General features: G+C 73.7%; 43 protein-coding genes and 3 pseudogenes (2 of these 46 only partly in view). 28 read left to right on the forward strand and 18 right to left on the reverse strand.

The genetic code is table 11. The features are described 5' to 3' along the window. Window positions 1-8,611 carry the 3' portion of an amino acid adenylation domain-containing protein gene (locus ACZ3ZE_RS06995; protein ID WP_467257794.1) on the forward strand. The gene continues 758 nt to the left of window position 1, outside the view, so only the last 8,611 of its 9,369 coding nucleotides appear in the window; the start codon falls outside the window, past its left edge; the stop codon is at window positions 8,609-8,611. 115 nt (window positions 8,612-8,726) lie between these two features. After that, window positions 8,727-9,710: a class I SAM-dependent methyltransferase gene (locus ACZ3ZE_RS07000; protein ID WP_361170651.1), complete on the forward strand. Its 984-nt coding sequence runs from the start codon at window positions 8,727-8,729 to the stop codon at window positions 9,708-9,710. 158 nt (window positions 9,711-9,868) lie between these two features. Here the strand turns inward: ACZ3ZE_RS07000 and ACZ3ZE_RS07005 are convergent, their stop codons facing one another. Further along, window positions 9,869-10,549: a helix-turn-helix domain-containing protein gene (locus tag ACZ3ZE_RS07005; protein WP_361624236.1), complete on the reverse strand. Its 681-nt coding sequence runs from the start codon at window positions 10,547-10,549 to the stop codon at window positions 9,869-9,871. Between the two features lie 56 nt (window positions 10,550-10,605). Between ACZ3ZE_RS07005 and ACZ3ZE_RS07010 the strand changes: the two genes are divergently transcribed. From ACZ3ZE_RS07010 to ACZ3ZE_RS07020, 3 genes are read left to right on the forward strand one after another with little or no spacing between them, the layout of a single operon-like run. Continuing rightward, window positions 10,606-11,904: an MFS transporter gene (locus ACZ3ZE_RS07010; protein WP_467257796.1), complete on the forward strand. Its 1,299-nt coding sequence runs from the start codon at window positions 10,606-10,608 to the stop codon at window positions 11,902-11,904. Between the two features lie 32 nt (window positions 11,905-11,936). Further along, window positions 11,937-12,998: a sulfotransferase family protein gene (locus tag ACZ3ZE_RS07015; protein ID WP_467257799.1), complete on the forward strand. Its 1,062-nt coding sequence runs from the start codon at window positions 11,937-11,939 to the stop codon at window positions 12,996-12,998. A 49-nt stretch (window positions 12,999-13,047) separates the two neighbouring features. Continuing rightward, a complete protein-coding gene (locus ACZ3ZE_RS07020; protein WP_361170639.1) occupies window positions 13,048-14,019 on the forward strand; it encodes a quinone oxidoreductase family protein in 972 nt (323 codons plus the stop codon). 94 nt (window positions 14,020-14,113) lie between these two features. Here the strand turns inward: ACZ3ZE_RS07020 and ACZ3ZE_RS07025 are convergent, their stop codons facing one another. After that, a complete protein-coding gene (locus ACZ3ZE_RS07025) occupies window positions 14,114-14,983 on the reverse strand; it encodes a D-alanyl-D-alanine carboxypeptidase family protein (RefSeq protein WP_361170636.1) in 870 nt (289 codons plus the stop codon). A gap of 188 nt (window positions 14,984-15,171) precedes the next feature. Beyond that, the gene (locus ACZ3ZE_RS07030; RefSeq protein ID WP_361170633.1) at window positions 15,172-15,675 is read right to left on the reverse strand and encodes a carboxymuconolactone decarboxylase family protein; all 504 of its coding nucleotides are present in this window, start codon (window positions 15,673-15,675) and stop codon (window positions 15,172-15,174) included. Window positions 15,676-15,772: 97 nt separating this feature from the next. On the opposite strand from ACZ3ZE_RS07030, the gene ACZ3ZE_RS07035 reads away from it, so the two are divergent. From ACZ3ZE_RS07035 to ACZ3ZE_RS07050, 4 genes and pseudogenes are all read left to right on the forward strand, one after another. Beyond that, on the forward strand, window positions 15,773-16,705 hold the full coding sequence (locus tag ACZ3ZE_RS07035) for a pirin family protein (RefSeq protein WP_361624242.1): 933 nt from the start codon (window positions 15,773-15,775) through the stop codon (window positions 16,703-16,705). Between the two features lie 70 nt (window positions 16,706-16,775). Then, window positions 16,776-17,120: a GNAT family N-acetyltransferase gene (locus ACZ3ZE_RS07040; RefSeq protein WP_361170627.1), complete on the forward strand. Its 345-nt coding sequence runs from the start codon at window positions 16,776-16,778 to the stop codon at window positions 17,118-17,120. A gap of 131 nt (window positions 17,121-17,251) precedes the next feature. Continuing rightward, window positions 17,252-17,359: pseudogene (locus ACZ3ZE_RS07045) on the forward strand (MerR family transcriptional regulator); the annotation flags it as partial. 85 nt (window positions 17,360-17,444) lie between these two features. Further along, on the forward strand, window positions 17,445-19,412 hold the full coding sequence (locus ACZ3ZE_RS07050; protein ID WP_467257802.1) for an ABC transporter permease: 1,968 nt from the start codon (window positions 17,445-17,447) through the stop codon (window positions 19,410-19,412). 99 nt (window positions 19,413-19,511) lie between these two features. On the opposite strand, the gene ACZ3ZE_RS07055 is transcribed toward ACZ3ZE_RS07050, so the two are convergent. Beyond that, a complete protein-coding gene (locus tag ACZ3ZE_RS07055; protein ID WP_442304345.1) occupies window positions 19,512-20,387 on the reverse strand; it encodes a glycosyltransferase family 2 protein in 876 nt (291 codons plus the stop codon). Between the two features lie 175 nt (window positions 20,388-20,562). Here ACZ3ZE_RS07055 and ACZ3ZE_RS07060 point away from each other — a divergent pair, with 175 nt between their 5' ends. After that, window positions 20,563-20,832, forward strand: a complete 270-nt coding sequence (locus ACZ3ZE_RS07060) for a three-helix bundle dimerization domain-containing protein (protein ID WP_361624251.1) — start codon at window positions 20,563-20,565, stop codon at window positions 20,830-20,832. A gap of 69 nt (window positions 20,833-20,901) precedes the next feature. Then, window positions 20,902-22,830: an alpha/beta-hydrolase family protein gene (locus ACZ3ZE_RS07065; protein WP_467257804.1), complete on the forward strand. Its 1,929-nt coding sequence runs from the start codon at window positions 20,902-20,904 to the stop codon at window positions 22,828-22,830. Between the two features lie 59 nt (window positions 22,831-22,889). Here the strand turns inward: ACZ3ZE_RS07065 and ACZ3ZE_RS07070 are convergent, their stop codons facing one another. Continuing rightward, window positions 22,890-23,672 carry a CPBP family intramembrane glutamic endopeptidase gene (locus ACZ3ZE_RS07070; protein ID WP_361170611.1) on the reverse strand — a complete coding sequence of 261 codons (783 nt, stop codon included), beginning with the start codon at window positions 23,670-23,672 and terminating at the stop codon, window positions 22,890-22,892. A gap of 92 nt (window positions 23,673-23,764) precedes the next feature. Then, complete coding sequence (locus tag ACZ3ZE_RS07075; RefSeq protein ID WP_467257807.1) at window positions 23,765-25,012, reverse strand: alpha/beta hydrolase family protein; 1,248 nt, start codon at window positions 25,010-25,012, stop codon at window positions 23,765-23,767. Window positions 25,013-25,266: 254 nt separating this feature from the next. Between ACZ3ZE_RS07075 and ACZ3ZE_RS07080 the strand changes: the two genes are divergently transcribed. Beyond that, window positions 25,267-26,451 (forward strand): sensor histidine kinase, encoded by a 1,185-nt coding sequence (locus ACZ3ZE_RS07080; RefSeq protein WP_467257809.1) that lies wholly within the window; start codon window positions 25,267-25,269, stop codon window positions 26,449-26,451. After that, complete coding sequence (locus ACZ3ZE_RS07085; protein WP_467257812.1) at window positions 26,448-27,107, forward strand: response regulator transcription factor; 660 nt, start codon at window positions 26,448-26,450, stop codon at window positions 27,105-27,107. The genes ACZ3ZE_RS07080 and ACZ3ZE_RS07085 overlap by 4 nt, the downstream gene beginning before the upstream one ends. Before the next feature lie 18 nt (window positions 27,108-27,125). On the opposite strand, the gene ACZ3ZE_RS07090 is transcribed toward ACZ3ZE_RS07085, so the two are convergent. From ACZ3ZE_RS07090 to ACZ3ZE_RS07100, 3 genes are all read right to left on the reverse strand, one after another. Beyond that, complete coding sequence (locus ACZ3ZE_RS07090) at window positions 27,126-28,727, reverse strand: M4 family metallopeptidase (RefSeq protein ID WP_467257815.1); 1,602 nt, start codon at window positions 28,725-28,727, stop codon at window positions 27,126-27,128. A gap of 310 nt (window positions 28,728-29,037) precedes the next feature. Then, window positions 29,038-30,018: a LysR family transcriptional regulator gene (locus ACZ3ZE_RS07095; RefSeq protein ID WP_361170596.1), complete on the reverse strand. Its 981-nt coding sequence runs from the start codon at window positions 30,016-30,018 to the stop codon at window positions 29,038-29,040. 170 nt (window positions 30,019-30,188) lie between these two features. Further along, entirely contained in the window at window positions 30,189-31,034 is an 846-nt protein-coding gene (locus ACZ3ZE_RS07100; protein WP_363291036.1) for a YhjD/YihY/BrkB family envelope integrity protein, read from the reverse strand. Window positions 31,035-31,171: 137 nt separating this feature from the next. Between ACZ3ZE_RS07100 and ACZ3ZE_RS07105 the strand changes: the two genes are divergently transcribed. Further along, complete coding sequence (locus ACZ3ZE_RS07105) at window positions 31,172-31,429, forward strand: LapA family protein (protein WP_361170590.1); 258 nt, start codon at window positions 31,172-31,174, stop codon at window positions 31,427-31,429. Window positions 31,430-31,565: 136 nt separating this feature from the next. Here the strand turns inward: ACZ3ZE_RS07105 and ACZ3ZE_RS07110 are convergent, their stop codons facing one another. Then, window positions 31,566-32,900 carry a geranylgeranyl reductase family protein gene (locus ACZ3ZE_RS07110; RefSeq protein ID WP_442304352.1) on the reverse strand — a complete coding sequence of 445 codons (1,335 nt, stop codon included), beginning with the start codon at window positions 32,898-32,900 and terminating at the stop codon, window positions 31,566-31,568. A 181-nt stretch (window positions 32,901-33,081) separates the two neighbouring features. Between ACZ3ZE_RS07110 and htpX the strand changes: the two genes are divergently transcribed. Continuing rightward, complete coding sequence (htpX, locus tag ACZ3ZE_RS07115; RefSeq protein ID WP_361170587.1) at window positions 33,082-33,993, forward strand: zinc metalloprotease HtpX; 912 nt, start codon at window positions 33,082-33,084, stop codon at window positions 33,991-33,993. 10 nt (window positions 33,994-34,003) lie between these two features. Next, window positions 34,004-34,666 (forward strand): PspA-associated protein PspAB, encoded by a 663-nt coding sequence (gene pspAB, locus ACZ3ZE_RS07120; RefSeq protein WP_467257817.1) that lies wholly within the window; start codon window positions 34,004-34,006, stop codon window positions 34,664-34,666. 20 nt (window positions 34,667-34,686) lie between these two features. On the opposite strand, the gene ACZ3ZE_RS07125 is transcribed toward pspAB, so the two are convergent. After that, window positions 34,687-35,319, reverse strand: coding sequence for a glyoxalase (locus tag ACZ3ZE_RS07125; protein WP_442304354.1), 633 nt, complete (start codon window positions 35,317-35,319; stop codon window positions 34,687-34,689). A gap of 137 nt (window positions 35,320-35,456) precedes the next feature. Between ACZ3ZE_RS07125 and ACZ3ZE_RS07130 the strand changes: the two genes are divergently transcribed. Further along, window positions 35,457-36,605: an ABC transporter substrate-binding protein gene (locus ACZ3ZE_RS07130; RefSeq protein WP_363291037.1), complete on the forward strand. Its 1,149-nt coding sequence runs from the start codon at window positions 35,457-35,459 to the stop codon at window positions 36,603-36,605. A gap of 22 nt (window positions 36,606-36,627) precedes the next feature. On the opposite strand, the gene ACZ3ZE_RS07135 is transcribed toward ACZ3ZE_RS07130, so the two are convergent. From ACZ3ZE_RS07135 to ACZ3ZE_RS07145, 3 genes and pseudogenes are all read right to left on the reverse strand, one after another. Continuing rightward, window positions 36,628-37,887: a globin domain-containing protein gene (locus ACZ3ZE_RS07135; protein ID WP_361170575.1), complete on the reverse strand. Its 1,260-nt coding sequence runs from the start codon at window positions 37,885-37,887 to the stop codon at window positions 36,628-36,630. A 39-nt stretch (window positions 37,888-37,926) separates the two neighbouring features. Beyond that, window positions 37,927-38,364 (reverse strand): hypothetical protein, encoded by a 438-nt coding sequence (locus ACZ3ZE_RS07140; RefSeq protein ID WP_467257820.1) that lies wholly within the window; start codon window positions 38,362-38,364, stop codon window positions 37,927-37,929. Continuing rightward, window positions 38,361-39,699 (reverse strand): annotated as a pseudogene (locus tag ACZ3ZE_RS07145) (cytochrome c oxidase subunit I). Before ACZ3ZE_RS07145 ends, ACZ3ZE_RS07140 begins: the two are co-directional and overlap by 4 nt. Window positions 39,700-39,953: 254 nt before the next feature. On the opposite strand from ACZ3ZE_RS07145, the gene ACZ3ZE_RS07150 reads away from it, so the two are divergent. Beyond that, window positions 39,954-41,636 (forward strand): sensor histidine kinase, encoded by a 1,683-nt coding sequence (locus ACZ3ZE_RS07150; RefSeq protein ID WP_467257823.1) that lies wholly within the window; start codon window positions 39,954-39,956, stop codon window positions 41,634-41,636. A gap of 30 nt (window positions 41,637-41,666) precedes the next feature. Here the strand turns inward: ACZ3ZE_RS07150 and ACZ3ZE_RS07155 are convergent, their stop codons facing one another. Continuing rightward, window positions 41,667-42,350 carry a response regulator transcription factor gene (locus ACZ3ZE_RS07155; protein ID WP_361170566.1) on the reverse strand — a complete coding sequence of 228 codons (684 nt, stop codon included), beginning with the start codon at window positions 42,348-42,350 and terminating at the stop codon, window positions 41,667-41,669. Window positions 42,351-42,661: 311 nt separating this feature from the next. On the opposite strand from ACZ3ZE_RS07155, the gene ACZ3ZE_RS07160 reads away from it, so the two are divergent. Both ACZ3ZE_RS07160 and ACZ3ZE_RS07165 read left to right on the forward strand, forming a co-directional pair. After that, window positions 42,662-43,147: a pyridoxamine 5'-phosphate oxidase family protein gene (locus tag ACZ3ZE_RS07160; RefSeq protein WP_442305201.1), complete on the forward strand. Its 486-nt coding sequence runs from the start codon at window positions 42,662-42,664 to the stop codon at window positions 43,145-43,147. A 171-nt stretch (window positions 43,148-43,318) separates the two neighbouring features. Then, window positions 43,319-44,108, forward strand: a pseudogene (locus ACZ3ZE_RS07165) (class I SAM-dependent methyltransferase). Window positions 44,109-44,137: 29 nt separating this feature from the next. Here ACZ3ZE_RS07165 and ACZ3ZE_RS07170 read toward each other — a convergent pair. Further along, the gene (locus ACZ3ZE_RS07170) at window positions 44,138-45,328 is read right to left on the reverse strand and encodes an MFS transporter (protein WP_361624281.1); all 1,191 of its coding nucleotides are present in this window, start codon (window positions 45,326-45,328) and stop codon (window positions 44,138-44,140) included. A gap of 194 nt (window positions 45,329-45,522) precedes the next feature. Between ACZ3ZE_RS07170 and ACZ3ZE_RS07175 the strand changes: the two genes are divergently transcribed. Beyond that, complete coding sequence (locus ACZ3ZE_RS07175; RefSeq protein WP_361624284.1) at window positions 45,523-46,596, forward strand: BTAD domain-containing putative transcriptional regulator; 1,074 nt, start codon at window positions 45,523-45,525, stop codon at window positions 46,594-46,596. A gap of 83 nt (window positions 46,597-46,679) precedes the next feature. Here the strand turns inward: ACZ3ZE_RS07175 and ACZ3ZE_RS07180 are convergent, their stop codons facing one another. Together ACZ3ZE_RS07180 and ACZ3ZE_RS07185 are read right to left on the reverse strand one after the other, a co-directional pair. Further along, entirely contained in the window at window positions 46,680-47,717 is a 1,038-nt protein-coding gene (locus ACZ3ZE_RS07180) for an alpha/beta hydrolase (protein ID WP_361171212.1), read from the reverse strand. 104 nt (window positions 47,718-47,821) lie between these two features. Continuing rightward, the gene (locus ACZ3ZE_RS07185; RefSeq protein ID WP_467257826.1) at window positions 47,822-50,296 is read right to left on the reverse strand and encodes a penicillin acylase family protein; all 2,475 of its coding nucleotides are present in this window, start codon (window positions 50,294-50,296) and stop codon (window positions 47,822-47,824) included. 267 nt (window positions 50,297-50,563) lie between these two features. On the opposite strand from ACZ3ZE_RS07185, the gene ACZ3ZE_RS07190 reads away from it, so the two are divergent. The 7 genes from ACZ3ZE_RS07190 to ACZ3ZE_RS07220 form a co-directional block, all read left to right on the forward strand. Next, window positions 50,564-51,742 carry an agmatine deiminase family protein gene (locus tag ACZ3ZE_RS07190; protein WP_467257829.1) on the forward strand — a complete coding sequence of 393 codons (1,179 nt, stop codon included), beginning with the start codon at window positions 50,564-50,566 and terminating at the stop codon, window positions 51,740-51,742. 203 nt (window positions 51,743-51,945) lie between these two features. Further along, complete coding sequence (locus tag ACZ3ZE_RS07195; protein ID WP_361170547.1) at window positions 51,946-52,494, forward strand: hypothetical protein; 549 nt, start codon at window positions 51,946-51,948, stop codon at window positions 52,492-52,494. Window positions 52,495-52,572: 78 nt separating this feature from the next. Continuing rightward, the gene (locus ACZ3ZE_RS07200; protein WP_361624290.1) at window positions 52,573-53,409 is read left to right on the forward strand and encodes a DUF4097 family beta strand repeat-containing protein; all 837 of its coding nucleotides are present in this window, start codon (window positions 52,573-52,575) and stop codon (window positions 53,407-53,409) included. 26 nt (window positions 53,410-53,435) lie between these two features. After that, window positions 53,436-54,425: an ATP-binding cassette domain-containing protein gene (locus ACZ3ZE_RS07205; protein WP_361170541.1), complete on the forward strand. Its 990-nt coding sequence runs from the start codon at window positions 53,436-53,438 to the stop codon at window positions 54,423-54,425. Further along, window positions 54,422-55,210, forward strand: a complete 789-nt coding sequence (locus ACZ3ZE_RS07210) for an ABC transporter permease (RefSeq protein WP_361170538.1) — start codon at window positions 54,422-54,424, stop codon at window positions 55,208-55,210. Before ACZ3ZE_RS07205 ends, ACZ3ZE_RS07210 begins: the two co-directional genes overlap by 4 nt. 176 nt (window positions 55,211-55,386) lie before the next feature. Next, a complete protein-coding gene (locus ACZ3ZE_RS07215) occupies window positions 55,387-56,676 on the forward strand; it encodes a glycosyl hydrolase family 8 (RefSeq protein ID WP_467257832.1) in 1,290 nt (429 codons plus the stop codon). A gap of 127 nt (window positions 56,677-56,803) precedes the next feature. Next, window positions 56,804-57,231 carry the 5' portion of a VOC family protein gene (locus ACZ3ZE_RS07220; protein WP_361624296.1) on the forward strand. 406 nt of this gene lie beyond the right edge of the window, so only the first 428 of its 834 coding nucleotides appear in the window; the start codon lies at window positions 56,804-56,806; its stop codon lies beyond the right edge, outside the window.

Below are 57,231 nucleotides of genomic sequence, written 5' to 3' on the forward strand. Positions count from 1 at the left end.
GGCCCTGATGGTCGGCGGCGAGGCCTGCGGCGCCCGCCTGGTGGAGACCTGGGGCCGCGGCCGCCGGATGGTCAACGGCTACGGGCCCACCGAGACGACCATGGCGATCACCCTCTCGGCCCCGCTCGTCCCCGGCCCGGACGCGCCGCCGATCGGCTCCCGGTCCGGCGCCACCCGCCTGTACGTCCTCGACGCCGCGCTGCGCCCGACGCCCCCCGGCGAGATCGGCGAGCTGTACAGCGGCGGCGGGGGCGTGACCCGCGGGTACGTGAACCGCGCCGGGCTCACCGCGGAGCGCTATGTCGCCGACCCGTTCGGGGAGCCGGGCAGCCGGATGTACCGCACCGGCGACCTGGTCCGGCAGCTGCCGGACGGTCAGCTCGCCTACTGCGGCCGGGCCGACGACCAGGTCAAGATCCGCGGCCTGCGGATCGAGCCGGGCGAGATCGAGGCGGTCCTCGCCGGACACCCGGCGGTCGAGCAGGCCCGCGTCCTGGTGCACGAGGACCAGCTCGGCGAGAAGCGGCTCGCCGCCTACCTGGTCGCCGCGCGCGCCCCGGAGTCCGACGACGGCAACGCGGAACGGCACGTCGACGAGTGGCAGCAGATCTACGAGACGTTCTACGACGAGTCCGACCGCGCGGCCTTCGGCGCCGACTTCTCCGGCTGGAACTCCACGTACACCGGTACGGGCATCCCCGTCGAGGAGATGGCCCGCTGGCGGGAGGCGGTCGTCGCCCGCGTCCGCGGCTTCGCGCCCCGCCGCGTCCTGGAGGTCGGCGTCGGATCCGGACTCATCCTGACGCCGCTCGTCGGCCAGGTCGACGAGTACTGGGGCACCGACTACTCGGCGTCCGCGATCGAGGGACTGCGCGACCGGCTCGCCGGCGAGCCCGGCACCGCCGCGAAGGTCACCCTGCGCGTCCAGGCCGCCGACGTCACCACCGGCCTGCCCCGCGCCCACTTCGACACCATCGTCATCAACTCGGTCGTGCAGTACTTCCCCCACGAGCGGTACCTGCGGGACGTCCTGGCCAAGCTGCTCGACCTGCTGCGGCCCGGCGGCCGGCTGCTCGTCGGCGACGTACGGTGCCTGCCGCTCGTCGACAGCATGTGGACCGGCGTCCGGCTCGGGCAGCTCGACCACGACCCGCACCCCGAGGTGCTGCGCCGCGAGATCGAGCAGGCGGTGGTCCTGGAGAAGGAACTCCTGATCCACCCGGGGCTCTTCGGCACCGTCGGTGCCGGCGCGGTCGACGTACGGCTCAAGCGCGGCGCCGACCTCAACGAGCTGACCCGGCACCGCTACGACGTGGTGCTGCACAAGGACGGCGACGCCGCGCAGGACCTGTCGGCGGTCCCGGCGCTCCGCTGGGGCCTCGACGTGCGGGCCCCCGAGGAGCTGGCCGCGCGTCTCGCCGACGGCACCGCCCTGCGGCTCACCGGCGTGCGCAACGCCCGGGTCGCCGGCGAGGTCGCCGCCCTGCGGGCGGTCCGCGCGGGAGCGCCGGTGGAGACCATACGCGCCGCGCTCGACGGACCGGACGACGGGATCGACCCGGAGTTCTGGCACGGACTCGCCGAGGCGCACGGCCGCACCGCCGTCGTCACCTGGTCCGCGGACGGACCGGACCTGGTCGACGTCCTCTTCCCGGCCGCGGGCCGCGCCGAGGGCTCTGACGGGTCCGAGGAGGCTGAGGGGGCCGAAGGGGTCGAAGGGGCCGAGGGCTCCGGCGGCTCCGAGGGGGCCGAGGGCTCCGGCGGCTCCGAGGTCCTGGACGGCGTGTACCTGCACCGCTCCCCCACCGACCGCAACAACTCCACCACCTCCACCAGCTCCACCAGCTCCACCAGCTCCACTGATCCCACCCGTCCCACCGCCTTCACCAACGACCCCATCGCCACCCGCCGTCGCGGCCTCCTCGTCGCGGCCCTGCGCGACTGGGGCAAGGAGCGGCTGCCGTCCTACCTGGTGCCGTCCGCGTTCACGGTGCTCGACGCGCTGCCGCTGACCGCGAGCGGCAAGCTGGACCGGCGGGCGCTGCCCGAACCCGACTTCCGGGGCGGGGTGTCGGGCCGGGCCCCCCGTGACGCGCGGGAGAAGCTGCTCTGCGAGCTCGCCGCCGAACTGCTCGACCGGGCCTGGATCAGCATCGACGACGACTTCTTCGAGCTCGGCGGCCACTCGCTGCTCGCCGCCCGCCTGCTCAACCGGGTCCGGGCCGCGTTCGGCGTCCGGCTCGGGCTGGACGCGCTGTTCGCCACGCCCACCGTCGCGGGGCTCGCGGCCACCATCGCCGGGACCGCCGGCCTGGAGGCGCCGGCCCTGGTCGCGGCCCCGCGCCCGGACCGCGTGCCGCTGTCCTGGGCCCAGCAGCGCCTGTGGTTCGTCAACCGGATGGATCCGCTGGGCTGGACGTACAACCTCCCCGTGGTCCTGCGCCTGAAGGGCCCGGTGGACCAGGCCGCGCTGGTCGCCGCGGTCGAGGACCTGACGGCGCGGCACGAGTCGCTGCGCACCGTCTTCGACGAGCAGGACGGACAGCCGTACCAGCGGATCCTTCCCCGGGTGCCGGCGGACGGCCTGGTCCGGGTGCTCGACGTGGCCGAGCCCGACCTGGACGAGGCCGTGCGGAACGCGTGCCGGGAGCCCTTCGACATCACCGCGGACGTCCCGGTGCGGGTACGGCTGCTGCGCATCGCGCCGGACCGGCACGTGCTGGTCCTGGTGCTGCACCACATCGCCGGCGACGGGTGGTCGATGCGGCCCCTGGCGCGGGACCTGGCCACCGCGTACGCGGCCCGGTCGGCCGGGGCGGCACCGGACTGGCGGCCGCTGCCGGTGCAGTACGCCGACTACGCGCTGTGGCAGCGCTCCCTGCTGACCTCGGCGTACCAGGAACAGATGACCGGTTTCTGGCGCGACTGCCTGACGGGTCTCCCGGAAGAGCTGGCGCTGCCCTACGACCGGCCCCGCCCGAGCGGCGCCGACCACGCGGGCGAGCTGCTCCCGCTGCGCGTCCCCGCGCCGCTGCACGCCGCGCTCCAGGCCCTGGCGCAGCAGAGCAGGACCACGCTCTTCATGGTGCTGCACGCCGCGCTGGCCACGCTCTTCACCCGGCTCGGCGCGGGTACCGACATCCCGATCGGGACGGTGGTCGCCGGGCGCGGCGACGACCAGCTGGACGATCTGGTCGGCTTCTTCGTCAACAACCTGGTGCTGCGCACGGACACGTCGGGCGATCCGACCTTCCGTGAGCTCCTGGAGCGGACGAGGACCGGCGACGTGGCCGCGCTCAGCCACCAGGAGCTGCCCTTCGACCGGCTCGTCGAGGCGCTGAACCCGGTCCGCGCGCTCAGCCGTCATCCGCTGTTCCAGACCACGCTGGTGCTGCAGAACAACGCGGACGCCGAGTTCGGTCTGTCGGGCCTGGACGTCGAGGTGGTGCGGTCGACGCCGTCCGCCGCCCAGCTCGACCTCTTCGTGAACCTCACCGACGCCTACCGGCGGGACGGCGCCGCCGACGGCATCGTCGGCGAGATCGTCTACCGCACCGGGCTCTTCGACGCGGACACGGTGCGGGCCCTTGCCGACCGGTTCCTCCGCGTCCTCGGGGCGGTCGCCGCCGATCCCGACCAGCGCCTCGGGCGCATCGACGTCCTGGACGGCGCCGAGCGCGACACCCTCCTGCGGACCTGGAACGACACGGCGCGGCCGCTGCCCGCCGCGTCGTTGCCGGCCCTGTTCGCCGAGCGCGCCGCGACGAGCCCCGACGCGGTGGCGGTCACCGGTCCCGTCGTCCTGACCTACGCCGAACTGGACCGGCGCGCCAACCACCTGGCGCACCGGCTGGTGGCGGCCGGGGCGGTCGCGGACCGGCCGGTGGCACTGTTGCAGCCGCGGTCGGCCGATCTGATCGTGTCCATGCTCGCGGTGCTCAAGGCCGGTGCCTCGTACCTGCCGCTGCCGTCGACCGCTCCGCCGGGCCGGCTGCGGCAGATGGCCGAACGGGCCGGTGCCGGGCTGCTCGTCACCGACCGGCCGGACGGGGTGCCGCTCGACCTCGCGGGCCTGACCGTGCTGGCGCCGGGGGACGGCGAGTCGGCCGAGCCGCCCGGCCGGGAGCCGCACCCGGACCAGGCCGCGTACGTGATGTTCACGAGTGGCTCGACCGGTGTCCCCAAGGCCGTCGTCCTGACGCACCGGAACGCGGCCGGGTTCGTCCGCGACCGGCTCTGGCGGGCCGGCGGCACGGTGCTGATGCACTCCGCGACCGGTTTCGACGCGTCGGTGCACGAGATCTGGACCCCGCTGCTGACCGGCGGCACGGTCGTGGTGGCGCCCGAGGGGATCCTCGACGACGCCGGTCTGGCCCGCGCCGTGTCCGCGTCCGGGGTCGACCGGGTCTGGCTCACCTCCGGGCTGTTCGCCGCGCTCGCCGAGAACCCGGACTGTTTCGCGGGGGTGCGGGAGATCCTGACCGGTGGCGACGTGGTGCCGCCCGCGGCCGTCGCCCGCCTGCTGGAGCGCCACCCCGGCCTGACGGTCCGGGCCCTGTACGGGCCGACCGAGACGACCACCTGCTCCTCCCGGTTCTCGATGTCCGGCGCGGAGCCCGTGCCGGGCCGGGTGCCGATCGGCGCGCCGATGGACAACACGCGGCTGTACGTGCTCGACGCGCGGCTCCAGCCGGTGCCGGCCGGCGTGCCGGGCGAGCTGTACATCGCCGGTTCGGGGGTGTCTCGCGGGTACGCGGGTCAGCCCGACCTGACGTCGGAACGGTTCGTCGCCGATCCGTGGGGGCCGCCCGGCGGCCGGATGTACCGCACCGGCGACATCACCCGCCGGCGTGCCGACGGCACGCTGGACTTCGTCGGGCGGGCCGACGCCCAGGTGAAGATCCGCGGCTTCCGGGTCGAGCCGGCCGAGGTGGAGTCCGCGCTCACCGCCCTCGCGGAGATCGGGCAGGCGTTCGTCACCGCCCACGAGGACCGCAGCGGCGAACGCAGGCTCGTCGCCTACCTGGTGCCGGACGGCGACGGCCCGGATGTCGCCGGCGTACGGGACCGGCTGGCCTCGGCGCTGCCCGACTACATGGTGCCCAGCGCCTTCGTCGTCCTCGACCGGCTGCCGCTCACCGGCAACGGCAAGGTCGACCGGCGGGCCCTGCCGGAGCCCGAGTTCGAGACCGGCTCGGGGTACACGGCGCCGCGCACCCCCACCGAGGAGATCCTCGTCGAGCTCATGGGCGAGCTGCTCGGCAGGTCCCTGGTCGGCGCGCACGACAACTTCTTCGACCTCGGCGGGCATTCGCTGCTCGCCACCCGCCTGGTCAACCGGATCCGTACGCACCTGGGAGCGGACCTGGGCGTCGCGGACCTGTTCGAGGCCCCGACGGCGGCGGCGCTCGGTGCCCGGATCGCCTCCGGCCAGGAGGCGCACCGGACCCGCGGCGCCCTGGTGCCGGCCGTGCGGCCCGCTCCGCTGCCGCTGTCGTACGCCCAGGAACGGCTGTGGTTCCTGTCCCGGTGGAACGGTCTCGGCTGGCCGCTGGTGCTGCGCCTGGACGGGGCCCTGGACGTCGAGGCGCTGCGGGCCGCGGTGGGCGACCTGCTGGACCGGCACGAGACGCTGCGGACCCGCTTCCCGGAGGTCGACGGGGCGCCCAGCCAGCAGATCCTGAAGGAGGCCGACCCGGACGAGGTGCTGCGGGTGGCCGTGGTGGACCCGGCCGACCTGGAGCGGGAACTGACGGCCGCCGCCGGGCACCGCTTCGACCTCACCACCGACCTGCCGCTGCGGCTGCACCTGTTCGGCACGGGGCCCGACCGGCACACGCTGCTGCTGCTCATGCACCACATCGCGGGCGACGGCTGGTCCCAGGCCCCGCTGACCCACGACCTCGCCCAGGCGTACGCCGCCCGGGTCCGGGGGGACGTACCGGTCCGGCGTCCGCTGCCGGTGCAGTACGCCGACTACACCCTGTGGCAGCGGGAGCTGCTCGAAGGAGCGGCGGGGGACGGTCTCTCGGCGTACTGGTCCGAGCGGCTGGCCGGGCTGCCGCAGGAGCTGGCCCTGCCCTACGACCGGCCCCGGCCCGACTCCTCGGACCTGCGGGGCGCGCTGCTTCCGGTCACCCTGCCCGCGCCGCTGCACGCCGGCCTGCTCGACCTGGCCCGGCGCACGCACACCACGCTGTTCATGGTGCTGCACGCCGCGCTCGCGGCGCTGTACACCCGGCTCGGCGCGGGCACCGACATCCCGCTCGGCACGGCGGTGGCCGGACGCAGCGACGACAGCCTCGACCAGCTGATCGGCTGCTTCGTCAACAGCCTGGTCCTGCGCACCGACACCGCCGGGGACCCCAGCTTCCGTGAACTGCTCGGCCGGGTGCGGGAGCTGGACCTCGCGGCCTACGCCCATCAGGAGCTGCCGTTCGACCAGATCGTCAACGAGCTGAACCCGGCCCGCACCCTGAGCAGGCACCCCCTGTTCCAGACCATGCTGGTCCTGCAGAACAACGCCGAGTCCGCGTTCGCGCTGCCGGGCGTGGAGGTGTCGCCGGCGCCCGCAGGGGACGCGCTCGACGCGATCCGGGTCGGCCCGGTGGACTTCGACCTGAGCCTGAGCTTCGTCGAGCACCTCGGCACCGGCCGGGTGCCCGAGGGCATCACCGGGGACGTGCGCTACCGCACCGACCTGTTCGACCGGGAGACCGTGACCGCTCTGACCGACCGGCTGATACGGGTGCTGAGCGCGGCCGTCGCCGATCCGGACCTGCCGATCGGGCGGATCGACCTGCTCTCCGACGCCGAACGGCGGGCCGCGCTCTCGGGCGGCCCCGGCACGGCGCGGCCGGTCGTCGACGAGGACCTCGCCGTCCTCTTCGCCCGGAAGGCCGCCGAGACCCCGGACGCGGTCGCCGCCGTCGAGGGCGACCGGTCGGTCAGCTACCGGGACCTGGACCGGCGCGCCAACCATCTGGCGCACGCGCTGGTGGCGGCCGGCTGCGCGCCCGACGAACCGGTGGCGGTGCGTCAGCCGCGCGGCATCGACTACCTCGTGACCGTGCTCGCGATCGTCAAGGCCGGCGGCGGCTATCTGCCGCTGCCCGGGTCCGCGCCGCTCGCCCGGCAGCAGCGGATGGTCGACCACATGCGGGCCCGACTGCTGGTCACCGACGGGCCCACCGGACTGACGGGGGTCACGGTCGTCACGCCGTCCCCCGGCACCGAGGAGCACGGCCCCGCGACGACGACGCACCCGGACCGTACCGCGTACACGATGTTCACCAGCGGCTCCACCGGCACGCCCAAGGCGGTCAGCGTCTCGCACCGCAGTGTCGCCGAGTTCGTCGCGGACCGGGCCTGGGAGGGGCTGCGGCAGGCCGACACGCTGATGCACTCGCCGACGTCCTTCGACCCGTCCACGTACGAGATCTGGCTGGCGCTGCTGACCGGCGGCCGGGTGGTGATCGCGCCCGAGGGCGATCTGGACACCGACGTCCTGGCCCGCACCATCGTCGAGGGCGGGGCGACCACCGCGGTCTTCACCTCCGCGCTGTTCAACCTGATGGTGGCCGAGGCCCGGCCGGCGCTGGCCGCGCTGGAGCTCGTCTGGATGGCCGGTGACGTGGTGTCGCCCGCCTCGGTGGCGGAGCTGCTGGCCGACGCGCCGCACACGTCGGTCGCGGCCGCCTGGGGCACCACGGAGACCACGGTCATCTCCTCCTGGTACCCGATCGCCACGGCGCCGTCCCGTACGGTGCCGATCGGCCGGGCGATGGACAACACCGGGCTGTACCTGCTCGACGAGCGGCTGCGGCCGGTGCCCCCGGGGGTGCCCGGTGAGGTGTACGTGACCGGCACCGGCCTGGCCCGGGGCTACGCGTACCAGCCGGACGTGACCTCCGCCCGGTTCGTGGCCGACCCGTACGGTCCGGCCGGTGGGCGCATGTACCGCACCGGCGACCTCGCCCGGTACCGGCCCGACGGGGTGCTGGAGTTCGAGGGCCGGGTCGACGCGCAGCTGAAGGTGCGCGGGTTCCGGATCGAACCGGCCGAGGTCGAGGCGGCCCTGACCGGCCACCCGGACGTGGCCCACGCGACGGTCACCGGGGACGGCGAGCGGCTGGTCGGCTACCTGGTCCCGGCGGACGTGGACGTGGCGGCCGTGCGGGCGCACGTCGCCCGGACGCTGCCGGACTACATGGTGCCGAGCCTGTTCGTCACCCTGGACCGGCTGCCGCTGACCGGCAACGGCAAGGTCGACCGGAAGGCGCTGCCGGCGCCCGACCCGGGCGCGTCCGACACGCCCTACCTGGCCCCCCGGGACGAGCGGGAAACGGCCCTGTGCGCCATGTTCGCCGAGGTCCTGAAGACCTCGCGGGTCGGCGTGCACGACAACTTCTTCGACCTCGGCGGGCATTCGCTGCTCGCCACCCGGCTGCTCAACCGGGTACGCACCCGGTTCGACGCGAGCCTGAGCGTGGCCGCCCTGTTCGAGTCCCCGACGGTCGCCGCGCTCGCCGAGCGCCTCGGCCGGCCGGCGCCCCGCACCCGGCCCAAGCTCCGCCGGCGCACCGGTGGCGAAGAGACCGGTCCCCGATGAGGGACCCCAGACCGGTGCGGCGCCCACGGTGCCGCGCCTCCCGGCCGGCCGGGAACCGTACCGGCCCGGCCCGTGGAACTTCCAGATGACCGTCGAAATGGAGTGGGAGAGCCCGATGTCAAGCATCAGCACCCCGGAGACCGCAGCCGATCTCGCCGCCGTCGCCACCCTGCTGGAGATGGCCGACCGGTTGGGCATCGTCCCGCTGCTGGAGCGCGGTGACCCGGTCACCGCGGCCGAGCTGGCCGTGGCCGCGGACGTCCCGGAAGAGGGCATGGACGGTTTCCTGTCCACCCTGGTCGCCGCGGCGCTGCTGGTGCCGACCGGTGTCAAGGAGTTCCGGGTCGCGGACGACTTCGCCGACCGGATCCACCAGTCCGGCTACCTCACCTGGTCGTTGCGGGCCAACCAGCCGTACGTGCGGCATCCCGCCGAGTTCCTGCGCGACCCGGCCGCCGCGGCGGCGCAGTACAGCCGCGACGGGCGTGAGGTGGCGGTCAGTTCCCGCTGGATCGGCAGCCAGGGCTTCTACCCGGCCGCCACCGAGGTGATCCTGGGGGCGCGTCCGAAGCGGATCGTCGACCTGGGCGCCGGTGCCGCCGGTCTGCTGATCGACCTGCTGGGCCGGCTGCCAGAGAGCACCGGCGTGGCCCTGGACATGAGCGCCGGCGCGTGCCAGGAGGCGTCCCGCGCGGCGCTGGCGGCCGGGGTCGGCGAGCGGCTGACGGTGGTGGAGCGCCCGATCCAGTCCATCGCCGACGACCCCGGGCCGGTGGCGGGTGCCGACGTCATCCACGCCGGATTCGTCTTCCACGACATCGTGCAGGAGGGCGACGTCTTCGACCGCGTGCTGCGCCAGTGCCGGGAGGCGCTGCGCCCGGGCGGCATCATGGCGATCACCGACGCCGTGCCGTACGCGTCGGCGGAGCGCGAGCGCCGGTTCAGCGCGCTCTTCACCTACCTGCACGCCGGGTTCATGAACGTGACGCTGCCTCCGGAGGAGGACTGGCTGGCCCGCTTCCGGCAGGCCGGTTTCGAGCGGGCGGAGTGCGTGCCGCACCGGTTCCCCGGCGGCCGGCTCTTCATCGCGACCAAGTGAGCCGAGCGAGCACAGGGGTCAGGGCGGCCGTCCGGCGGTCCTGACCCGCACCAAGGCGCCCTCGGGGTCCGGCCTCACCGGCCGGACCCCGAGGGCGCCTTCACGTGTGCGTGAGGAGCCGCCCGCCGCGCGCGGGGGCGGCGCCTGAACGGGCGCGCCTACGCGGGCGTGTCTCGGCCGGGCGTGTCTCGGCCAGGCGTGTCTCCGGCGGGCGTGTCTCCGGCGGGCTCCTTGGGCGCCCAGAACATCATCAGGAACTCGACCGGGACGACGGCCTTCTCCTCGTCGTCGGGGCGGTTGAACTCCTCCATCAGCGCGGTCAGACGGGACCGGAACTCGGTGGCCCGCTCCGGCGTGAGCCGGCGGTCGAGCGCGACGACCATCGGGCCGAGAGGATCGGGCTGCTCCGCGGCCTCGGGGTCGGGCTCCGGCTGGAAGCGCCCGCTGATGATGTCCCGTACGAGCCGGTCGCGGAAGTCGTTCAGGGTCGCCGCGAACGCGTCGGCGAGTTCGCCCGCGTTGCCCGGCGCGGCCAGCAGGTCGCGGCTCAGCCGCAGGGCGAACTGCGCCACCTGGTACTGGCTCTCCTGGATCCCGGAGACCATCCGGGTCTGCGCCACCTTGATCAGGCCCGCCGCCTCCAGCACCTTGATGTGCCGGTAGAGCCGGGTGGGCGGCTGGTCGAGCAGCCGGGCGATGTCCTTCACCCGGTGCGCGGCGCGTACGTCGCTCATCATCGTGCGCAGGATCGCCAGCCTCAGCGGGTCGGACAGCGCCTTGAGCGTCTCCACGTCGTCCACTTCGCGGACGACCGTCACCGCGTCGGCGTCTTCAGCCATGAACCCATCTCCGTTTCCTCGTAGCGAACCATTCACGACCATGCTACCTTTCACGCATGAGTGAACGCTTACATCTGAGTGATAGCGCGACTCTTCCCCCGCCGACACCCCCGCGCCGTAACCGGCCCTTCCAGATTCTGTGGATCGGGGCTGCCGCGGCCAACCTCGGCCTCGAAGCCGTGGAGGTCGCCTATCCCCTTCTGATCATGTCCCTGACCGGCTCACCCGCGCTCGCCGGCCTGTTCGGCTTCGTCCAGATCGGCACCGCCCTCCTGGTCGGACTGCCGGCCGGCGTGGTCGTCGACCGGTGGGACCGGCGCCGCATCCTGCTGATCTCCGAGGCGGTCCGGGCGCTCACTCTCGCGTTCATCGTCCTCAGTCTGCTGGCCGACCGGGCGAACTTCGGGCTGCTGATGCTGGCCGCGGTCGTCCTCGGCACCGGGACGGCGTTCGGCGCACCGGCCCGGATGCTGCTGATCCGCGCCGTGGTGCCGGACCATCAGCTGACGGCGGCGCTCAGCCAGGACGAGGCCCGCAGCGGAGCCGCCGCCCTGGCCGGACCGCCCCTGGGCGGCGCGCTCTACCTGGTCTCCCGCACCTTCCCGTTCGTCGCCGCGATCGCCGGCTTCGTGATCTCCTTCGTCTGCGCCCTGGTGATCCGGGTACCGAAGACGGCCCCGCCCGCCGAGGCGCCGTCCGGCGAGCCGGCGACCGACGAACCCGCGACCGTTGAGAAGAAGAGCGCGCTCGGACCGCTGACCACCGCCTTCTCCGGCCTGGTCGAACTGCTCGGCGACCGGCTGCTGCGGTCCGCGCTGCTCCTGATCAGCATCTTCTACTTCAGCATCACCGCCGCGATCCTCATGGTGATGGTGACCCTGCGTCAGCAGGAGCACTCCCCCGGCACGATCGGCCTGGCGCTGTCCGGCACCGCCGTCGGCATGCTCGCCGGCTCGGCGCTGGTGCCACGGCTCCACCGGGTGCTCGGCCCGGGCGCGTTGCTGCTCTCCGCGTCCACGCTCACCACCGTCGCGGTGGCCCTGCTGGCGCTCCCGCTCGGACCGGTCTGGGTCTTCGCGATGCTGACCCTGGCGGCGCTCGGGCTGCCGGCGCTGAAGATCCTCGTCGACATCATGATCTTCCGGCAGACCCCGGACCACCGGCGCGGCCGTGCCATCGCCGCGACCATCACGCTCATCGGCGCCGGATCCCCGCTCGGCTCCCTGGTCGGCGGTCTGGCCCTGCAGTTCCTCGGCGTGACCGGCGCCATCGCGCTCATCGCGGGCGTCCAGGCCCTGATCACCGTGGCCGGGCTCGTCAACCGGCACGTCAGGTCCGCTCGCTGGCCCGCATGAGAACCCGCCTCCTCACGAAAGCGACCTCAGCCATGCTCAAGCAGCCCATCTTCATCGTCGGCCACCCCCGTTCCGGCACCAGTCTGGTCCGCAGCCTGATCGAACGCAGCGAGCACGTCTGGAGCATCGGCCGCGAGGGCAAGCCGATCTGGGAGCGCGGCGAGCTGCACCCCAGCCGGCGCGGCTGGCACTCCAACGCCCTGGACGCCTCCGACGCGACCCCCGAGGTGGCGGCCCGGCTCGACGCCGACCTGCTCGCCGCCGCGCGCCGGCCCGGCGCCGAGTGGACCGTCGACGACAAGCTGGACTACCTCGACTTCATCAGCGCGCAGGGCCCCCAGCCGTACTACTACGACGTGCCGCTCAAGGCCCTCAAGGAGCGCTTCCCCGGCGACCTTCCCGAGGGTCCCCCCACCACGCGGGACGGCGGCGAGCTCGACGAGATCACCCCGTTCTGCTTCCCGCCGCGCGGCCCGCGCCCCACCGAGACCGAACTCGCCGACGGCATACGGCTGGTGGAGAAGAGCATCCAGTCCTGCTTCCGGATCCCCTTCCTCCAGGCCCTCTACCCGGACGCCACGTACGTGTTCGTCGTCCGCGATCCGCGCACCAGCATCGGCTCCCTCATGGACGCCTGGCTCAACCCGCGGATGTTCTTCTCCTACCCGGTGCCGGAGCAGCTGCGCATCAAGGGCTACTCCGACGTGTTCCCGTGGGGGAAGCAGTGGTGGAACCTGAGCCTGCCGCCCGGCTGGCGGGACTGGGTGAACCTGACGCTGGCCGAGGTCTGCGCCCGCAACTGGCTGGCCCACAACCGGGCCGTCCTCGACGCCGCCAAGGCCCTCGCCCCCACCGGCAATTCCGTGCTGGTGCGCTACGAGGACGTCCAGGCCGACCCGGTGGCCACCATGGAGGCCGTCGCCGAGGCCGTGCACCTGCCCTTCGCCGACGCGTGGGGCCGCCGCGACCTGCCCGTGGTGATGACCCAGACCAAGCCCGACCCGGACAAGTGGCGCCGCCACGAGAACGAGATCCGCCAGGTCCTGCCGCTCGTCCGCGAACTCGCCGACGAGGCGGGCTATGACGCCGGCTGAACCGCCCGTCCCTCGCCCGGCGGCGGCCCCCCGTCGTACGATCGCGGCCATGAGAGCGATACGGGTCAGCCGGCCCGGCGGACCCGACGTGCTGGAGCTCGTCGACCTGCCCCGCCCGTCGCCGGGACCGGGCGAGGCGCTGGTGCGGATCGCCGCCGCGGGCGTCAACTACATCGACGTCTACCTCCGGTCCGGTCTCTACCCGCACGAACTGCCCTTCGTCCCAGGGCAGGAGGGCGCCGGCACCGTCGTCGAGCTCGGGCCCGGGGTGCGCGAGGTCGCCGTCGGCGACGAGGTCGCCTGGGCGAACCTGCCGGGGGCGTACGCCGAGTACGCGCTGCTGAGCGCCGACCGGCTGGTGCCCGTGCCGGCCGGACTGGCCGCCGAACAGGCCGCGGCCACGCTGCTCCAGGGCATGACCGCGCACTACCTGTGCCACGACACGTACCCGGTCCAGCCCGGCGACACCGTCGTCGTGCACGCGGCGGCGGGCGGCGTCGGCATGCTGCTCACCCAGCTCGTACGGCTGCGCGGCGGCACGGTCGTCGGCACGGCGTCCACCGAGGCGAAGGCGGAGGCGGCGCGGGCCGCGGGCGCGGCCGAGGTCGTCGACTACCGGCCGGGCGCGCTCCTCGCGGCGGTGCGGCGGCACTCCGGAGGTCTCGGCGCCGCCGCGGTCTTCGACGGCATCGGTGGCCCGACCTTCGACGAGAGCCTCGCCGCGCTGCGTCCCCGGGGAGTCCTGGCGGTCTACGGCCAGTCCGGAGGCCCCGTCCCCCCGTTCGACCTCCAGCGGCTCAACGCCGCGGGATCCGTGTACGTCACCCGCCCGAACCTGGTCCACCACATCCAGGACCGCGCGGAGCTCCTGCGCCGGGGAACGGCCGTACTGCGCCTGGTCCGCGACGGGAGTCTGCGGGTGCGGATCGGCCGGCGTCTGCCCCTGTCCGACGCGGCGTCCGCCCACGCGGCCCTCGAGGGCCGCGCGACGATCGCCAAGACGGTGCTGACCTGCGCCTGAGCCGGCGTCGGCCGTCCGGGGCTGCCTCCCGCCGGGCGGGAGGCAGCCGGGGCGGCGGCCGGCGCACCAGGGCGCCGGCCGCCTTTCGTCACCGCTACTTGGCGAAGCCGTAGTCGAGCAGCTTCTTCACGTCGGCCGCGCGGTTCGCCTCGTTCGGCGCACCGAGCACCGCGCCGATGACCGTCTTGGTGCCGCGGGTGGCGGCGAAGACGAGGCAGTACTTGGCCTGCGGACCGGAGCCGGTCTTCACGCCGATCGCGCCGCTGTAGGTGCTCAGCAGCTTGTTCGTGTTGGTCCACGCCATGTTCCGGTAGCCACCGCTGCGGGTGGTGACCTTCTGCGTCGTGGACTTCGTCTTGACGACGGTGCGGAAGGTGGCGTCCTTCATCGCACTGCTCGCCAGCTTCGTCAGGTCGCGCGGGGTCGAGTAGTTCGACCCGTTGCTGATCCCGTCGAACGAGTCGAAGTGCGTGTTCCGCATGCCCAGCTTGCGGGCCTCGTCGTTCATCTTGCCGATGAACGACTTCACCCGGGCCGCCCGGGTGGTGCCGGTGCCGAACTTGTCGGCCAGCGCGTAGGCGGCGTCGCAGCCCGACGGCAGCATCAGGCCGTAGAGGAGCTGCCGGACCGTCACCTTGTCGCCGACGATGAGCCGGGCCGAGGAGGCGTTCTTGGCGACGATGTAGTCGCTGTACGCCTTGTCGATCGTGACCTTGGTGTCGAGGTTCAGGCCGCGCTGGGCCAGCACCACCTTGGCGGTCATGATCTTCGTGGTGGAGCCGGTCGACCGGCGGGTGTCCGCGGCCTTGCCGAACAGCGCCGTTCCCGTCCCGTTGTTCATCACGAAGCCGCCCGGGGCGGTGATGGACGGGGCGGGCGGCGTCGCGGCCTGAGCCTGGCCGGCGAAGAGGCCGCCGGCCAGGACGGCGGAGGTCGTGACCGCGATGGTCACGGCACGGCGCACGCCCAGAGTCGTAGATATCAAAATGTTCTGCCCTTGCTAGGAGTCGACGTCACACGGGGTCCACGCGGACCTCGCGCACACAAGATGCACGAGCGGCTCCCAGGGATGCACGACTCGGGACGTGACGTACCTCGCATTTTCCGGGCGGCTCGGCCGCGCCCGGCGGCCGAGGGGCCGTCAGTCCCGGCTCAGCGGCCGGGAACCTCCCGGACGGGGTGCTTGCTGAGGATCGAGACCCGGTTGAAGGCGTTGATGGTGACGGCCACCCAGAGCACGCCGGAGAGCTCGTCGTCGGTGAGGACCTCGCGGGCCTCCGCGTAGGCGCGCTCCTGCGCGAGGGCGTCGGCGGGGTGGGTGGTGGCCTCGGCCAGGGCGAGGGCCGCGCGCTCGCGGGCGGTGAACAGTTCGGTGTCCCGCCAGGCCGCGAGCACGCCGAGGCGCCGCGTGCTCTCCCCGGCGCGCAGCGCGGCCCGGGTGTGCGCGTCGAGGCAGGAGGCGCAGCCGTTCATCTGGGACACCCGCAGGTTGACCAGTTCGACCAGGATCCGGTCGAGGCCCGCGTCGGCGGCCGTCGCGCGGACGGCGTCCGCGGTGGCCACCAACGCCCGGTACGCGGCGGGGCTCTGCTTGTCGAGGTAGATCCGGCCGTTCGCCCGGCGGGCCGTCGCCGTGGTCTGGGGCGTCTCGGTCACCCTGTGCTCCTTCGCGTGTTGTCGTGGGTCGTCATCGGGACTATGATCACCACGATTGTTGAAAACGAAACTACATGGTGGAGAGAGGGCCGGAAAAATGGATCATACGGAGGTCGAGGTCCTCACCGCCCGTGACGTCCCGCTGGGCGGACCGCGCGCGATGACCGTACGGCGCACCCTGCCGCAGCGGGCCCGGACGCTCATCGGCGCCTGGTGCTTCGCCGACCACTACGGACCCGACCTGGTCGCCGAGTCGGGCGGCATGGACGTGGCCCCGCACCCCCACACCGGCCTGCAGACGGTCAGCTGGCTCTTCACCGGCGAGATCGAGCACCGCGACAGCCTCGGCACCCACGCCTTCGTACGGCCCGGCGAGATCAACCTCATGACCGGCGGTCACGGCATCGCCCACACCGAGGTCTCCACCCCCTCCACCACCGTCCTGCACGGCGTCCAGCTGTGGGTGGCCCTGCCCGACGCCCACCGGCACGCGCCGCGCGCCTTCCAGCACCACGCGCCGAAGCCGTTCCGCGTCGACGGCGCCGAGGTACGGGTCTTCCTGGGCACGCTGGCCGGCGACACCTCCCCCGTCAGCACCTTCACGCCGCTCCTCGGCGCCGAGCTCCTGCTCGACGCCGGAGCCACCGTCACCCTGGACGTCGACCCGGACTTCGAGCACGGTCTCCTCGTCGACGAGGGCGAGGTCCGCTTCGACGGCACGCCGCTCCGCCCGGCGGAACTCGGCTACGCCACCCCCGGGCGCACCTCGGTCACGCTCACCAACGACTCCGGCCGCACGGCCCGGACGGTCCTGCTCGGCGGCCCGCCGTTCGAGGAGGAGATCGTGATGTGGTGGAACTTCATCGGCCGCGACCACCAGGACATCGTGGCGGCGCGGGAGGAGTGGGAGCGGGCCTCCGACCGCTTCGGCGAGGTCGACGGCTACCCCGGCGACCGGCTCCCGGCCCCGGCCCTGCCGAACGCGGTGATCAGCCCCCGCAAGAACCCGCGGACCCCGCCCCGCTCCTGACCCCGCACGCCACCCGCGCACGGACGAGACCCACCCACCCATACCCCCACCCCGGAAGGACCCAAGGACCATGAGCGAGCAGAGCACCCCCACCCCCGTCGTCCGTCGTGTCGACGCCCGCCACCGCTACGAGATCCTCGTCGACGACCAGCGCGCGGGTCTCACCGCGTACCGGGACCGTGAGGACCGCCGCGTGTTCTTCCACACCGAGATCGACGAGGCCTACGCGGGCCAGGGCCTCGCCTCGGTCCTCGTCGAGAACGCCCTGAACGACGTCCGCGCCGCCGGCCTGCGGATCGTCCCCGTCTGCCCGTACGTGGCCAAGTTCCTCAAGAAGCACGAGGAGTTCGCCGACATCACCGACCCGGTGACCCCCGAGGTCCTCTCGTGGCTGGACGCCCAGCTGGGACGCTGACGCCGACGCCGGGCCCTCCGCCGTGGTGCGGCAGCGGCGGGGCCGCGGCTCATCCTTTCCTCCAAGCCCGCTCTCATTCGCGATGGAGAGTCGCACGACTTTCTTGCAGATGCGAGCCGAAGCGCCCTACGGTGTCGAACATGCAGTCCTCCACCATCGGGCAGGCCGCGCGTCTGCCGGGCGTCAGCCCGGACACCGCGCGGCGCCGGGCGGACGCGGGCCGGGTCGCGACACACCGGTGAGCGTCCGGAACACGAGGGGCTGCCCGTCCCTGGGGAAGGGGCAGCCCCGCCGCCTCACGCCCTCCTGTCTTCGGGATCCACGATGAAACGAGCAGGCCTCCGTACGTCCGGCGCCCGGCCGCCTCTCCTGCTGGCGCTGCCCGCGCTGGCGGCCGTGGCGTTCCTCGGGCTCCCGCTCCTCGGCATCCTCGTACGGACCGAGTGGAGCGCACTCGCCTCCCACCTCACCTCGCCGGGCACCGTCGAGGCCCTGAGGCTCTCCCTCCTCGTCTCCTTCTGGGCCCTCGGGCTCTCCCTCCTGCTCGGGGTGCCGCTCGCCTGGCTGCTGGCCCGGGTCCCGTTCCGGGGCAAGGCGTTCGTGCGCTCGCTGGTGCTGCTCCCGATGGTGCTGCCGCCGACCGTCGGCGGTGTGGCGCTGCTGCTCGCGTTCGGGCGTCGCGGGCTCCTCGGGCCCTGGCTGGAGTCCACCTTCGGCATCACGCTGCCGTTCCACACGTCCGGCGCGGTCCTCGCGGCCACCTTCGTCGCCATGCCGTTCCTGGTCATCAGCCTGGAGGGCGCGCTGGGCGGGCTGCGCCCCCGGTACGAGGAGACGGCGGCCTCGCTCGGCGCCTCACCGGTCCGGGTCTTCTTCACCGTCACGCTGCCGATGGTGGCGCCCGGGGTCGTCGCGGGGGCGGCCCTGACCTGGGCCCGGGCGCTCGGCGAGTTCGGCGCCACCATCACCTTCGCCGGGAACCTGCCGGGCACCACCCAGACCCTGCCCCTCCAGGTCTACCTCCTGCTCCAGGACGAGCCGGAGGCCGCGACCTCGGTCTCCCTGCTGCTCCTCGCCATCGCCATGGGCGTGCTCATCGCCCTGCGGGGACGGTGGACGGGCACTCCGGCGGACCGGGTCCGCCGCACGGCGCCCGCCCCCGACACCGATGCCGCTCCCGTCCCCGTCTCCGTCCCCACCCCCACCCCCGCCGCCGGTCCGGGGGCCGACGGCCTCCGGCCCGCGCCGCCCGGCGCACGCTGGTCCCTGCACGCCGAGGTCACCGGATACACGCAGCTCACCCTCGACGCCGAACCCGGCACCACGATCGCCGTCGTGGGGCCCAACGGCGCCGGCAAGACCACCTTGCTCCGGGCCCTCCTGGGTCTGACCCCGCGCTCCCACGCCGACCTCACCCTCGGCGGCACCGACGTCACGGCCCTGCCCCCGCACCGGCGGCGCGTCGCCTGGGTCCCGCAGGACGGCGCCCTCTTCCCGCACCTGACCGCGCTCGCCAACACCGCGTACGGGCTGCGCGCCCAGGGCGTGCCGCGCGCGGAGGCCCGGCACGAGGCGCAGAACTGGCTCGACCGCCTCGGCGTCGGGCACCTGGCCCACCGCCGCCCCGCCCAGCTCTCCGGCGGTCAGGCCCAACGCGTCGCCCTGGCCCGCGCGCTGGCCGCCCGCCCCCGGCTCCTCGTCCTCGACGAGCCCCTCGCCGCCCTCGACCAGACCACCCGGGCGCAGGTCCGGCACACCCTGCGCAGCCACCTCACCGGTTTCGGCGGCGTCTGCCTGATCGTCACCCACGACCCGGTCGAGGCCGTCTCGCTCGCCGACCGGGTCCTCGTCCTGGAGGACGGACGCGCCCTGCAGGACGCGGAGCCTGCCGAGGTCACGCGCCACCCCCGCTCGCCGTGGGTCGCGCGCATGCTCGGCCGCAACGCCTGGCCGGGCACCGCCACGCCCGACGGCCTCGCGCTCGACGGGGGCGGCACCCTGATCTCGGCGGAGGCCCCGCCCGCCGGCACGCCCGCGCTCGCCATCGTCGCGCCCGAGGCCGTGTCCCTGCACCGGGAGAAGCCGACCGGCAGCCCCCGTAACGTCTGGCCCGGGACCGTACGCGAGATCACGGCGAGCGGGAGCAGGCTGCGGGTCCTGGTCGCCTCCGACGACGCGCCCGACCTCGTCGCCGAGATCACCCCCCAGTCCGCCGCCGAGCTCGGCCTCGCCGACGGGGTGTCGGTCTGGGTCGGCGTCAAGGCGACGGAGACGACCGTCGTCCCCCTCTGACCGCCGCCCGGCCCCGTGCGAGGGCGAGAACGCGGGAAGGCCGCGCCCCGGAGCCGGGGCGCGGATTCGGAACGCCGTGCCGCCGGCGGCCCGCGCGCGTCAGAGGATCGGCGGCCTGCCCAGCCGGGTCATGCGCCAGACCGTGCTCCAGCGCATCGCCCCGCGCGGGCCGCACGAGGTGCGGACGCCCTCGAAGAAGCCGCCCCACCAGGCCTTGAGGCCAGCGGCCTCGCGGGTGCGGAGCAGGGTGATGAGGATCCACACGCCGAGGTAGACGGGGATCAGCGGCACCGGGAGCCGGCGGCGGGCCAGCCACACGCGGTTCCGGGCGGTGTTGCGGTAGTAGACCGCGTGCCGGGCCGGAGAGGTCTTCGGGTGCTGGAGGACGAGCTCCGGTTCGTAGACGATCTTCCAGCCGGCGTCCAGGGCCCGCCACGCCAGGTCGGACTCCTCGTGCCCGAAGAAGAACTCCCCCGCCCACAGGCCGGTCTGACGCAGCATCGGCATCGAGAAGGCGTGGCCGCCGCCGAGGAAGGCAGTCACCTGGCCGCCGCGCATCGGGTCGTCCGCCCGCAGCCGGGGCACCCAGCGCCGCTCGGTGTGGCCGTGCTCGTCGGCGACCCGGAAGCCGATGATGCCCAGCTTCGGGTCCTCCGCGAAGAGCCGCTGGACCGTGCGGAAGACGTCGTCGGCGATGAGCAGGCCGTCGTCGTCGAGCTCGACGACGACGTCCACCTCGCCCGAGTCGCGCAGCAGCTCCAGGCCGACGTTGCGGCCGCCGGGGCAGCCCAGGTTCTCGGTCAGCGGGATCTTGGTCGCGTCCGTCACGACGTCGGTCAGCGGCGTCGCGTTGCCCACCAGGACCACCCGCGTCGCGGGGACGTCCTGCCGCTCCACCGAAGCGAGCAGCGCCTCCAGCTCCCGCGGGCGGTTGCCCATGGTGACGATGACGACTCCGATGCGCGGCAAAGGCATGACGGTGAACTCCAGTGGTCGGGGACGTGCCGATGCTAACGCCGCCCGCGTCCCGCTCCTCAACCGGCGCTCAGGAGCGTTCCCTCAGCCTGGGCCGGCACCGCCCGGAGAGCGATCTTGGCCTGGCGCGCCGACAATGAGCACGACGGACGGTCTCGCGAGGAACGGTGCGGCCATGACGGTGGAAGAGCGGACTCCGTACGTCGGCCCGGCGGCGGCCGTCGACGAGTCGGCGCCCCTGGGAGAGCTCGTGGTCCGGCTCGTCGGCGCCTACCCCTCCGTCGACGTGACCACCGTCGAGTCGGTGGTCCGGAGCGCGTACGCCCACTTCGACCACGCCAGGATCCGGGCCTACCTCCCGATCCTGGTCGAGCGGCGGTCCCGGAAGGCGCTCGACGCCATGAACGGGAGCGGGCCCGGCCACGGCCCGGAGGCCGGACCATGACCGACCGGCCGCCGTCGGCCCAGGTGGCAGCCGGGGCCCGGCCAAGGGAGCATGGCCGCGGAGGACGCCATGGCTCCTGAACGACCCGATGGCTCGTCGGGCCCCCCGTCCGATCCACCCTCGGACGGGGGGCCCGAGGCCATACACGAGCCCGAGCACGAGCCCGAGCCCGAGCCCAAGCCCGAGCCCGAGCCCAAGCCCCTGGCCGAGGCCAAGCACGAGCCCAAGCACGAACCCGAGGCCAAGCCCGAGCCTGAGGCCGAGGCCGAGGCCAAGCACGAGCCCCAGCCCAAGCCCGAACCCGAGTCCGCGCGCCGGTCCCGTGCCGACGAGCCGCCGCCGGACTCCGGGAAGCCCGGGAAGCGCCGCCGCTGGTGGCCGCCCCGGCTCACGGTGCCGGGCTGCTGGGGCGCGCTCCTCCTCGCCTGTCTGTCCTTCACTCCGTCGCTGCTCCCTCGCAGCGGTGTCCTGCAGGGGCTGATCGCCGGGATCAGCGGGGCGATCGGGTACGGCCTCGGCGTCGTCGCCGCGTATGTGTGGCGGGCGTTCGCCGACCGGGAGGCCCGGACCGCGTCGCACCGGTCGTGGCGGGTGCTGATCGTCGCCGCGGTCGTGCTGTTGGGCGTCGCGTTCGGGCTCGGGCAGTACTGGCAGCACGAGATCCGCCGGCTCATGGACGTCACCGACTACAGCCTCCCCGCCACCGTCGCCTGTCCCTTCGTCGCCGTCCTCGTCTTCTGGCTGCTGCTGCTCGTCGGGCGGGGCCTGCGGCGCGCTTACCACTGGGCCGCCCGCCTGCTCGGGCGCTGGGTGGGTCCGCAGGCCGCGCGGGTGGTGGGCTGGACCCTGGTGGTGGCCCTGGCGTGGTCCGTGTTCAGCGGGGTGCTGCTCGCCGGCTTCGTGAACGGGATGAACGAGGCCTTCTCGCTGCGGGACAAGGAGACGCCGCAGGGCGTGCACCAGCCCGTCTCTCCGCTGCGCTCGGGCGGGCCGGGTTCGCTGGTGCCGTGGGACTCGCTGGGCTATCAGGGTCGGGCCTTCACCGGCGGCGGTCCGACGGCCGCGCGGATCGGCGCGTTCACGCACCGCGCGGCGCGGGAGCCCGTGCGGGCGTACGCGGGTCTGGAGACGGCCGACAGCGCGGAGGGCCGGGCGCAGCGGGCGGTCGCGGACCTGAAGCGGGCGGGCGGCTTCGAACGGAAGAACCTGTTGGTCATCACCACCACGGGCAGCGGCTGGGTGGACCCGGCCGCCGTGGACTCGTTCGAGTACCTCGGCGACGGGGACGCGGCGACCGTGTCGATGCAGTACTCGTACCTCCCGTCGTGGATGTCGTACCTCGTCGACCAGTCCAAGGCCCGCGAGGCCGGCCGCGAGCTGTTCGACGCGGTGTACGACGTGTGGTCCAAGCTGCCCCAGGACCACCGCCCGCGGCTGTTCGTGGCGGGCGAGAGCCTGGGCTCGTTCGGCGGGGAGGCGGCCTTCAGCGGGGAGTACGACCTGCGCAACCGCACCGCCGGCACCCTGTTCGCGGGGCCGCCCAACTTCAACACCCTCTTCCGCGAGTTCACCGACCACCGGGAGCCGGGGAGCCCCGAGATCGAGCCCGTCTACAGGGAGGGGCGGACCGTCCGCTTCACCGGCGACCCGGCCGGCGCGATCCCCCCGAAGGACCGCCCGTGGGACGGGACGCGGGTCCTGTACCTCATGCACCCGTCCGACCCGATCGTCTGGTGGAGCCCCGACCTGGCCCTGAGCGAACCCGACTGGATCGGGGAGACGCCCGGCACCGACGTGCTCGGCTCCATGTTCTGGATCCCGCTCGTGACGTTCTGGCAGGTCACCGCCGACCTGCCGTTCTCCACGGGGGTGCCGGACGGCCACGGGCACGTGTACAAGGCCGCGTACGTGGACGGCTGGGCCGCGGTCATGCACCCGTCCGGCTTCACCCCGCAGGACCTGGACCGGCTCAAGGAGATCGTCAGCCCGCCGAAGTGAGGGTGCCGCAGGTGCCGTGCCGCAGGTGCGCGGCGCGGGCGGTCAGTCGGTGCGCGCGGTCAGCGCACCAGGTAGCCGACGAGGTAGCCGAGGGCGTTGACCGCCCAGTGCAGGCCCATCGGCGCGAGGAGGCTGCCGCTGCGGCGGCGCAGTTCGCAGAAGAGGACGCCCGCCGCGGCCGTGAACAGCACGGCCGCCCCGATCGCGACGCCCGCGCCGAGCGCCGAGTCGCCGAAGACCGTGGTCAGTGAGGGCTTCGCCGTCGACAGGTGCAGCGACGGCAGCACGTGCCACAGGCCGAACAGGAGGCTCGACACGGCGGTCGCCCAGACGGTGCCCCGGGCCCGGGCCACCAGCCCGTACAGCACCCCACGGAAGGCGGTCTCCTCCAGCAGGACGGTACCGACGGGCACGTACACGAGCACGCGCAGGGCCAGCTCGCCGCCGTCCATGCCCGCGTACCGCCGGTCCTCGAAGAGGCCCCTGGTGGCCGGCAGCAGCGCCCCGGCCAGGTAGACGACGCCGACCAGGCCGATCAGGGCCAGCGCCCAGCGGGCGCCGCGCCCCAGCGTGCCGGGCGCCAGGCCCGCGTCCGCCCGCGTGCCGCCCGCCCAGCGGAGCACGCCGAGCAGCAGGGCGGTGGCCACCACGGCCGTCACGAGTTCGACGGGACCCGACCAACGGTGCAGGAGCACGTTGGCGACGCCGAGCACGCCCACGGCGAACGCGAACGCCGGCCAGGTGCCGATCGGCCCGCGCCACCGGCTCCGCGGCGGGACGCCTGCGGTGCCGTCGTGCCGCCGCCCGGGGGGTACGGCGTCGTGGGGGTCGCGGGAGGGCACCGGGCCGAGTCCGTCCTTCGATCGCGCCGACGTGTCGTCTGCCCCTCCCCGCGGCCCACGCTACCGGGCACCGTCCCGCCCCGCCGTTCGGCTCAGCCCAGCACCTCCACCTCCGGGTACCGGTCGCCGGGGTGCGCGAAGAACGGCGTGGGCCGCCGCCGGAGATGCAGATCGAAGAAGGCCGTGACGGCGGTGCGCTGGGCCGCCAGGGAGCGCCGGGGGTCGATGGTGCCGATGAGTTCGGCGGCGGGGACCTGAGGACCGCCGGTGAGCTGCGGAAGGAGGACCTGAAGGTCGGTGTACGAGCCGTGGGCGGCGTTCCGCAGGCGCAGGGCGCGCCTCCAGCCGGTCGAGGCGGCCCAGAAGCTCGCCCAGCTCGGCTCGGTGCCGAGGGTCTTCGTACCGGAGGCCATCAGCAGGAACGGCGTGCCGACGCCGGTGTGGGCGACCGGGCCGACGAACTCGCCGTCGAGGCCGGCGGCCGCGCGGACGCGCGGGTCGTCGTGGGCGAGCTGGGCGGCGACGGAGCCGCCCAGGGACTGCCCGAACGCGCCGGTCCTCGACAGGTCGAGCGCCTCGGGCAGTCCGGCGGGCAGGGGCCGCCGCCCGGCGTCGGGGTTGCGCCCGTGGGCCAGGGCGTCGAGCCGGCCGAGGACGAAGCCGGCGTCGGCGAGGCGGGCGCGGGCGTGTAGCGCCAGGAGGGCGGCGATGACCTCCGGGGTGAGCTCGTCGGGCAGCGGGAGGGCCCGTTCGACGCGCCCGCCGGGGAACTCGACCTGGTCGGCCTCGTAGGTGGAGTCGAGGGCGACCACGACGTAGCCCCGGCTCGCGAGCTCCTCGACCAGGGTGGTGCCGAGCGCGCGGGTGCCGCCGTCGCCGGACGAGAACAGCACCACGGGCAGCTGTCCGGCCGCGCGGGCGACGGGTGCGCCGGTCCGCGCGTGGGTGCGGATCCCCCGCCAGTCCACCGCGCCGGTGGGAATGCCCAGGGCGGGGGCGGAGTGCGCGTCCCAGTCGGCTGCGGCCGCCGGGGGCAGCCACGGGGCGGTCGGGTACGTCCCTCCAGGATCCGCCGGGTACCAGACGCCGGCCATCAGCTCGCGGAAGGGCCGCGCCGGTACGAGGGGGTCCGGGCGGGCCCCGTCGACGAGGTGCAGGTCGACGGTGCCGACCGGCCAGGGCCCGGTGGGCGGCGGCAGGCGGAGCGCGCAGGGGGCCGGTGCCGCGCCGGGGGCGTTCGGGGCGGCGGGCCGTGCGGGTGGGCGGGCGGCGGCGCCCGTCGTGGCGAGTGCGGTGGCGGCGCCCAGTGTCCTGAGCAGTCCGCGACGGGTGAGGGGCATGGTCCGGCTCCTTGCGAGGGGTGGGTGCGGGGACACGTCCAGAATTCCGACGGCCCCGCGCCCGGGGCGACGTCCCGGGGGACGATCCGTCCGGTGTGCGCCGGTCGCCCGGGGAGCGGCCCGCTCCTCCCTCGGGAGGAGTCCGCGTATCCCGGGGGCGCACCCCGCTTCTCCGCCGGTGGGCTGACGTGCTCCCGGGGCCGGGGCCCTAGCGTGGGCCCTGGAGAGACGCCCAGCCTGCGAGGACGGACACGATGGTCGAAGCCGCGGTACGGACGGATCCGCTCGGGTTTCCGGGCCGGCTCCTGGTGCGCGTACCGCCCCTGGCGCGGGACGCGTCACTGGCGGCGGCGCTCTGGCTGGTGACGTTCGGTCCGGGGCGGTTGGAGGGTGCCACGGGGATCGTCCTGCAGACGGCCCTCGTGCTGCCGCTGGTGTGGCGGCGCCGGGCTCCCCGCCTCGTGTTCGGCGTGATCGGCGCCGTCGCGCTGGCGCAGTGGCTGCTGGGCGTCCAGTCGCCCGCCGACGCGGCGCTGCTGATCGCCCTCGGTACGGTCGCCGCCCGGTCGCCGGGGCGGTCCGCGTGGGCGGCGGGGCTCGTCGCGGTGGCCGGGGCCGTGCTGGCGGCGGCCCGCTGGGCGCCCGAGGGCCGGTTCCTCGCCTCCGCCGCCGCGATGACCGCCGGGGTCGCCGCGAGCGCGCTGCTCGGTGCGCACACGCGGATCAGGCGCGCCGCGCGGGAGGACCGCGTGGCCCGGTTGGAGCGGGAGCGCGACGAGCGGGCGCGGCTCGCCGTGGCCGAGGAACGGGCCCGGATCGCGCGGGAGTTGCACGACAGCGTCACACATAGCCTGTCGGTCGTGGTGGCGCTCGCCGACGCGGTGGTGCACGCGCGGCCCGCCGACGCGCTCGCCGTGACGGGCCGGATCGCCGAGACCGGGCGGCAGGCGCTGACCGACATGCGGCGCTCGCTGGGCCTCCTCCAGAACGCCGGATCCGACGCCGAAGCCGACGCGGAACCCGACGCGGAACCCGACGCGGAACGGCATCCGCCGCCCGGTGTCGCCCAGCTCGGGGCGTTGTGCGAGCGGATGGGGGCGGCGGGCCTGACGACCCGTCTCCGGGTGGACGGCGACGCCACCCGGGTGCCCGCGGCGGCGCAGCTGACGGTCCACCGCCTGGTGCAGGAGTCCCTGACCAACGCGCTGCGCCACACGCCCGAGGGCACGTCCGCCGAGGTCCGGGTCTCCTGCGCGCCCCGGGCCGTCACGGTCGAGGTGACCGACGACGGGCCTGCCGTGCCGGTCCCCGCGCCCGGGCGCGGTCTGGCGGGGATGCGGGAACGCGCCGCGGCCTACGGCGGGGTGCTGCGCGCCGGTCCGCTGCCGGGCGGCGGCTGGCGGGTCTTCGTACGGCTCGATCCGGGCGGTGCCCCGTGAGCGTCCGTGTGCTCCTCGTCGACGACGAGGAACTGCTGCGGCTTGCGTTCACCATGATCCTGCGGGCCGAGCCCGGCATGGAGCCGGTCGGCGAGGCGGCGGACGGCGAGGCCGCCGTGGAGCTGGCGCGGCGGCTGCGCCCCGATGTGGTCCTGATGGACGTACGAATGCCGGGCACCGACGGCATCGAGGCGACCCGGCGGGTGCTCCGGGAGGTGCCCGGGACGCGGGTGCTCGTCCTCACCACGTTCGACCTGGACGAGTACGCCTTCGAAGCGCTGCGGGCCGGTGCCTCCGGATTCCTGCTCAAGAACAGCCGGCCCGAGGAGCTGCTGGCCGCGATCCGTGACGTGGCCCGCGGTGACGCCGTGGTCTCCCCCCGCGTGACCCGGCGTCTGCTCGACCGCTTCGCCCACCGGCTCCCCGCCGCCGGTGAAGGCGGCGGGGAGCGTCTGCTCCTGCTGACCCCGCGCGAACGCGAGGTCCTGCTCGGCGCCGCCCGCGGCCTGACCAACACCGAACTCGCCGCCGCCCTGGGTCTGGCGGAGCCCACGGTGAAGAAGCACCTCGGCCGGGTCATGGCCAAGCTGGGGCTGCGGGACCGCGTGCGGGCGGTGATCTTCGCGTACGAGAGCGGACTGGTCCGGCCGGGCTGAGGAGCCGGTGGCGGCGGGTCAGGCGACGTTGACCGCGCTCCAGGCGGCGGCGACCGTGGCGTACTCGGCGCTGGTGGCGCCGTAGAGGTCCTTGGCCGCGCTCAGGGTCGCGGTGCGGGCGCCCTTGTAGTCGGTGGTGGACGTCATGTAGACGGTCAGCGCCCGGTACCAGATGGCGGAGGCCTTCTGGTTGCCGATGCCGGTGACGGTGGAGCCGTTGTACGTCGGGCTGTTGTACGTGACGCCGTTGATGGTCTTGGTGCCGCTGCCCTCGCTGGCGAGGAAGAACCAGTGGTTGCCGACGCCGGAGGAGTTGTGCACGTCGAGCCGGCCGACGGACTTCGACCAGTAGTCGGCGGAGCGGCCGTCGAGGGACGGCTTGTCGAAGCGGCGCAGCCACGGCGGGGTGGACTGGTCGCTGAAGAGGTAGTCGGGGGTGTCGACCGGGTTGGCGGCGTACCACTCGACCATGGTGCCGAGGATGTCGCTGGTGGCCTCGTTGAGGCCGCCGGACTCGCCGCTGTAGCGCAGGTTGGCGGTGGCCGAGGTGACGCCGTGGGTCATCTCGTGGCCCATGGTGTCGAGGTCGACCTGCTCGGGGTCGGTGGTGCCGTCGCCGTCGCCGGTCATCATGCAGAAGCAGGAGTCCGACCACTGGGCGTTGTCCCAGTTGGTGCCGACGTGGACGAAGACGGTGGCGCCGCGGCCGTCGTTCTTGATGCCGTTGCGGCCGAAGGTGCTCTTGTAGTAGTCGAAGGTCTTCGCGGTGTTGACGTGCGCGTCGACGGCGGCGGTGGAGCGGTCGGTGGAGAACTTCCGCCCGTCGCCCCAGATGTTGTCGGCGTCGGTGACGAGCGTGCCCGACGAGCTGTTCAGGGACGAGGCGGAGACGTTGTGCGCGTCCTTGGTGATGTGCTTGCGGGTCGGGTCGATCAGGGCGAAGGTGCCGTCGGCCTGCTGGGTGGTGTCGATGGAGACGTCACCGGTGTACTCGGAGTGGCCGGTGCCGGTGGCCTCGCGCTCGGTGTCGTAGTTCTCGATCGCGGCGCCGGTCCTGGCGTCGGTGACGAAGACCTCGCCGTGCGGCTGGCCCTTGTCGCCCAGGCCCTGCACGGTGGTGCGCCAGGCCAGGCGGGCGGTGCCGTCGGCGGCCCAGACGATCAGCTCGGGGGTGGAGCGGGCGTTGCGGACCAGTCCGTGCGAGCGGCGCAGTGCGCCGGCCGCGGTGCCCTTGGCGTCGACGGCGGGGGCGACGGAGGCGAGCGCCACGCGGTGGGCGCGGGCGTGGCTGGAGCCCTTGAGCGCGCCGTCGGCCTTCTGGTGGACGACGAAGTCGCCGCCGACGACGGGGAGGCCGCGGTAGGTGCGCTCGAAGCGCACGTGCTGGGTGCCGTCGGCGTCGATCACGACGTCCTTGACCACGAGGGCCTGGCCCGCGCCGAAGCCGAAGGTGTCGGCGTGCCGGGTCACGTTGGCCTGGGCCCGGGCGATCGCCGTGGCGCGGACCGATATGCCGTGCTGCGCGGCGTGGGGCTGCGAGTAGGCGGGGGCGGCCAGTGCACCGGTGGTGAGGACACCGGCGGCGACCATCGTGGAAAGGGCAAGCAGGGGACGGGGCATGACGCGGTGTTCCTTCGCTCGTCGTGGGGGGTGACGACGTCCTGGGACGTTGACGCGAAGTGTTCACCAGGTGACATGTTCCTGACGTGATCCCAGGTGGGGTACAACCGCGGAGCTATAGGGGGTGCGGAACGTTATAGGGGTACGCGCCGAGGAGGGCGTACGGGATGCCCGTACGGGGCACGCACGGAGACGGAGGGGGCGTACGGGATGCGGGCGCGGGGGCACGCGCGGACGGGGCGTACGGGTTCGCCGGCGCGGGGCCCGCACGGAGGGGGCGTACGGGGTGCGGTGCGGCGCCCGCCCCCGGTCACCCGTCCGCGCCGAGCGCGAACTCCTCGCCGTCGTCCTCCCACCACGCCAGGTACGAGGGCCGCTGCCGCACCAGCGAGAGGTAGGCGGCGAGCAGGCGCTCGGCCACCGCGTCGGCCAGCTCGGGCGGCACCGTGTCCGTGTTCCAGGCGAGCTGGAGCCGCCGGTGGAACGGGACGTCGGCGAGGGGGCGCTGCACGGTGCCCTGGGCGGGGACGTCGGCGGTCGGCCAGACCCCGCAGACGGCACGCCGGCCGGCCACGAGGATCCGCGCCACCGAGAGGTCCGAGGTCACGTGGGCGATGCGCGGGGTGAAGCCCGCCGACTGGCAGGTGAGGTGGAGGTAGGCGTGCACGCCGCTCTCGTCGGCCTCCGGCATGACCCATTCCTCGTCGGCGAGGTCACGCAGGCTCACCGTCTCCTGGCGGGCCAGCGGATGGTCCTCGGCGAGCAGGACGAAGACGGGCTCGCGCAGCAGCGTGCGCGTCGCCACCGATTCGCCGACGGGAAGAGGGAACCCCGGGAACTCGCCGTACACCGCGATGTCGCATTTCGCCTGGCTCAGCGCCTTCACCAGGGTGTGCACCGAGCGGCGGGCGTCGATGCCGAGCCGCCGCTCCGGGACGAGTTCGAAGAGGGCCGGGATCAGCAGCGAGACGAGCGGGCCCGCGGTGCCGCCGGCCCGCAGCGGGGCGGCGGTCTCCCGGTCAGCCTCGGCCGTCGACCGCGCGTGCGCGCGCAGCCGGTCGAAGCCGACCACGAGGTCACGGGCGCAGCGGAGCACGTACTGCCCGTTCTCGTTCGGCTGCACCCCTTCGGCGCTGCGGACGAAGAGCGGACCGCCCAGCTCGTGCTCGATCCGTTTCAGCTGGGCGCTCGTGGCCGGCTGGGACAGCTGCAGCCGCGCCGCGGCTTTGCGGATGCTGCCGGCCTCGGCGACGGTGAGCAGGACACGGAGGTGCCGGAACTCGAGGTGCATGAAGAATCCCCGCTCAGGGCGGAGGGCCCCTTGCACCCCCCGTGACCAGCAGTACCTGTTGCCCGAGGGCATGGTGACCAAGAGTCCGCCGGAGGCGTCGGGGCGGCAACCACGGAAGGGCAAAATCTAGGTGCCCCCACCACGGCTTTGCACGGGCATCGCGCCGCCGGTCAGGCGTCCCGGCCCCGGTCCGGCGTCCCGAGATAGCGGTCCAGGGGCGGTTCCTGTGCCAGTACGGCGCCGATGGTGACCGCGAAGGTGAGGGCGGCGCACACCCCGATGAGCCACGACAGCATCGTCAGGACCAGCCCCAGGGAGCCGTATTCGTCGAGGGCGCGGTTGAGCGCGCCGGGCATGTAGAGCCGGGCCGTCAGGGCGAGGGCGGTCGTCGCGGCGGCGGCCAGGAGGGAGCCGGGCAGGAGGGGCAGCCACGGGACCCGGTTGGCGAGCAGGAGGTGCTGGGTCCAGAGCCACACCGCGACGCCCACGAGGAAGTACACCGGCATGCCCAGCCACGCCCCGACGCCGAAGCCGTCCCGGATCGGGGCCTGGAACAGCACCACCAGACACAGCGCCAGGAGCCACACGGTCCATCGCCAGGCCGCGATCCGGGTCCCGGCCTTGGGCAGCCCCCAGGCCCGTTCGCAGACCCGGGACATGGCCCGGCTGAAACTGGTGGCCGAGACCAGCGCCACGAACGCGCCGACGAACCCGGTGGTCTCCCGCAGGCCCTCGGTGGCGGAGCCGTCCAGGACCTGCCGCAGCTGGGCGTCGGAGGCGCCCGTCAGTCCGAACATGGCGCGCAGGGAGTCCTGTAGCTGGTCACGCACGCCGGTCGGGGCGAAGGCCGCCAGGACGAAGAGGAGGGGGACGGCGGCGAGGAACGCCTGGGCCGCGAGCCGGGTGGCCGCGTCGAGGAGGTTCCCGCCGACCAGTCGGCCCGTCAGCTCCGTGAGCACCGGGAAGCGGCGCTCGGCCGCACTCCGGATGCCGCGCACCCGGGCCGCCATCGACATCCCGCCTCCCTGCCCTCCGCCGACCGGTCCAGGCCATTGGACTCGACCCCGGGCCGCCCGGCGACCCGGACCGGCCGTGGCGACGGCGCGGCGGACCCGAGGTCGCTCATTGGGGCGAACATCACCATACTGGACATATGTCCCGGCATTCCGAGAAGGCGCACGCACCGCCCACCATGACGGTCAAGGGGAGGGACGTCCGGCTCCGCACCCTGGGCCTGCTGGTGCTCGCGGCCCTGGCCATCTGGTTCATCGCCGCCAACACCGGCTCGGTCACCATCCGCCTCTGGATCCCCGAGGTCACCCTCCCCCTGTGGATCGTCCTGACGGTCACTCTCCTCGTCGGGATCATGATGGGCATGTTCATGTCCTACCGCCGCCGCGCCCGCCGCTGACCCGCTCCGGACCGCCCCGTCGGCGACCCCCCGTCCCGACGGCGACCGTCCCTTCCCGACCGGCCCGCCGTCGGCGTAACCCGTCGCACCCGCGCACGCGTTCCGCCCGCACGCGTTCCGCCCGCGCGGCTGCCGGTCACCGGCGCGGTACGGGGACGAGGCGCAGGAGTCCGTGGAGGACGGCGTCGATCCGGTCCTGCGCGGGCTCGTCGCCCACATGCGTCAGGAGCCGGGCCAGGACGCTCAGCAACTGCGGCGAGGCCATCACCCGGGGATGCAGCACCGGACGGTAGCCGAAGCGCGAGAAGAGCAGGTCCCCCGCGACGTTGCCGAGCCGGAAGTACCGTGCCCAACGGCGTTGGATCTCCACCGGGTACTGGTGCAGCGCGTGCTCCCTGCGCGGCCCGGCCGGGCGGGCCAGCGCCAGCGCGATGGTGTCCGCGGCCACTTCGGCGGCCTCCATCGCCTGCGCGATGCCCTCGCCGCTCCACGGACTCACCATGCCCGCGCTGTCCCCCACGAGCAGCAGCCCCCGCCGGTACTGCGGACGCCGGTTCAGCCCCATCGGCAGCGGCGCGCTGCGCAACGGGGACTCGGCGTTCTCCTCGCGCAGCCCCCACTCCTCGGGCAGCCGGGGCAGCCAGTGCTCCAGGGCCGCCCGCAGGTCCACTGGCCGGCGCCTCCGCTGCTGCGGCAGGGCGCCGAGGCCCACGTTGACGCGCCCGTCGCCCAGCGGGAACACCCACCCGTAGCCGGGCAGGTCGAGACCGGTGCGGGGACAGCGCAGGTCGGCCCAGAGCTCCAGGTACGGGTCGTGGGTGCGGGCCTCGCTGCGGTAGTAGCGCCGGGCCGCCGCCGCCACGGGCCGCTTCTCGTCCCGTACGAGCCCCAGGCCGAGCGCCGTGCGCGCGGAGGCGCCGTCGGCCGCGACCACCAGCGGGGCCCGGTACCGGACCGGCTCGCCCTCGGGGCCGCGGACGGCGGCCACGCCGACGACATGGCCCGCGCGGTCGGTCAGCGGGCCCGTCACCTTCACCTGGGTGCGCAGGCGGGCCCCGGCGTCGCTCGCGTGGGTGGCGAGCAGGTCGTCGAAGTCGTGCCGGCTGCGGGTGAGCCCGAAGTCCGGGTGGGCGCCGAGCCGCGGCCAGTCCAGCTCCACCTGGTGGCCCCCGCAGACCCAGCGCATCCCCTTGTTGCGCATCCAGCCCGGGGCGTCGATGTCGACGCCCATCCGGATCAGCTGGAGGACGCTTCGGGGTGTCAGACCGTCCCCGCACACCTTCTCGCGGGGGAAGCCGCTCTTCTCCAGGAGCAGCACATCGACACCGGCGTGGGCCAGGTGCACCGCGGCGGCGGAACCCGCCGGTCCCGCCCCCACGACGATGACCTGCGCCTCCTCGTCGGCGGCGCCTTCGGATCCCCCTCGGCCGCCGTCGCGACCCCCACCGGACTCGTCACTTTTGGTGATCACGCCACTACTATGCCCCCGATTCCGGACGCCAGACCTCGTGGCACGCGCCGAACCGCGGCCCCGGCGCACGGCCCCCTCGCACCGCCCCCGCGCGGGGCACCCACGCGGCCCCGCGCTGCGGCACACTGGCTGTGGGGGGCGCGCGCCTCGCGCGCCCGCAGGCCCGGAAGAAGGTGTCCGGATGGCCAGGAATCGGTCCCGGTCGCGCTACGCCCCCGACCGGGGGCTCTCGACCCGTATGGCGACGACGATGTTCCTGATCGGGCTGCTGTACGTGGTCTTCGTCGGCGTCCTGCTGGTGCTGCTGCGCGGCTCCTGGCCCGTGATCCTGCTCATCGTGGGCGTCCTGTTCGTCGGCCAGTTCTGGTTCAGCGACAAGATCGCCGCGCTGGGCATGGGCGCCCGCGAGGTCACCCGCGAGCAGGCTCCCGAGCTGCACGGCACGGTGGACCGGATCTGTGCGCTGGCCGACCTGCCCAAGCCGAAGGTGGCGATCGCCGACAGCGACGTGCCCAACGCCTTCGCCACCGGGCGGGGCGAGAAGACGGCGCTGGTCTGCGTCACCACCGGCCTGCTGCGCCGGCTCGAGCCGGAGGAGCTGGAGGGCGTCCTCGCCCACGAGATGTCCCACGTGGCGCACCGGGACGTCGCGGTGATGACCATCGCCTCGTTCCTCGGCGTCCTCGCCGGGATGATGACCCGGGTCGCGCTGTACAGCGGACTCGGCCGCAGCCGTGACGCCAACGCGGCCGCCGCCCTCATCCTCGTGCCCGTCATCAGCGGAGCGGTGTACGTGCTGAGCTTCCTGCTCACCCGGGTGCTCTCCCGCTACCGCGAGCTGGCCGCCGACCGGGCCGCGGCGCTGCTCACCGGCCGCCCCTCGGCGCTGGCCTCCGCGCTGACCAAGGTGTCCGGGGAGATGGCGCGGATCCCGACGCAGGACCTGCGCAAGGCGGAGCCGTACAACGCCTTCTGGTTCACCCCGGCGTTCTCCTCGAAGGAGAGCCTCGGCCGGCTGCTGTCCACCCACCCCACCCTGGAGCAGCGCCTGGACCAGCTCGCCCGGATCTCGGAGCGGCTGGGACAGGTCTGAGGGCGGGCCCGTGGGAATCCTCGACAGCATCCTCGGGCGCAGCAAGCCGGTGCGGCCCGATCTCGACCGGCTCTTCGGCCTTCCCTCGGCGGCCCTCACGCTCCAGGCGGGCACCGGGTTCGTCCCGACCGGCGAGGGGTCGGTCTGTTTCGCGGGGGTGGAGGGCGGTGCGTTCACCCGGCTGAAGGAGGAGGTACGCGCGCTCCTCGACGTCGCGGTCGACGGCGGCCCGTACACCGACGCAGGCACCGACACCGACAGCGCTCCCGGCGTGCCCTCGGCCGCCGCGTCCGCCGCCCCGGTCACGTTCTCCCGGGATTCGTACGGATACACGTGGCTCCGTGCCCGGCGTGCCGCCGACGACCTCGTGTCGCTGGTGAACGATCTGCACGCCGTCAACAGTCTGCTCCAGGAGTCGGGTTTCGGCCCGCATCTGCTCTGCTCCCTGACCGCGTTCCACGCACCGGAGGTCGACCACGATCTCGCGCTCGTCTACCTCTACAAGCGCGGCACGTTCTACCCGTTCGCCCCTCGGGCCGACGGCACGAACCGTCGGGACAGCGCCCTGGAGCTCCAGGTCAGGGCCCTGCTCGCGGGTGACCTCGCGATCGAGCCGGACCTGGAACGCTGGTTCCCCCTCTGGGGCGCCCCCGGAGTGGGCACCGAGGGCTGAGGGCGGAGGGTCGAGGGGGCCTACGCCTCCCAGACGAATCCGTCCGGGTCGGTGAAGGCGCTCCCGGTGCCGCCGAGGGCGATGCGGTGCGAGCCGGAGCCGTCGGCGGCGACGCCGAGGTCCTTGGCCAGGCCGCGGTGCTTGTAGAGGGCCAGCTTGACGGGGCTCGACGGGCCCGCGGCGAACTCGGTGTACTTGCCGCCGAAGCTCCTGGCCACGGTCAGGCCCTGGCCGACGTAGAACTCCTTGGTCGCCTTCACGTCCGCCACCCCGAGGAGGAGGACGGTCTCGTCGATCTCGCGGGTGGCCGGGCCGTTGTCCTTCTTCGCCGAGGTCGCGACCTTCCAGATCGTGCCGTCCGGGGCCTGGACGACGCCGCCGTAGCCCCACATCGACTTCGCGGCGGGCTTCAGGACGGTGGCGCCGGCGGCGACGGCGGCGTCGACGAAGGCGTTGACGGTGGCGGGCCCGGAGACGGTGAGCGCCAGGGCGAAGCCCCGGAAGCCGCTGGACGGTGTCTCCGACGCCCGCAGGTGGATGAGCGTGTCCACTCCGAAGGCGGAGTAGAAGCGGTGGGCGGCGTCCGGGTCGGCCACCTCAAGGGTGACGGAGGTGAGGGACGCGGTGACTGCGGAGGAAGCGGTGGTTGCCATGTCTCCAACCTAGGTACAGGCCCCCTGCCGGCGCTTCTCGAATCCTGACCGGTCTCGCGGCGCTCCCTATGATGATCGCGAACGCGTACGCGGGCCTTCTGCGCTCCGCACCACACCGTCCAGGGGGACCCCACCCGATGCAGACGCCGTCATCGCCGTCATCGCCACCCTCACCGTCCTCGCATTCCGGCCCCGCACCCACGGACGGGGCGTCGCCCCTCCGTGTCGGCGCCCTCGTCCCGCTGACCCGGCCCGGCTGGTCCGAGGCGGGCCGGCATCTGCTCGCGGGGCTCGAACTGGGCGTACGCGAGGTGAACGAGGCCGGCGGGATCGGCGGCCGGCCGCTGGAGCTGCTGGTCCGGGACACAGCGGCCGATCCGGAGCGGGCGGCGGCGGCCGTGGACGAGCTGGCGGGCCTGGGCGTGGCCGCCGTGGCGGGCGAGTACCACAGCGTCGTCGCGCGGGCCGCGGCCACGCGGGCGGCGGCCGTCGGCGTACCGTTCCTGTGCTCGTCGGCGGTGCTCGACGCGCTCACCGAGGAGCCGACGGACTGGGTGGCGCGGCTGCCCCCGGCACAGTCCCACGGCTGGCGGACCTACGCGGACTTCCTGCGCGGAGCGGGCCGGGACCGGGTCGCCGTGGCGGTCCAGCCGAGCGTCTACTGGGCGTCCGGGACCCGGATTCTGCGGGAGCGGCTGGCCGCGCACGGCGGCTCCGTCGTCGAGCTGGACGCGAACGCGCTGGGTCCCGGGGCACTGTGCGACGCGCTCGTCGAGCACGGGGCGACGGCGCTGCTCCTGCTGGTGGGCCAGCCGGAGCCGGCGGTGCCGCTGGTCCGCGCCGTCCGGAACGACCCGCGGCTCGCGGGGCTCCTCGTCGGCGCCCCGGCCGGACAGCCGGAGTTCGCCGGCTGGGCCGAGGCGCTGGGCGCGGACGGCGCCGGGATCCCGTTCCTGCGCTATCTGCCCGAGCGGCCCGGTCCGCTGGGCGAACGGGTCGGGAAGGAACTGCGCGAACGGCTTGGCGAGGCTCCGTCGTTCGTCGCCTTCGAGGGCTGGGACACCGTCGCCGTCCTCGCCGAGGTGTTCCGTTCGTACGGGACGGAGCGCGCGGCCGTCGCCGGGGCGTGGCCGCACGTGGTGGTCGAGGGCACCCGCGGGCCGATCCGCTTCACCCGCGCGCCGGGCATCGGCGTGTGGCAGTGGGTGTGGCCGCCCGTCCAGGTCGTCGACCGGGACCCGGGCGACGCGGCCCGCTTCCGGGTCCTCCACCGGGGCGAGGGGTGACGGACGTCCGGCGCCGCCCGCCTCACGTCCAGGGGACCGCGCCGACCGGGTCGTGCAGCACCCGCTCGGCGGGCAGGTCCGTCTCCACGAGCCGCCGCACGACGGCGCCGACCATGGCGGGCGGGCCGCTGACGTAGGCGAGGTGGCGCGACCAGTCGCCGTGCCGGGTCAGCGCGTCGGACAGCGAGCCCTCCTCCGGTCCGGTGCCCGCGCCGATCACGGGGACGACGCGCAGCCAGGGGTGCCGCTTCTCCAGTTCGGTGAGGGCGGCCGTGTCGTACAGGTCGGCCGGTGTGCGGGCGCCGAGGAACAGATGCGTCGCGTGGTGCGGCGGCCGGCGCAGCGCCAGGGCGTCGATGAGCGCCTTGGCGGTGGCCCATCCGGTGCCGCCGGCCACGATCAGGATGTCCCGCCCCGGGGCGTCGTCGAGGGTCGTCGTCCCCTGCGCGGGCCCGAGGCGCAATGCGTCGCCGACGCGGGTGCGCGCGACCAGCGCGTCGCTCACCCCGCCGGGGCCGGTGCGGCGGACGTGGAACTCCAGCTCGCCGTCGGGGCGGGGCGCGCGGGCGACGGAGTACGGCCGCCAGGCGTGCGGCAGCAGCGGTGACTGGATCGTGGCGAACTGGCCCGCCCGGTACGGGTAGGGCTCCGCGGTGCGGACCCTCAGGACGGCCAGTCCGGGTGCCTGGACCTCGTGGTCCGTGACGGTGGCGTTCCAGTAGGCCGGTTCGGTCAGGGACCGGTTGGCCCCGTCGATCATGGCGGAGACGGCGAACCGCACCATCCGCAGCCACGCCCCCTCCAGCTCCGGCGACCACCGCTCTCCGGCGCTGCGGCGCAGGCCCTCGGCGAGCGCCGCCTCGAACGCCGCGAAGTGCACCGGCCGTACCCCCAGCTTGCGGTGGTCGCGGCCGAGCCGGGAGCAGAAGGCGGTCACCTCGTCGGGCCGGTCCAGGTGCTCGATCAGATACCGGAACGCCTGCTCCAGGTGGGCCCGCTGGAAGTCCATCGACTCGGGGAACAGCCCGCGCAGATACGGGTGTTGGGCGAACATCGCCCGGTAGAGGTGGTCGATGAGCGTGCCGAACGGGGTGACGAGCGGCAGGGTCCGGAGGATCGTCTCCCGGTCGCCGGACGGAGCCCCCGCGGAGGGGCGGGCGGGGCCCGGCGCCCGGCGCTCCCCGCCGGACGGGGCCAGCAGCCGCTGGCGCAGCCGCATGGCGTCCTGCCGTGCGAGGAGTGCGTGGTATTCGTCATAGGTGTCGCTCGTGGTGGCGCTCACGTGCCGGCTCTCTCCCTGCCGAGTCCGCCTGAAGGCACGTCAGTTTCGCACCGCTCCCCCACCGCCGTCCGGCCCCGGCGGAGGGCCGGACGGCCCTGCCGCATCAGGGCCGTTCGGCCCTGGCGCCCGCGATGCGCGTCGCGTGGACGAGCGGGGCGGGGCGGCGCCCAGGGCCGCCCAGCAGGCCGCGGTCTCCCGCTCCTCACATCCGCGCCGGACCGCCGCGGACGCCCGTACCGTGCCGCTCGCGGTGGCGCCGGCCACCACGACGGCGAGGAGGAGCGGGGCGGGGAGCCCCAGGAGGATCAGCGGGGCGGTCAGCGCGGCCGTGGCCCAGCCGGTGACGCAGGCCGCGGCCGCGAGGCGCCGGGAGGCGGGCCGGTCGGCTCCGGCACGCAGGTCGACGAGGGCGGGGACGTACCAGACGCAGCCGGCGGCGGCCACGGCGCCGGCGCCGAGCGCGAGGACGGGCGTCACCGGGCGCCCGCCGTCTCGTGCGGCCGGTTCTCGATCCGGTCGAGTTCGGCGATCCCGGGGTGGTGCAGGTCGAAGGCCGGGGATTCGGAGCGGATCCTGGGCAGGGTGCGGAAGTTGTGCCGGGGCGGCGGGCAGGACGTCGCCCATTCAAGGGAGCGGCCGTAGCCCCAGGGGTCGTCGGTGTCGACCTTCTCGCCGTACCTGGCGGTCTTCCAGACGTTGTAGAAGAACGGCAGGAACGCGAGGCCGAGCAGGAACGACCCGATGGTGGAGATCGTGTTGAGGGCGGTGAAGCCGTCGGCGTCGAGGTAGTCGGCGTAGCGGCGCGGCATGCCCTCGGCGCCCAGCCAGTGCTGGACGAGGAAGGTGGCGTGGAAGCCGGCCGTGAGCGTCCAGAAGGTCATCTTGCCGAGCCGTTCGTCGAGCATCCTGCCGGTGAACTTCGGCCACCAGACCGATGTAGCCGAACATCGGCTTGCGGCTGAAGACCGGGATGACCTCGGAGACGATGCCGAAGAACGGCAGCGCCAGGATGTACACCTCCGGGTGTCCGAAGAACCAGAAGAGGTGCTGCCAGAGCAACGCCCCGCCGTTGGCCGCGTCGAAGACGTGCGAGCCGAACTTCCGGTCGCATTCCAGGGCGAACAGCGCCGCCGCGAGGACCGGGAAGACCAGCAGGACGAGCAGGGAGGTCAGCAGGACGTTCCAGGTGAAGATCGACATCCGGAACATGGTCATGCCGGGGGCCCGCATGCACAGGATCGTGGTGATGAAGTTGACCGCGCCCGCGATCGACCCGAAGCCGGAGAGCGCCACGCCCATGATCCACAGGTCGGCGCCGAGGCCGGGCGAGTGGACGGCGTCGGAGAGCGGCGCGTACAGGAACCAGCCGAAGTCGGCGGCCCCGCCCGGGGTGAGGAAGCCGCCGGCGGCGATCAGCGAGCCGAAGAGGTAGAGCCAGAACGCCAGCATGTTCAGGCGCGGGAAGGCGACGTCCGGGGCGCCGATCTGCAGCGGCATGATCCAGTTGGCGAACCCGGTGAACAGCGGCATCGCGAAGAGCAGCAGCATGATCGAGCCGTGCATCGTGAACGCCTGGTTGAACTGCTCGTTCGACATGATCTGCGTGCCCGGGCGGGCCAGTTCCGCCCGCATCACCAGGGCCATCACGCCGCCGACGCAGAAGAAGAACAGCGCCGCGACCAGATACATCGTGCCGATGCGTTTGTGGTCGGTCGTGGTCAGCCAGTCCACCCACGAGGCCCGCGCGGGCCGTGTTCCGCCCGCGCCGTCCGCCGGGGCCGGGACCCTCGGCCGCCGGGTCCGCCTCTGCACGCTCTTTGCCTCGCCCACCGGACGACGACCTCCATGTCCACATCGGTACCAAGTGGCCGGAAGACGCCCGCGTACGGGGGATTGACGCGCGGCGCCTCCCGGCCGTCGCCCATGGTTCTCGCCGCCGCGGGGCGCCCGACAGGGTCGAACAGTCCCCGCGGGCGGGCGGCACCAGGGCCGAACGGCCCCTGCGGACCCGCCGCCCCCGTGACGTAACCTGCGACAGGAAGAACGCACCGGCAGAGCAGGCAGGCATGTCCGACACCGCACGACTCCCGGGCACGCCGTGGCCGCGGCTCGACGTCCCCGAGCGGATGCACGCCCTCCTCGCCGCGGTCATGGACCTCGGCCGCGACCTCGAACTCCCCCAGGTCCTGCACGGCATCGTGGAGGCCGCCGTCACCCTCACCGACGCCGAGTACGGCGCGCTCGGGGTGATCGGCGACGGGGACCGGCTCTCGCAGTTCCTGCCCGTGGGCATGGCCGACGAGCCGGCCGCGCGCATCGGCCCCGCGCCCTGCGGGCACGGCATCCTCGGCGAACTCATCCGCAACCCGGTCCCGTTGCGCCTGGACGACCTCGCCCGGCATCCGAGCAGCTTCGGCTTCCCCGCGCACCATCCCCCGATGCGTACGTTCCTGGGGGCGCCGATCCGCATCAGGGACGAGGTGTTCGGCAACATCTACCTGACCGAGAAGCGCGGCGCCGGCGGCTTCGACGCCGACGACGAGGCGGTCCTGACGACCCTGTCGACCGCCGCGGGCGTCGCCATCGACAACGCCCGCCTCTACCACGACAGCAGGCGCCGGGAGCACCGGCTCGAAGCGCTCGCGGAGATCACCCGGGCGCTGCTCGCCGGGACCGACCCGGACCGGGTGCTGCGGCTGATCGCCCGGCGGGCCCGGGAGGTGGCCGACGCCGATCTCGCCGCCATCCTGCTGCCGGCCGGCCGCGACGGTGAGCTCGTGGTCCAGGTCGCGGACGGGGACACCGCCGGCACGGTGCTCGGCGCGCGGCTCCCGGCGGGCGGCTCGCTGACGGGGCTCGCCGCCCGCACGCGCCGGCCCGCCGTCACCGCGGACGTCCGCACCGACGCCCGGGCCCGGCCGCTGCGCGCGGACGGCGGCGCCCCTCCGGAGCACGGCCCCGTGGTGGCGGTGCCGCTGCCCGTCGACGACGCCGTGTGCGGGGCGCTGCGGCTGGCCCGGCGGGCGGGGCGCCCCGGGTTCGACGCCACGGAGGTGGAACTGCTCCGCGGCTTCGCCGACCAGGCCTCGATCGCGCTCGAACTCGCCCGCAGGCGGGCCGAGTCCGAGGAACTGGCCGTCCTGCACGACCGCGACCGCATCGCCCGGGACCTGCACGACCTGGCCATCCAGCGCCTCTTCGCCACCGGCATGACCCTGCAGAGCGCGACCCGTCTGATCGGCGAGCGGGCCGCGGCCGAGCGGGTGTCGCGGGCCGTCGACGACCTCGACGCCACCATCCAGATCATCCGCTCCACGATCCTGCAGCTCCGCACGTCGGCCGAGGACCGGGGCGGCCCCGCGCTGCGCCGCCGCATGGCGGAGACCGTCCAGCTGGCCGCGCAGTCCCTGGGCTTCCCGCCCTCGCTGCGCATCACCGGAGCGGTCGACTCCGCCGTGCCGGAGGACCTGGCCGAGCACGTGCTCGCGGTGACGGTCGAGTCCCTCAGCAACAGTGCCCGGCACGCCCGCGCGAGCCGCGCCGACGTCGTCCTCTCCGTCCCGGAGCCCGCCGACCGGATCGTGCTCACGATCACGGACGACGGCGTCGGCCTGGAGGCGGCCGAGCCGACCGGCGGCCTGCTCAACATGCGCTCACGCGCCGAGCAGTACGGCGGGACGCTGGAGCTCCGGGAACCGGACGGCGGCGGCACCCGGCTGGTGTGGACGGTGCCGCTGCGGCAGGAGTGACGTACGGGGATCGGGTGGGCGACCGGCCGCCTACTGCTCGCGCAGCCGCTCGGCGAGCATGGCGGCCTGGATGCGGCGGCCGACGCCCAGTTTGCCGAGGATGGCGGACACCCGGTTCTTCACCGTCTTCTCGGCGAGGAACAGGCGCTCGGCAATCTGCCGGTTCGTCAGCCCCAGGCCGATGAGGTCCAGGATCTCCCGCTCGCGGGGCGAGAGCCGGTCGAGTTCGGCCGACGCGGCGGTGCGCGGTGCGGGTTCGGGCTCGGGGCCCCGGATCCGGGCCATCACCCGGCTGGTCATCCGCGGGTCGAGCAGCGACTTGCCGGTGGCCACCGTACGGACCGCGTGCACCAGGTCGGAGCCGCCGATCTGCTTGAGGACGTAGCCGGCCGCCCCGGCCATGATCGCGTCGAAGAGGGCCTCGTCGTCGTCGAAGGAGGTCAGCATCAGGCAGGCCAGCTCCGGCATGGCCGCGCGCAGTTCCCGGCAGACCTCGACCCCTTCGTGGTCGCCGCCGGTCGCGCTGCCGAGCCGCACGTCGAGCACGGCGACGTCCGGCCGTACGGCGGGCACCCGGGCGAGCACCTCCCGGGCGGTCGCGGCCTCGCCGACCACCTCGATGTCCGGCTCGGCCTCCAGCAGGTCCCGGACACCGCGCCGGACGACCTCGTGGTCGTCGAGCAGGAAGACCCGGATGGGCAGGGCGGAATTCACAGCGGTCTCCTGGGCAGGGGCGGGAGCTGAGGCGGCGTCAGTATGGCACCGGGCCCCGAGGGCCGTTCGGCCCTGGTCCCGCAGGGCCGAACGGCCCTGTGCGCAGCCCCGCGCCCGTGATCGACTCTGCCTCGTGTCCTGGACACACCGGCCGGGCGCGGCCCGGCCGTCCCCCGGGCCGCTGCCGCGCCGGTGCGTCCAGGGCGCGCCCACCGCCCGGACGGAGCGGGACGAGCTGGGGCCGAACGGCCCTTTCCGCGCCGCGTCCGGGGGTCTGTACTGCGGGGAAGTCCCCTCCCCTGGAAGGCACCGTGAAAGACGACGCCGCTCTCGCCCCCGTTCCGGTCCCGCACCGTCCCGACGCTCCCCCGGCCGTCGCCGGTGCGCGGCGCACCCTCCGCCTGGACACCGAGGAGGCGCTGCGGCTGCTGGCCTCGGTGCCCCTGGGCCGGATCGTGTTCACCCAGCGGGCGCTGCCCGCGGTCCGCCCCGTCAACCACCTCGTGGACGGCGGCGACATCCTCGTCCGCACGCACGACGACGCCGCCCTCGCCCTGCTCGCCCGGGTCGGCGGCACCGACGGCGTCGTCGTCGCGTACGAGACGGACCTCATCGACGTGGAGGCGCGCCTCGGCTGGAGCGTCGTCGTCACCGGCTTCTGCCGGCTGGTGACCGACCCCGAGGAGGCGGCCCGCTACCGGGCGGCGATCCGGCCGTGGACGGACCGGCCCCTGGACCAGGTGGTCCGCATCCGCCCCGACCTGGTCACGGGCATCCGGCAGGTCGCCGCCGACTGACCCGGGCCCGCTCGCGGGCCCGGGTCAGCGGCCGGTGGGCCGATCGGCTCAGCTCCGGCGCGTCCGGGCCCGGCGGGCGGGCGGCGGGGTGCGCCGGGGTGCAGGATCGCCGGGGCGGCGCCCCGCCGCGGGGTCGCCCGCCACCGCCCCCGCGCGTGAGGAGGTCAGGCCGTGGAACGGTTCGACGGGTCGGAGCGGCCGGCGTTCGACGGGCGTTACGGCGAGGCCGTGTTCCGGCCCGAACAGGCCGGCGAGGGCGAGCGGATCGACTTCGGCGCCCCTCGGGGCCGGCCCGGGATGGCGCTGCCTCGACGTGGGCGCCGGTACGGGCACGGTCTCCCGCCGGCTGCTCGACGAGGCCGGGGTGGCGGGCGTGCTCGCCGTCGACCGGGACGTACGGTTCCTCGCCGAGCGGCCGGTGCCCGGACTCGACGTGCTGGAGGCCGACATCACCGCCCCGCGCGCCGTCCCCGGCCGGTTCCGGCTCGTCCACGCGCGTTTCGTGCTGATGCACCTCCCCGAGCGCGAGCGGCTGATCGCCGAACTGGCCGCACACGTGGAGCCCGGCGGCGTCCTGGTGCTCAGCGACGCGGTCGACCTGAGCGGCGATGGGACGCCCGTCACCCCGTACTCCGAGGCGATGCGGGCGATGTGGCAGGGGCTGCGCGCCACCATCGGCACGGACGTGACCTGGGTCCCCTCGTATCCCCGGCTGCTGCGCCGGGCAGGGCTCGGACGGGTCGGCGCCGAGCTCCATGTGCCGCCGCTGCTGCCGGGCAGCCCCATCAGCCGCTTCTGGGCGGACACCTGGCAGCGGAGCCGCGCGGCGATGCTGGCCACCGGACTCGTCGACGACGCCGCCGTCGACGCGGCGGTCCGCTACCTGGAGTCGGACGACTGCGCCGCCCTGTCGGCCGGGATGATGACCGTATGGGGCTGGAAGCCCCCGGCGGACGCCTGAACAGCCGGACGGCCGTCCCCGCACCGTCGTCAGCGGTCCGCAGGCGCCATCCGGCGGACCAGGTAGGCGCCGGCGGTCGCGACGAGGACCAGCATGCAGGCGATGAACACGAGCCCGGCCCCCTCCAGGCCGAGCGGATCCGCCAGCAGGCCGACGCCGATCACCGGGATCGAGATGCCCGCGTACGCGACCACGAACAGCGCCGAGATGACCGCCGCGCGCTGGTCCGGGGGCGAGGCCGCCGCCACGGCGGACAGCGCCGCCCGGAAGGCGAGGCCTTGTCCGGCGCCGCCGACGAGAGCGGCCAGGACGACGAAGACGAAGAGGTCCGTGGCGAGCCCGCAGCCGAGCAGGACCAGGCCGGCGAAGAGCACGGCGCAGCCCAGCGGCAGCGAGCGCGCGGTGCCGAGGTGGCCGGCGGCCACCTGCCCGCCGGTGGAGGCGAAGAAGGCCAGGGCGACGACGAGTCCGGTGACGGCGTGGTTGTCCACGTGCAGGTACCGCGCCAGGAAGGCGGGGCTGACGGAGGTGAAGACGCCGAACAGGGCGAACCCCACGAAGGAGGAGACTGCGGCAGGGACGAACACGGCCCGCACCGGGGCCGGGAGCGCGGGTTTCCGTGGCCGGACAGCCGTCAGCGGCCGCCGGTGCGGCACCGTCTCGGGCAGGAACAGCAGGACGACGGCCGAGAGCACGACGAGGCCGAGGTGCACGGCGAACGGCAGCAGCAGCGGCTCGGGGGCGTACTCCGCGAGCAGCCCCGCGAGGAGCGGGCCGCAGCCCAGTCCGCCCATGTTGGCGGCGGTCGCGACGAGCGTGGCCCCCGAGGTGCCGCCGGGCGGGGCCAGCTCCATGACGTACGCGGTGGCGGCGCCCGTGAACAGGCCGACCGACACGCCCGACAGGAGCCGGCCCGCGTACAGCCAGCCCAGGGAGTCGGCGGCGAGGAAGCAGACGGCGCTCGCCGCCGCGAACGCCAGGCCCCACCAGAGTGTCGGGCGCCGTCCGATGGTGTCGGAGGCGTTGCCCGCGAGGAGCAGCACGCCGATCACACCGAACGCGTAGACGGCGTACACGACGGTGACCGTGAGCTCGGAGAAGCCGAACTTCTCCTGATAGAGCGGGTAGAGCGGGGTCGGCAGGGTCGTTCCGGCCATGCACACGAGGAACACCGCGCCGCCGAGCAGACACCTCAGCCAGCCTTGCCGCTCATCCGCCATGTCGGCGACCGTAACCCGGCCGCCCGCCCGCGGCGCGGCGGCGGGGCGCGCCCGGCCGAGTGATCCGCCGGGGCGCGCGGGTCGGTTGCGCGGGTGTCACTCCGGATGCTTCCGGATGCCTCGTCCGGCCTCCCCGCCACTAGCTTGTCGGCGACGTCCGCCAGGGAGACCGATCCGGAGACCGGGGAGCAGCGATGCCGACGACCGCCACCACGCTCGGGGACCAGGAGCGCGAGCTGCTCTCGGCGGTGGGCAGCGGGCTGCGGGACGACGAGGTCGCCGCCGCCCTGGGCGTCCCCGAGGTGTCGGTGGCCGAACAGCTGGCGCGGATCCTCGTGCGCCTGGGGCTGCGCGACCGGTCCGCCGCCATCGTCCACGCCTTCGACTGCGGTCTGGTCGTCCCCGGCCAGGGCCCGCGCCCCCGGCGGACGGTCCCCGGTCCGCCGGCCGCGGTCGGCCGGGAGCCGGGGCCACGGATCCGGATCTCCGTGCTCGGGCCGATGGAGGCCCGGCAGGACGGACGGCCGCTGCGGCTGGGGCACCTGCGCCAGCAGGCCGTCCTGGCCGCGCTGGCGCTGGGCGGCGGGCGGACGCTCAGCCGTCGGGAACTGCTCGACGGCGTCTGGGGCGTGGAGCCGCCGGCCGCGAACGTGGTGCCGGTGTACGTGTACCGGTTACGCAAGGCCCTGGGCGCGGGAGACGGCCCGGACCCGGTCATCGCGCACGACCGGTTCGGCTACCGGCTGGTCCCCGGCGCGGTCGACGTCGACGTGGCCCGCCTGGAGGAGCTGCTGGGCGGCGTCGAGGCCGCGGACCGGGCGGGCGAACCGGCGGAGGCGGTCCGGCTGTGCTCGCGGGCGCTGGACCTGTTCCGGGGGGAGGAGCCGCTGGCCGGTCTGCCCGGGCCGCTGGCCGAGCTGGAGCGGCTGCGGCTCACCGAGCGCAGGATCGCCCTCGTACGGCGGAAGGCGGAGGGCTTGCTGCGGCTCGGCCGGTCCGCCGAGGCTCTCGCCGAACTGTTCGCCCTCTTCGCCGCACACCCGCTGAACGAGCCGGTGGCCGCGCTCCTGATGCGCGCGCTGCACCGCGACGGGCGACGGGCCGACGCCTCCGCCGTGTTCGACCGCGCGCGCCGTCGGCTCGCCGACGACCTGGGGGTCGCGCCGAGCCGGATGCTGCGGCGGACGCACCAGATGGTCCTGCGCGGCGACGAGACCGGGCCCGGTCGGGGCCTCTGGCTCGGCCACGGGCTCGGTCTCGCCGGATGAGCTGCTCGCGGAGGCTGCTGGGGCAGCTCCGCGAGCCGTCTCGCTCCGTACGGTCTCGCACGGTCTCGCATGGTCTCGTACGGTCAGGAGGTGAAGGACCGCTCAAGGCGCGGGATCAGGTCCCTGAGGTCCTGCTCCCAGCACCAGGCGTTGTGGCCGCCGTTGCAGTTGCTGCCCCAGGCGGAGCCGTCGCCGTAATTCACGTAGTAGTAGGACATGCCGAGGGCGTCCATGCTGTCCTTGACGTGCTTGGCCGCGCCTTCGAGCCAGAACTCGGGGTCGGTGACCGTGCCGGCTCCGTTGCCGACGTAGAGGGAGACGCCGACGGTCCTGAGCTTGTCCATGTGGGCCGCCGGGTCGACCTCGTTCCAGCGCCAGTCGGCGTTGAAGATCGGGTACGGCGAGCCGAACGCGGCGTCGCTGTCCACGCCGGGCTTGTACGGGGAGTTGTTCGGGTCGCACGCGCCGGACGCCGAGCCGCAGATCGCGCCCGTCGCGTCGATGAGGGAGGCGACGACGGCGAGCCGCAGGTCCATGGACTTGACCGACAGGTCGATGTCACCCGACAGGGACGCGGTCTGGCTGAACAGGTCGGGGCGGACCTGGGCGTAGTGCAGGGCGCCGAACCCGCCCATGGAGACGCCCGCGATGGCCCTGGTCTTCTTCGTGGCGACGGTCCGCAGGTTCGCGTCGATGAACGGGATGACCTGCTTGAGGTGGAAGTTCTCCCAGTTCTGGGCACCGAGCACGGTCTTCTGGTTGAGCCAGTTGGCGTACCAGCCGCGGGCTCCGCCGTCCGGGATGACGGTGATCATGTCGTTCGACATGCTCAGCGCCGGGTAGTTCTGCTGGACGGGGTCGTCGGGCGAGCCGTGCAGGAAGTACAGCACCGGGTAGCGCCGGTTCGGGTCGTCGTAGTAGCCGCTGGGCAGGATGATCTTGATGTGGTGCCGGCCCGTCACCTCGGGCGTGGTCACGGTGAGGTAGAAGTCGGTGGCGCTGCCGCTCGCCGCCTCCACCTGGGTCAGACCGAATCCGTTGGTGATCGGCGGCGGGGTGGTGGCGTCGGCGGCCTGGGCCGTACCGGCCGCCGGGGTGATCACGGCGACGGCGGCGACCATCCACGCCACCACCAGCCGCCATCGCTTCGCTGTCCTCGTCACTGTGTTCCCCCTCGTGGGTCGCTGCGTCTCGTGGTGTCCCACCGGCCTGCCGGTGGGCGGGCTCAGTCCAGGACCTTGGTCTCCAGGGCCGGTGAGGCCGCGATCTGTTCCTCGGTGAAGCGTTCGGTCACCCACTGGCCGGCCGAGAACAGCCGGGTCTGGTCGGCGTAGTGGGGCGAGGTCGGGTCGGCCGACTGGGAGTAGGTCAGCAGGGAGGAGGCCTGCGGCGGGCCGTCGGCGGCGAACCGCACCTGCTGGATGAAGCTGGACCCGAAGGTGATGTCCATCTTCCCGTCGACCAGGCCGGGCGTGACGACGTTGAGGACGCCCAGCTCGTGGATCGAGCCGTGGATGGGGATCTGCTCGCCGTTGCGGGTGACCTTCTGGGCGTCCGACAGGGCCGTGTTCAGCGGGATGCCCGCGTTGCGCATGGCGAGGACCGTCCGGGCCAGCGAGTCGCGCACGGCGTTGTTCCCGGGGTCGAGCGAGTTGGGCGTGTGCACCGGGTCCTTGGGATCGAAGGGCACCTTCCACGGCAGCGACTCGACGCCCTTGCCGCCGGCCAGCCGGTACCAGTAGTTCTCGAACAGCCAGGAGCCCCGGCTGTCCGCCGTGAAGTCGTGGCTCTTCCAGGCGGCCAGGATCGGGCAGGCCTCGCTGATGTTGACCAGGTTGCCGTCGACGAGGACGAGTCCGAAGGGGACGTCCTGGCAGCCCTTCACGGTGGCGTTCAGGGCCAGGTCGGCCGCCCTGCTGTTGTCGGCGAACAGCAAGTGGCGCATGTTCTCCGGCGTGAAGCCCCGCCCGGGCAGGCCGTCGGTGCCGTTGATCCGGTTCTGCGCGGTCAGGATCAGTTCCTGGGTGCGCAGCGACCGGGGCGCCGCCGTGTCGCCCATGACGCGGGGGAAGGACAGCGGCTGCTCGGGGTTGGCCAGCCAGGCACTGTCGTTGGCGTTGCCGACGAAGTCGGAGCGGATCAGGCGCGGCTGCTTGCGCGGGTCCAGCAGGCCGGGCGCGACCGCGTTGGGGTCGGCGGGCCAGTCACACGCGCTGCGCTTGCCGTCGAAGATGGAGACCGGCGGGACGTTCGGCAGCCGGAGCGTCTGGTTGAAGAGGATCTTGCCGGTCTCGGTGAGGCACGACTGGGCGTGCTCGTCGGTGATGTTCGGGGTGGCCTGGATGTCCGCGTAGAGCGCGTTGCCCTCGCGGTCGGAGGCGATCGTGTTGAAGAAGGGGACGCCCTGGGTGGTCTCCAGGGTGTTCACCACGTCGTGGACGTCCGTGGCCTGGTCCAGGTGGAACCAGGTGTTCAGGGCCCGCAGGTTGTCCATGTTCACGTCGCGTACGGCGTGGGCGCTCACCACCCAGGGCAGCGGGATGCCCTGGACCGAGGCGGTGACCGGGCCGTAGCGGGTGGACCACATGGTCCTGTCGACCTTGCCGACGGAGCCGTCCGCGTTGAGCACGTCGACGGAGACCCGCTGGGAGGTCATCCTCTGCCAGGCCCCGTCCACGAGGTACATGGTCGGGTTCAGCGGGTCCACCTGGACGTCGAAGAGGCCGAACGGCGCGACCGTGGCGACCGTGTGGCTCCAGGCGACGTCGTCGTTGTGCCCGATGTTCACGGCGGGCAGTCCGAGCAGGCTGGCCCCGGAGACGTTGACCTTGCCCGGGATCGTCAGCTGGCTCTGCCACATGCGGTTCTTGCCCTGCCACGGGAAGTGGGGGTTGGCCAGCAGCATGCTCGTGCCGCCGGACGTGCCCTGCGCGCCGACCGCCAGCGCGTTGCTGCCCATGCTGTCGCTCCGGCTCGCCGCCATCGCCTCGCGGATCCTCCGCCCGGTCTCCCTCGCGCTCTTCGCGCGCTGCGCGGCGGTGGGCGCCTTCGCCGCGGCCGCGGCGGCGGCCGAGGCCCCGGGGGGAGCGGCGTTGACCAGGCCGTCGAGCAGGGGGTCGGCGGTGCCCATGATGATCTCGGCGTGCGCGTGCCGGTAGACGTCGAGCTCGGTGATGGGCCGCACCCAGGCGGCGCCACGGCAGGCGGGGTCGGTGATGTTGCCGACGCCCGTCTCGGCCAGGTACCGGTTGTACCCCTGGACGTAGCCGCGGATGGCCTCCTTGACCTCCGGCTCCGGCCCGTTGGGCGCGGGCTGTTCGAGCAGGCGCTCCACGACCTGGTTGTCGTTGATGCGCTGGAAGTACAGATCGCTGTTGAGGTTGCTGGTGCTGTTCTGGCTCTGTCCGGGGCTCGCCTTGCCCGCGGGGCCCAGATAGCGGGACCGCTGCGCGTTGACCATCAGATAGGTGTCGGCCAGCGTGCAGATGTTGTCCTTGGCCGCCGCGTAGCCATAACCCGTCCCCAGACCTTCCCAGGTCGAGGCGATGATGTGCGGGATCCCGTACTCGGTGTAACGGATCGTCGGCTTGTCCGGCCCCGCCTCGGCGACGGACGGCCCGGCGACCGCCGTCGTCCCCATCACCGCCACCGCGGCCATGACCGCCAGCGGCAGCCTCGCCCTTGATCTCCTCCGCGCCATCGAGCCGTCCTTCCCCTGGGTCGCGGCCTTCGTAGCGGCCTGCGTCCGAACGCGGTCAGGCTAGGGAGGGGCGATGAAATCCCGATGACGCTGCCGGTGGCCGGCCCCGTCGGCAGGCCGACCAGGGTCGACGGGCCGGCGCGTCGTCGGGGCCGGCGACGCCGCCGCTCGTGTGAAGCCGGCTCCGGGGGCGCGCGCCGTCGCGCGCGCCCCCGCGCCCCGGCCGGCGCCCTCGGTTAGCGTCGCGATCCCGCGATCGGAGCGCCGATGTCCTCTCCCTTCCCCACGCGACGCGGCGCCCTGCGCACCCTCGCCGGACTCGGCGGGACCGCCGTCGCCCTGGGCGCCACGGCCTGCGGTCCCGGGGGCGCCGCCGACTCCGGGGCCACCACCGGGCCGAGCGGCTCGGCCGCCTCCTCCGGGGCGGGCGGCGAGCGCCGGTTCGGCGCCGAGTGGGAGAGCCACACCCGTACCTTCATGTCCTGGCCGGCTCTGGCCTCCGTCTGGGGGGACGACCTGCCGTCCGTACGGGAGGACATCGCGCGCATCGCACGCGCCGTCGGGGAGTTCGAGGCCGTGGTGATGATGGCCCGCCCGGAGCAGGTGTCGGCGGCCCAGCAGGCCTGCGGCTCGCAGGTCGAGGTCATCCCGCTGCTGCCCGTCGACGACCTCTGGGCCCGCGACACGGTCCCCGTCTTCGTCGAGGACGGGCGCGAGCTCGTCGGCATCGACTTCGACTTCAACGGCTGGGGCGACAAGCAGGAGCACGCCAACGACTCCCAGGTGGGCCGCAAGCTGCTCGCCCGCTACCACATCCCCCGCGAGCAGGCCCCGCTCGTCGCCGAGGGCGGCTCCTTCGAGACCGACGGCGAGGGCACCCTGCTCGTCACCGAGAGCTCGATCGTCAACGTCAACCGCAACCCGGGGAAGAGCCGGGACCAGATCGAGGACGAACTCGTCGAGACGCTGGGCTTGGACAAGGTGGTCTGGCTGGCGGGCGTCCGCGGCGAGGACATCACCGACGCCCACGTGGACAGTCTCGTACGGTTCACCGCCCCCGGTGTCGTCCTCCTGGACCAGGCGTTCCCGGGCTCGCCCCCGGACTCCTGGTCCCGCTCGGCCGACCAGGCCCGCTCGGTGCTCTCGAAGGCGACCGACGCCCGGGGCCGGCGCTTCGAGATCGTCGACCTGCCCCAGCCCGACCTGGACAAGATCACCGGCGAGGGGCACGACTTCGTGTCCAGCTACGCCAACTTCTACGTCGCCAACGACTCCGTCTTCCTGCCCCGCTTCGGCGACGCGCAGGCGGACGCCCGGGCCAGGTCGATCCTCCAGGAGCACTTCCCCAAGCGGGAGGTCGTACAGCTGCAGATCGACACCATCGCCTCGGGCGGCGGCGGCATCCACTGCGCCACCCACGACCAGCCGGGCAGGCCGGCGGCCTGACGGGGGTGGCACGGGAGGCGGGCCATGGCGGGGGCGCACGGTGGCGCGGAGGGGACGTCGTCGCGCGGGTGGCGCCACACGGCCCCACCTGGCGCCATCCGGACACCACCTCGGCGCCATCCACGCGCCACCTCGCGCCACCCGGAGCCAGATGGCGCCACAATCACTTGCCATGGCGCCATTCTGGTGCCACTATGGTGCACATGGACCTGACCCCCTTCGTCGATCACCTCCGCCGAGAGCTCGCGGTCGCCGCGAGCGCCGGCGGGGACGAGGCCCGCGCCCTCGCCGAGCGGCTGACCGCGCCGCTGGAGTCGGCCGCCCGGCTGACCCTCCTGAACGCGCTGTCCGCCGCCTCGGACGAGATCACCCGCGACCTGGCCCCGGGCTCGGTGGACGTACGGCTGCGGGGGCTCGACCCCGAGTTCGTGGTGACGGCGCCGCCGGCGAACGAGAACATCTCCGTGGACCCCGCGAGCCTCACGACACCTATGGCGTCACCCGTGGCGCCGATGGCGCCAGTGGCGCCCTCCCTGGCGGACGGCGAGGACGGCGCCACGGCCCGGATCAACTTCCGACTCCCGGCCCCGCTGAAGGCCCGCGTCGAGGAGGCGGCCGGCCGGGACGGCCTGTCCGTCAACGCCTGGCTCGTACGGGCGGTGGGCGCCGCCCTGGAGCCGGGCGCCGCCCCGGCCCGGGCGACCCCGCGTCCCTCGGGTCACGGCCAGAGCTACCAGGGCTGGGTCCGCTAGCAGAATCCCCCGCCCCTCCCCCGCACACCGCGCCCCACCTGCGGAAACACCCACCAGAGTCAAGAGGACGGGACAGCCATGCCTTCTTACGAGACCCCCGAGCCCATCACCGCGGTCCTCGAGTTCGAGGTCGCCAACGTGCGGATCACCGCGAGCAAGCGCGGAACCACGGTCGTCGAGGTGCAGCCGAGCAACGGCGCCGACGACGCCGACGCGCGGGCCGCCCAGCAGACCACGGTCACGTACGCCAACCGCGTCCTGAGCCTCAAGGGCCCCAAGAAGCGCGGACTGTTCGGCAAGCAGGGCTCGATCGACGTGACGGTCGAACTCCCCGCCGGCTCCCACCTGCGCAGCACCGCGCCCATGGGCGACTACGTCGCAGAGGGCCCCCTCGGCGAGTGCCGGATCAAGACCTCGTTCGGCGACATCCGGATCGACGAGGCCGCGGCCGTGGACCTGCGCACCGGCTTCGGCGACATCCGGATCGACCGGGCCGTGGGCGACGCCGAGATCCACGGGGCCGGCCGGGTCGACATCGGCGAGATCGAGGGAGCCGCGACCGTCAAGAACGGGAACGGCGAGACGGTGATCGGCGAGATCACCGGCGACCTCAAGGCCAACGCGTCCAACGGACGCATCACCATCGGCGTCGCCCACGCCTCCGTCGACGCCAAGTCCGCCAACGGCGCCATCGGCGTGCAGCAGGTGGCCCGCGGCGTGATCAACCTCCAGACCTCCGTCGGCGACCTGGAGATCGGCATCCGCGAGTCCACCGCCGCCTGGCTCGACGCGCACTCCAAGTTCGGCACGCTCCGCAACTCCCTCGACGCCGCCGAGAACCCCGGCACCTCCGACGAGACCGTCGAGATCCACGCCCGTACCAGCGTCGGCGACATCGTGATCCGCCGCGCCTGACCTCCCCGGAAGGGAGAGCGCAGCCCATGACCGCGACCACCACGGACCGGGCCGGCACCACGGCCCCGCCCGCCATCTCCGCTCTCGGCCTGCACAAGTCGTACGGCGACAAGGTCGTCCTCGACGGCATCGACCTCACCATCCCCGAGGGCTCGGTCTTCGCCCTCCTCGGCCCCAACGGGGCCGGCAAGACCACCACCGTCGAGATCCTCTCGACGCTCGTCGAGCCCGACGCCGGGCGGGCCAGGATCGCCGGCCACGACCTCGCCGACCGGCCCGACGGCGTCCGCGCCGCGATCGGCGTCACCGGCCAGTTCGCCGCCGTCGACAACCTCCTGACCGCCGAGGAGAACCTGCACCTGATGGCGGACCTGCGGCACCTGCCCCGGCCCGAGGGCCGCCGCCGGGCCGCCGCGCTCCTGGAACGGTTCGAACTCACCGAGGCCGCCCGCAAGCCGGTCTCCACCCTCTCCGGCGGCATGCGCCGCAAGCTGGACCTGGCGATGACCCTGGTCGGCGACCCGCGGATCATCTTCCTCGACGAACCGACCACCGGGCTCGACCCGCGCAGCCGCCGCACCATGTGGGAGATCATCCGCAGGCTCGTCGCCGACGACGGCGTCACCATCTTCCTCACCACCCAGTACCTGGACGAGGCCGACCAGCTCGCCGACCGCATCGCCGTCCTCGACAAGGGCCGGCTGGTCGCCGAGGGCACCCCGGACGAGCTGAAGGCCCTGATCCCCGGCGGACACATCCGGCTGCGCTTCGGCTCCCTCGCCGAACTCGACGCCGCCGCCCACCACTTCGGCGCCGCCGCCCGCGACCCCGAGGAACTCACGCTCCGCATCCCCAGCGACGGCGCCATACCGACCCTGCGGGCCGTCCTCGACATCCTCGACGGCGCCGCGCTGGCCGCCGAGTCACTCACCGTGCACACGCCCGACCTCGACGACGTCTTCCTGACCCTCACCGGTCACGGGACCCCCGACTCCACGACGGAGATGGCCCGATGAGCACCCTCACCTACGCCGTCAGCGACTCCCTGACCATGCTGCGGCGCAACCTCAAGCACGCACAGCGCTATCCGTCGATGACGGTCTCCACCGTCATCATGCCCGTGATGATGCTGCTGCTGTTCAACTACGCCTTCGGCGGCGCCATCGGTGCCGGGATCTCCGGCCCCGAAGGCGGCGGCGCGTACATCGACTACGTCGCGCCCGGCATCATCCTGATGGCGGCGACCGCCGGCGCGGTCGCCACCGCGGTCGGCGTCTGCGTCGACATGACCGAGGGCATCGTCAACCGCTTCCGCACGATGTCGATATCCCGCGCCTCCTTCCTCACCGGACACGTCGTCGGCAGTGTCATCCAGACCCTGATCGCCGTCGCCCTGGTCATCGGCGTCGCCCTCGCCATCGGCTTCCGGCCCAACGCCTCCCCCGTCGAATGGCTCGCCGCCATCGGCCTGCTGACCGGGCTCATCCTCGCCCTGACCTGGCTCGCCGCCGGGATGGGCCTGGTGGCCAGGACCCCGGAGTCGGCCAGCAACGCGCCCCTGCCCCTGACCTTCCTGCCCTTCCTCGGCAGCGCCATCGTCCCGACCGACTCCATGCCCACCGGACTGCGCTGGTTCGCCGAGTACCAGCCCTTCACCCCGGTCATCGAGACGCTGCGCGGACTCCTCATGGGCACGGAGATCGGCAGCAGCGGATACCTCGCCCTGGCCTGGTGCCTCGGCCTCAGCCTCGCCGGCTACCTCTGGGCCCGCTCCGCCTTCAGCCGCACGGCCAGGCGCTGACCCCCGCCGCCCCTCACACGGGCCGAATCTCCTCGGTGGCCTTGCGCGGCCGGGGCGTGGGTCTCTAGTCTCTCGCTCGCGCAATGGTTAGGAATATTTCCTAACCATTGCGGGTCCACTCGGATCCGTACGCGACCCGCCCCCCACTGGTGCACCACTTCACCCGAGGACGCCCGATGTCACAGGCACATCAGCACCGTTCCGCGCACCGCACTCCCCGATGGCGCCGTCCCCTCGCGGGCCTCGCCGTCGCCGCCACCGCCCTCACGGGGCTCACCGCGCTCGGCCCCACCGCGGGCGCGACCGCCGCGGCCGACCCCGCCGTACCGTTCGGCAGTCACACCCGGCCGTACGCCGCCGGGACGCTGAAGCCCTCCGGCGCGCAGGCCACGCTCGACCAGAAGGTCGTCGACTACTACACCAAGTGGAAGGCGGCCTTCGTCCGCCAGAACTGCGGCCACGGCTGGTACCAGGTCATCTCGCCCGACGCGGACCATCCGTACGTCGGCGAGGCGCAGGGCTACGGCATGGTCATCGCCGCGACGATGGCCGGCGCGGACCCCGACGCGAAGAAGATCTTCGACGGTCTGACGAAGTGGATGATCGACCACCCGTCGTCGGTCAACCGGGACCTGCTCGCCGCCGAACAGGACAGTTCCTGTAAGAGCGTCGACGGGAGCGACGCGGCCACCGACGGCGACCTGGACGTCGCCTACGGGCTGCTGCTGGCGGACAAGCAGTGGGGCAGCTCGGGGACGTACGACTACAAGGCGCTGGCCCTCAAGCACATCGCCGCGATCAAGAAGGACGAGCTGAACCCGTCGACCAACCTGCTGAAGCTGGGCGACTGGAGCAGCCGGGACGACGAGTACTACTACGTCTCCCGCACCTCGGACTGGATGGTCGACCACTTCCGCGCCTTCCGCGCGGCGACCGGCGACGCCGCCTGGGACACCGTCCGCACCGCCCACCAGAACCAGATCGCGAAGCTGCAGTCCTCGTACGCCCCGAACACGGGTCTGCTGCCCGACTTCGTCGTCAACACGAACACCACGCCGAAGCCGGCCCCGGGCAAGGTCTTGGAGGACGCGAACGACGGCGCCTACTGGTGGAACGCCTGCCGCACGCCGTGGCGCATCGCGGACGACGCCGTGACCAGCGGCGACGCCAAGTCCCTCGCGGCGGCGCGCAAGCTGAACAGCTGGATCAAGGGCAAGACCGGCGGCGATCCGAAGAAGATCGGCGTCGGGTACAAGCTGAACGGGACGCAGATCTCCTCGGGCGGCGAGGCCGCCTTCTTCGCCCCGTTCGCACTCGCGGCGATGACCGACCCGGGCAGCCAGGCCTGGCTGGACGCGCTGTGGAACCGAATGCTGGCGACGCCGGTCGACACCAGCAGCTACTTCTCGGCGAGCATCCAGCTCCAGGTCATGATCACGGCGTCCGGGAACCACTGGGTCCCGTAGCGGCCGCGCACCCCGGGCGACACGCACCACCGCCCGAAGGGCGCGGGCCCGCCCGAAGGGCGCGGGCCCGCCCGGGGTGCCAGGCTGGGGCCGATGGGGGGCACCGCATCGGCGAAGGGAACACCCCGTGATCACCACCGACTTCTCCCCCGGCTCCCCCTGCTGGCTCGACCTGGGCACCCCCGACGTCCCGGCCGCCGCGGCCTTCTACCGGACCGTGTTCGGCTGGGCCTACGAGGCCATGGGCGAGACCGAAGACGCCGGGGACGCCGGGGGCTCCGGGGAGGCCGAGGACTTCGAGGGCGGCATGTTCCGGAAGGACGGCAAGATCGTCGCCGGGCTCGGCAAGCTGACGGAGAAGGGCGCCCGCTCGGCGTGGATGATCTACTACAGCGTCGCCGACGCCGATGCCACGACCCAGGCGGTCGAACAGGCCGGGGGCACCGTCCGGGTGCCCCCGATGGACCTCGCCGAGTGGGGCCGGATGGCGCAGTACAGCGACCCCCTGGGAGGCCAGTTCGCCGTCTGGCAGCCGGGGTCGAACAAGGGCGTCGA

Source organism: Streptomyces sp. NPDC023157, assembly GCF_055560575.1.

Coding starts and splice junctions, on each gene's coding strand:
- ACZ3ZE_RS07000 (WP_361170651.1), top strand. CDS start 8,727: ATGTCAAGCATCAGCACCCCGGAGACCGCAGCCGATCTCGCCGCCGTC.
- ACZ3ZE_RS07005 (WP_361624236.1), bottom strand. CDS start 10,549: ATGGCTGAAGACGCCGACGCGGTGACGGTCGTCCGCGAAGTGGACGAC.
- ACZ3ZE_RS07010 (WP_467257796.1), top strand. CDS start 10,606: ATGAGTGAACGCTTACATCTGAGTGATAGCGCGACTCTTCCCCCGCCG.
- ACZ3ZE_RS07015 (WP_467257799.1), top strand. CDS start 11,937: ATGCTCAAGCAGCCCATCTTCATCGTCGGCCACCCCCGTTCCGGCACC.
- ACZ3ZE_RS07020 (WP_361170639.1), top strand. CDS start 13,048: ATGAGAGCGATACGGGTCAGCCGGCCCGGCGGACCCGACGTGCTGGAG.
- ACZ3ZE_RS07035 (WP_361624242.1), top strand. CDS start 15,773: ATGGATCATACGGAGGTCGAGGTCCTCACCGCCCGTGACGTCCCGCTG.
- ACZ3ZE_RS07040 (WP_361170627.1), top strand. CDS start 16,776: ATGAGCGAGCAGAGCACCCCCACCCCCGTCGTCCGTCGTGTCGACGCC.
- ACZ3ZE_RS07050 (WP_467257802.1), top strand. CDS start 17,445: ATGAAACGAGCAGGCCTCCGTACGTCCGGCGCCCGGCCGCCTCTCCTG.
- ACZ3ZE_RS07055 (WP_442304345.1), bottom strand. CDS start 20,387: ATGCCTTTGCCGCGCATCGGAGTCGTCATCGTCACCATGGGCAACCGC.
- ACZ3ZE_RS07060 (WP_361624251.1), top strand. CDS start 20,563: ATGACGGTGGAAGAGCGGACTCCGTACGTCGGCCCGGCGGCGGCCGTC.
- ACZ3ZE_RS07065 (WP_467257804.1), top strand. CDS start 20,902: ATGGCTCCTGAACGACCCGATGGCTCGTCGGGCCCCCCGTCCGATCCA.
- ACZ3ZE_RS07075 (WP_467257807.1), bottom strand. CDS start 25,012: ATGCCCCTCACCCGTCGCGGACTGCTCAGGACACTGGGCGCCGCCACC.
- ACZ3ZE_RS07080 (WP_467257809.1), top strand. CDS start 25,267: ATGGTCGAAGCCGCGGTACGGACGGATCCGCTCGGGTTTCCGGGCCGG.
- ACZ3ZE_RS07090 (WP_467257815.1), bottom strand. CDS start 28,727: ATGCCCCGTCCCCTGCTTGCCCTTTCCACGATGGTCGCCGCCGGTGTC.
- ACZ3ZE_RS07095 (WP_361170596.1), bottom strand. CDS start 30,018: ATGCACCTCGAGTTCCGGCACCTCCGTGTCCTGCTCACCGTCGCCGAG.
- ACZ3ZE_RS07100 (WP_363291036.1), bottom strand. CDS start 31,034: ATGTCGATGGCGGCCCGGGTGCGCGGCATCCGGAGTGCGGCCGAGCGC.
- ACZ3ZE_RS07105 (WP_361170590.1), top strand. CDS start 31,172: ATGTCCCGGCATTCCGAGAAGGCGCACGCACCGCCCACCATGACGGTC.
- htpX (WP_361170587.1), top strand. CDS start 33,082: ATGGCCAGGAATCGGTCCCGGTCGCGCTACGCCCCCGACCGGGGGCTC.
- ACZ3ZE_RS07125 (WP_442304354.1), bottom strand. CDS start 35,319: ATGGCAACCACCGCTTCCTCCGCAGTCACCGCGTCCCTCACCTCCGTC.
- ACZ3ZE_RS07130 (WP_363291037.1), top strand. CDS start 35,457: ATGCAGACGCCGTCATCGCCGTCATCGCCACCCTCACCGTCCTCGCAT.
- ACZ3ZE_RS07150 (WP_467257823.1), top strand. CDS start 39,954: ATGTCCGACACCGCACGACTCCCGGGCACGCCGTGGCCGCGGCTCGAC.
- ACZ3ZE_RS07170 (WP_361624281.1), bottom strand. CDS start 45,328: ATGGCGGATGAGCGGCAAGGCTGGCTGAGGTGTCTGCTCGGCGGCGCG.
- ACZ3ZE_RS07175 (WP_361624284.1), top strand. CDS start 45,523: ATGCCGACGACCGCCACCACGCTCGGGGACCAGGAGCGCGAGCTGCTC.
- ACZ3ZE_RS07180 (WP_361171212.1), bottom strand. CDS start 47,717: ATGGTCGCCGCCGTCGCCGTGATCACCCCGGCGGCCGGTACGGCCCAG.
- ACZ3ZE_RS07185 (WP_467257826.1), bottom strand. CDS start 50,296: ATGGCGCGGAGGAGATCAAGGGCGAGGCTGCCGCTGGCGGTCATGGCC.
- ACZ3ZE_RS07190 (WP_467257829.1), top strand. CDS start 50,564: ATGTCCTCTCCCTTCCCCACGCGACGCGGCGCCCTGCGCACCCTCGCC.
- ACZ3ZE_RS07195 (WP_361170547.1), top strand. CDS start 51,946: ATGGACCTGACCCCCTTCGTCGATCACCTCCGCCGAGAGCTCGCGGTC.
- ACZ3ZE_RS07200 (WP_361624290.1), top strand. CDS start 52,573: ATGCCTTCTTACGAGACCCCCGAGCCCATCACCGCGGTCCTCGAGTTC.
- ACZ3ZE_RS07205 (WP_361170541.1), top strand. CDS start 53,436: ATGACCGCGACCACCACGGACCGGGCCGGCACCACGGCCCCGCCCGCC.
- ACZ3ZE_RS07210 (WP_361170538.1), top strand. CDS start 54,422: ATGAGCACCCTCACCTACGCCGTCAGCGACTCCCTGACCATGCTGCGG.
- ACZ3ZE_RS07215 (WP_467257832.1), top strand. CDS start 55,387: ATGTCACAGGCACATCAGCACCGTTCCGCGCACCGCACTCCCCGATGG.